This window comes from Mycobacterium sp. GA-1285, assembly GCF_001499905.1.
Lineage (GTDB): Bacteria > Actinomycetota > Actinomycetes > Mycobacteriales > Mycobacteriaceae > Mycobacterium.
Genome location: NZ_LQIS01000008.1, coordinates 57,244 through 113,490, shown reverse-complemented (window position 1 = coordinate 113,490; position 56,247 = coordinate 57,244). Strand labels below are relative to the sequence as shown.

General features: G+C 65.8%; 60 protein-coding genes and 1 other RNA gene (2 of these 61 cut by a window edge). 18 read left to right on the top strand and 43 right to left on the bottom strand.

Annotated features, from left to right (window positions below):
- A protein-coding gene (locus AU193_RS06835; RefSeq protein WP_064421601.1) for a hypothetical protein crosses the window boundary here: on the bottom strand, positions 1-850 show its 5' portion. The gene continues 263 nt to the left of window position 1, outside the view; only the first 850 of its 1,113 coding nucleotides appear in the window; its start codon is at positions 848-850; the stop codon falls past the left edge of the window.
- Entirely contained in the window at positions 850-1,983 is a 1,134-nt protein-coding gene (locus AU193_RS06830; protein ID WP_064421600.1) for a phosphotransferase family protein, read from the bottom strand. The genes AU193_RS06835 and AU193_RS06830 overlap by 1 nt, the downstream gene beginning before the upstream one ends.
- Before the next feature lie 43 nt (positions 1,984-2,026).
- On the opposite strand from AU193_RS06830, the gene AU193_RS06825 reads away from it, so the two are divergent.
- Both AU193_RS06825 and AU193_RS06820 read left to right on the top strand, forming a co-directional pair.
- Positions 2,027-2,629 carry a TetR/AcrR family transcriptional regulator gene (locus AU193_RS06825; protein ID WP_064421599.1) on the top strand — a complete coding sequence of 201 codons (603 nt, stop codon included), beginning with the start codon at positions 2,027-2,029 and terminating at the stop codon, positions 2,627-2,629.
- Between the two features lie 5 nt (positions 2,630-2,634).
- Positions 2,635-3,312 carry a PIG-L deacetylase family protein gene (locus AU193_RS06820; protein ID WP_064421598.1) on the top strand — a complete coding sequence of 226 codons (678 nt, stop codon included), beginning with the start codon at positions 2,635-2,637 and terminating at the stop codon, positions 3,310-3,312.
- 29 nt (positions 3,313-3,341) lie between these two features.
- Here the strand turns inward: AU193_RS06820 and AU193_RS06815 are convergent, their stop codons facing one another.
- The 28 genes from AU193_RS06815 to AU193_RS23415 all read right to left on the bottom strand — a co-directional run bounded on the left by AU193_RS06815 (position 3,342) and on the right by AU193_RS23415 (position 29,689).
- Positions 3,342-4,115: an enoyl-CoA hydratase gene (locus AU193_RS06815; protein ID WP_064421597.1), complete on the bottom strand. Its 774-nt coding sequence runs from the start codon at positions 4,113-4,115 to the stop codon at positions 3,342-3,344.
- A 49-nt stretch (positions 4,116-4,164) separates the two neighbouring features.
- Entirely contained in the window at positions 4,165-5,739 is a 1,575-nt protein-coding gene (gene nuoN / locus AU193_RS06810; protein WP_064421596.1) for an NADH-quinone oxidoreductase subunit NuoN, read from the bottom strand.
- Positions 5,736-7,304, bottom strand: a complete 1,569-nt coding sequence (locus AU193_RS06805; RefSeq protein ID WP_064421595.1) for an NADH-quinone oxidoreductase subunit M — start codon at positions 7,302-7,304, stop codon at positions 5,736-5,738. The genes nuoN and AU193_RS06805 overlap by 4 nt, the downstream gene beginning before the upstream one ends.
- The gene (gene nuoL, locus AU193_RS06800) at positions 7,298-9,178 is read right to left on the bottom strand and encodes an NADH-quinone oxidoreductase subunit L (RefSeq protein WP_064421594.1); all 1,881 of its coding nucleotides are present in this window, start codon (positions 9,176-9,178) and stop codon (positions 7,298-7,300) included. The genes AU193_RS06805 and nuoL overlap by 7 nt, the downstream gene beginning before the upstream one ends.
- A gap of 7 nt (positions 9,179-9,185) precedes the next feature.
- Entirely contained in the window at positions 9,186-9,485 is a 300-nt protein-coding gene (gene nuoK, locus AU193_RS06795; protein WP_064421593.1) for an NADH-quinone oxidoreductase subunit NuoK, read from the bottom strand.
- Positions 9,472-10,227 carry an NADH-quinone oxidoreductase subunit J gene (locus AU193_RS06790; protein WP_371259156.1) on the bottom strand — a complete coding sequence of 252 codons (756 nt, stop codon included), beginning with the start codon at positions 10,225-10,227 and terminating at the stop codon, positions 9,472-9,474. Before AU193_RS06790 ends, nuoK begins: the two co-directional genes overlap by 14 nt.
- Before the next feature lie 20 nt (positions 10,228-10,247).
- Positions 10,248-10,793, bottom strand: a complete 546-nt coding sequence (nuoI, locus tag AU193_RS06785) for an NADH-quinone oxidoreductase subunit NuoI (protein WP_064421591.1) — start codon at positions 10,791-10,793, stop codon at positions 10,248-10,250.
- Positions 10,786-12,027: an NADH-quinone oxidoreductase subunit NuoH gene (gene nuoH, locus AU193_RS06780; RefSeq protein WP_064421590.1), complete on the bottom strand. Its 1,242-nt coding sequence runs from the start codon at positions 12,025-12,027 to the stop codon at positions 10,786-10,788. The genes nuoI and nuoH overlap by 8 nt, the downstream gene beginning before the upstream one ends.
- Complete coding sequence (locus AU193_RS06775) at positions 12,024-14,420, bottom strand: NADH-quinone oxidoreductase subunit G (protein WP_064421589.1); 2,397 nt, start codon at positions 14,418-14,420, stop codon at positions 12,024-12,026. The genes nuoH and AU193_RS06775 overlap by 4 nt, the downstream gene beginning before the upstream one ends.
- A gap of 28 nt (positions 14,421-14,448) precedes the next feature.
- Positions 14,449-15,765: an NADH-quinone oxidoreductase subunit NuoF gene (gene nuoF, locus AU193_RS06770; RefSeq protein ID WP_064421588.1), complete on the bottom strand. Its 1,317-nt coding sequence runs from the start codon at positions 15,763-15,765 to the stop codon at positions 14,449-14,451.
- Complete coding sequence (nuoE, locus tag AU193_RS06765; protein ID WP_064421587.1) at positions 15,762-16,625, bottom strand: NADH-quinone oxidoreductase subunit NuoE; 864 nt, start codon at positions 16,623-16,625, stop codon at positions 15,762-15,764. Before nuoE ends, nuoF begins: the two co-directional genes overlap by 4 nt.
- Complete coding sequence (gene nuoD, locus AU193_RS06760) at positions 16,622-17,980, bottom strand: NADH dehydrogenase (quinone) subunit D (protein ID WP_064421586.1); 1,359 nt, start codon at positions 17,978-17,980, stop codon at positions 16,622-16,624. The genes nuoE and nuoD overlap by 4 nt, the downstream gene beginning before the upstream one ends.
- Positions 17,980-18,702, bottom strand: a complete 723-nt coding sequence (locus AU193_RS06755; protein ID WP_064421585.1) for an NADH-quinone oxidoreductase subunit C — start codon at positions 18,700-18,702, stop codon at positions 17,980-17,982. Before AU193_RS06755 ends, nuoD begins: the two co-directional genes overlap by 1 nt.
- The gene (locus tag AU193_RS06750) at positions 18,699-19,253 is read right to left on the bottom strand and encodes an NADH-quinone oxidoreductase subunit B family protein (protein WP_064421584.1); all 555 of its coding nucleotides are present in this window, start codon (positions 19,251-19,253) and stop codon (positions 18,699-18,701) included. The genes AU193_RS06755 and AU193_RS06750 overlap by 4 nt, the downstream gene beginning before the upstream one ends.
- Positions 19,244-19,618 (bottom strand): NADH-quinone oxidoreductase subunit A, encoded by a 375-nt coding sequence (locus AU193_RS06745; protein WP_064421583.1) that lies wholly within the window; start codon positions 19,616-19,618, stop codon positions 19,244-19,246. The genes AU193_RS06750 and AU193_RS06745 overlap by 10 nt, the downstream gene beginning before the upstream one ends.
- 166 nt (positions 19,619-19,784) lie before the next feature.
- Entirely contained in the window at positions 19,785-20,186 is a 402-nt protein-coding gene (locus AU193_RS06740) for a response regulator transcription factor (protein WP_064421582.1), read from the bottom strand.
- Between the two features lie 15 nt (positions 20,187-20,201).
- Positions 20,202-20,735 carry a YceI family protein gene (locus tag AU193_RS06735; protein ID WP_064421581.1) on the bottom strand — a complete coding sequence of 178 codons (534 nt, stop codon included), beginning with the start codon at positions 20,733-20,735 and terminating at the stop codon, positions 20,202-20,204.
- Between the two features lie 50 nt (positions 20,736-20,785).
- Entirely contained in the window at positions 20,786-21,178 is a 393-nt protein-coding gene (locus AU193_RS06730) for a nuclear transport factor 2 family protein (protein WP_064421637.1), read from the bottom strand.
- 159 nt (positions 21,179-21,337) lie between these two features.
- Positions 21,338-21,670, bottom strand: a complete 333-nt coding sequence (locus AU193_RS06725) for a DUF6285 domain-containing protein (RefSeq protein WP_064421580.1) — start codon at positions 21,668-21,670, stop codon at positions 21,338-21,340.
- Entirely contained in the window at positions 21,667-22,638 is a 972-nt protein-coding gene (locus tag AU193_RS06720) for a phosphotransferase family protein (protein WP_064421579.1), read from the bottom strand. The genes AU193_RS06725 and AU193_RS06720 overlap by 4 nt, the downstream gene beginning before the upstream one ends.
- Complete coding sequence (locus AU193_RS06715; RefSeq protein ID WP_064421578.1) at positions 22,635-23,873, bottom strand: acyl-CoA dehydrogenase family protein; 1,239 nt, start codon at positions 23,871-23,873, stop codon at positions 22,635-22,637. Before AU193_RS06715 ends, AU193_RS06720 begins: the two co-directional genes overlap by 4 nt.
- A gap of 19 nt (positions 23,874-23,892) precedes the next feature.
- Complete coding sequence (locus tag AU193_RS06710) at positions 23,893-24,507, bottom strand: TetR/AcrR family transcriptional regulator (RefSeq protein ID WP_064421577.1); 615 nt, start codon at positions 24,505-24,507, stop codon at positions 23,893-23,895.
- A 6-nt stretch (positions 24,508-24,513) separates the two neighbouring features.
- Positions 24,514-25,428 (bottom strand): hydroxymethylglutaryl-CoA lyase, encoded by a 915-nt coding sequence (locus tag AU193_RS06705; protein WP_064421576.1) that lies wholly within the window; start codon positions 25,426-25,428, stop codon positions 24,514-24,516.
- Complete coding sequence (locus AU193_RS06700; protein ID WP_064421575.1) at positions 25,425-26,630, bottom strand: CaiB/BaiF CoA-transferase family protein; 1,206 nt, start codon at positions 26,628-26,630, stop codon at positions 25,425-25,427. The genes AU193_RS06705 and AU193_RS06700 overlap by 4 nt, the downstream gene beginning before the upstream one ends.
- Entirely contained in the window at positions 26,627-27,808 is a 1,182-nt protein-coding gene (locus AU193_RS06695; protein ID WP_064421574.1) for a S9 family peptidase, read from the bottom strand. The genes AU193_RS06700 and AU193_RS06695 overlap by 4 nt, the downstream gene beginning before the upstream one ends.
- A complete protein-coding gene (locus AU193_RS06690) occupies positions 27,805-28,929 on the bottom strand; it encodes a homogentisate 1,2-dioxygenase (protein ID WP_064421636.1) in 1,125 nt (374 codons plus the stop codon). Before AU193_RS06690 ends, AU193_RS06695 begins: the two co-directional genes overlap by 4 nt.
- Before the next feature lie 85 nt (positions 28,930-29,014).
- Positions 29,015-29,404, bottom strand: coding sequence for a nitroreductase/quinone reductase family protein (locus AU193_RS06685; RefSeq protein ID WP_064421573.1), 390 nt, complete (start codon positions 29,402-29,404; stop codon positions 29,015-29,017).
- A 12-nt stretch (positions 29,405-29,416) separates the two neighbouring features.
- A complete protein-coding gene (locus AU193_RS23415; RefSeq protein WP_064421572.1) occupies positions 29,417-29,689 on the bottom strand; it encodes a hypothetical protein in 273 nt (90 codons plus the stop codon).
- Between the two features lie 254 nt (positions 29,690-29,943).
- Between AU193_RS23415 and AU193_RS06675 the strand changes: the two genes are divergently transcribed.
- Positions 29,944-30,921: an esterase family protein gene (locus tag AU193_RS06675; protein WP_064421635.1), complete on the top strand. Its 978-nt coding sequence runs from the start codon at positions 29,944-29,946 to the stop codon at positions 30,919-30,921.
- 204 nt (positions 30,922-31,125) lie between these two features.
- Here AU193_RS06675 and AU193_RS06670 read toward each other — a convergent pair whose 3' ends face one another.
- The 3 genes from AU193_RS06670 to hisN all read right to left on the bottom strand — a co-directional run bounded on the left by AU193_RS06670 (position 31,126) and on the right by hisN (position 34,640).
- Complete coding sequence (locus AU193_RS06670) at positions 31,126-32,340, bottom strand: acyl-CoA dehydrogenase family protein (RefSeq protein ID WP_064421571.1); 1,215 nt, start codon at positions 32,338-32,340, stop codon at positions 31,126-31,128.
- A 14-nt stretch (positions 32,341-32,354) separates the two neighbouring features.
- Positions 32,355-33,746, bottom strand: a complete 1,392-nt coding sequence (locus AU193_RS06665; RefSeq protein WP_064421570.1) for an acyl-CoA dehydrogenase family protein — start codon at positions 33,744-33,746, stop codon at positions 32,355-32,357.
- A gap of 96 nt (positions 33,747-33,842) precedes the next feature.
- Positions 33,843-34,640 (bottom strand): histidinol-phosphatase, encoded by a 798-nt coding sequence (hisN, locus tag AU193_RS06660; protein ID WP_064421569.1) that lies wholly within the window; start codon positions 34,638-34,640, stop codon positions 33,843-33,845.
- Positions 34,641-34,663: 23 nt separating this feature from the next.
- On the opposite strand from hisN, the gene AU193_RS06655 reads away from it, so the two are divergent.
- Complete coding sequence (locus AU193_RS06655) at positions 34,664-35,032, top strand: hypothetical protein (protein ID WP_064421568.1); 369 nt, start codon at positions 34,664-34,666, stop codon at positions 35,030-35,032.
- 3 nt (positions 35,033-35,035) lie between these two features.
- Here the strand turns inward: AU193_RS06655 and AU193_RS06650 are convergent, their stop codons facing one another.
- A complete protein-coding gene (locus AU193_RS06650; protein ID WP_064421567.1) occupies positions 35,036-36,400 on the bottom strand; it encodes an FAD-dependent oxidoreductase in 1,365 nt (454 codons plus the stop codon).
- Between the two features lie 162 nt (positions 36,401-36,562).
- Here AU193_RS06650 and prfB point away from each other — a divergent pair, with 162 nt between their 5' ends.
- The 9 genes from prfB (at position 36,563) to AU193_RS06610 (ending at position 43,285) form a co-directional block, all read left to right on the top strand.
- On the top strand, positions 36,563-37,669 hold the full coding sequence (gene prfB / locus AU193_RS06645) for a peptide chain release factor 2 (protein WP_064421566.1): 1,107 nt from the start codon (positions 36,563-36,565) through the stop codon (positions 37,667-37,669).
- On the top strand, positions 37,659-38,648 hold the full coding sequence (locus tag AU193_RS06640) for a mechanosensitive ion channel family protein (RefSeq protein ID WP_064421565.1): 990 nt from the start codon (positions 37,659-37,661) through the stop codon (positions 38,646-38,648). The genes prfB and AU193_RS06640 overlap by 11 nt, the downstream gene beginning before the upstream one ends.
- The gene (locus AU193_RS06635) at positions 38,641-39,096 is read left to right on the top strand and encodes a hypothetical protein (protein WP_172798233.1); all 456 of its coding nucleotides are present in this window, start codon (positions 38,641-38,643) and stop codon (positions 39,094-39,096) included. The genes AU193_RS06640 and AU193_RS06635 overlap by 8 nt, the downstream gene beginning before the upstream one ends.
- Positions 39,097-39,132: 36 nt before the next feature.
- Positions 39,133-39,822, top strand: coding sequence for a cell division ATP-binding protein FtsE (gene ftsE / locus AU193_RS06630; RefSeq protein ID WP_064421634.1), 690 nt, complete (start codon positions 39,133-39,135; stop codon positions 39,820-39,822).
- Complete coding sequence (gene ftsX / locus AU193_RS06625) at positions 39,822-40,718, top strand: permease-like cell division protein FtsX (RefSeq protein WP_064421563.1); 897 nt, start codon at positions 39,822-39,824, stop codon at positions 40,716-40,718. The genes ftsE and ftsX overlap by 1 nt, the downstream gene beginning before the upstream one ends.
- A gap of 2 nt (positions 40,719-40,720) precedes the next feature.
- Positions 40,721-41,227 carry an SsrA-binding protein SmpB gene (smpB, locus tag AU193_RS06620; protein WP_064421562.1) on the top strand — a complete coding sequence of 169 codons (507 nt, stop codon included), beginning with the start codon at positions 40,721-40,723 and terminating at the stop codon, positions 41,225-41,227.
- Between the two features lie 120 nt (positions 41,228-41,347).
- Positions 41,348-42,184, top strand: a complete 837-nt coding sequence (locus AU193_RS06615; RefSeq protein ID WP_064421561.1) for a maleylpyruvate isomerase family mycothiol-dependent enzyme — start codon at positions 41,348-41,350, stop codon at positions 42,182-42,184.
- Between the two features lie 110 nt (positions 42,185-42,294).
- Positions 42,295-42,663: a transfer-messenger RNA gene (gene ssrA / locus AU193_RS22750) on the top strand.
- 157 nt (positions 42,664-42,820) lie between these two features.
- The gene (locus AU193_RS06610) at positions 42,821-43,285 is read left to right on the top strand and encodes a hypothetical protein (RefSeq protein ID WP_064421560.1); all 465 of its coding nucleotides are present in this window, start codon (positions 42,821-42,823) and stop codon (positions 43,283-43,285) included.
- A 149-nt stretch (positions 43,286-43,434) separates the two neighbouring features.
- Here AU193_RS06610 and AU193_RS06605 read toward each other — a convergent pair whose 3' ends face one another.
- A complete protein-coding gene (locus AU193_RS06605; protein WP_064421559.1) occupies positions 43,435-44,385 on the bottom strand; it encodes a nitronate monooxygenase family protein in 951 nt (316 codons plus the stop codon).
- A gap of 112 nt (positions 44,386-44,497) precedes the next feature.
- On the opposite strand from AU193_RS06605, the gene AU193_RS06600 reads away from it, so the two are divergent.
- Genes AU193_RS06600 through AU193_RS06590 form a run of 3 tightly spaced genes read left to right on the top strand, consistent with a single transcriptional unit; the run spans position 44,498 to position 47,144 of the window.
- On the top strand, positions 44,498-45,967 hold the full coding sequence (locus AU193_RS06600; RefSeq protein WP_253867665.1) for an NAD(P)/FAD-dependent oxidoreductase: 1,470 nt from the start codon (positions 44,498-44,500) through the stop codon (positions 45,965-45,967).
- 5 nt (positions 45,968-45,972) lie between these two features.
- Positions 45,973-46,413 (top strand): VOC family protein, encoded by a 441-nt coding sequence (locus AU193_RS06595; protein WP_064421557.1) that lies wholly within the window; start codon positions 45,973-45,975, stop codon positions 46,411-46,413.
- Positions 46,410-47,144 carry an SDR family NAD(P)-dependent oxidoreductase gene (locus AU193_RS06590; RefSeq protein WP_064421556.1) on the top strand — a complete coding sequence of 245 codons (735 nt, stop codon included), beginning with the start codon at positions 46,410-46,412 and terminating at the stop codon, positions 47,142-47,144. Before AU193_RS06595 ends, AU193_RS06590 begins: the two co-directional genes overlap by 4 nt.
- Here AU193_RS06590 and AU193_RS06585 read toward each other — a convergent pair whose 3' ends face one another.
- Positions 47,145-48,404 carry a cytochrome P450 gene (locus AU193_RS06585; RefSeq protein WP_064421555.1) on the bottom strand — a complete coding sequence of 420 codons (1,260 nt, stop codon included), beginning with the start codon at positions 48,402-48,404 and terminating at the stop codon, positions 47,145-47,147.
- 158 nt (positions 48,405-48,562) lie between these two features.
- Here AU193_RS06585 and AU193_RS06580 point away from each other — a divergent pair, with 158 nt between their 5' ends.
- On the top strand, positions 48,563-49,042 hold the full coding sequence (locus AU193_RS06580) for a VOC family protein (RefSeq protein WP_064421554.1): 480 nt from the start codon (positions 48,563-48,565) through the stop codon (positions 49,040-49,042).
- 69 nt (positions 49,043-49,111) lie between these two features.
- Here AU193_RS06580 and AU193_RS06575 read toward each other — a convergent pair whose 3' ends face one another.
- The 4 genes from AU193_RS06575 to AU193_RS06560 form a co-directional block, all read right to left on the bottom strand.
- Positions 49,112-49,969, bottom strand: a complete 858-nt coding sequence (locus AU193_RS06575) for a mycofactocin-coupled SDR family oxidoreductase (protein WP_064421553.1) — start codon at positions 49,967-49,969, stop codon at positions 49,112-49,114.
- A 164-nt stretch (positions 49,970-50,133) separates the two neighbouring features.
- Positions 50,134-51,414, bottom strand: a complete 1,281-nt coding sequence (locus AU193_RS06570; RefSeq protein WP_064421552.1) for a DUF427 domain-containing protein — start codon at positions 51,412-51,414, stop codon at positions 50,134-50,136.
- A complete protein-coding gene (locus AU193_RS06565; protein ID WP_064421551.1) occupies positions 51,411-52,169 on the bottom strand; it encodes an SDR family oxidoreductase in 759 nt (252 codons plus the stop codon). The genes AU193_RS06570 and AU193_RS06565 overlap by 4 nt, the downstream gene beginning before the upstream one ends.
- A gap of 88 nt (positions 52,170-52,257) precedes the next feature.
- On the bottom strand, positions 52,258-52,869 hold the full coding sequence (locus AU193_RS06560) for a TetR/AcrR family transcriptional regulator (RefSeq protein ID WP_064421550.1): 612 nt from the start codon (positions 52,867-52,869) through the stop codon (positions 52,258-52,260).
- Positions 52,870-53,064: 195 nt separating this feature from the next.
- On the opposite strand from AU193_RS06560, the gene AU193_RS06555 reads away from it, so the two are divergent.
- Positions 53,065-53,874, top strand: coding sequence for an SDR family NAD(P)-dependent oxidoreductase (locus tag AU193_RS06555; protein WP_064421549.1), 810 nt, complete (start codon positions 53,065-53,067; stop codon positions 53,872-53,874).
- On the opposite strand, the gene AU193_RS06550 is transcribed toward AU193_RS06555, so the two are convergent.
- The 3 genes in view from AU193_RS06550 to AU193_RS06540 are tightly spaced (at most 1 nt apart) and all read right to left on the bottom strand, a layout consistent with a single transcriptional unit that may run on beyond the window.
- On the bottom strand, positions 53,871-54,998 hold the full coding sequence (locus AU193_RS06550) for an acyl-CoA dehydrogenase family protein (RefSeq protein ID WP_064421633.1): 1,128 nt from the start codon (positions 54,996-54,998) through the stop codon (positions 53,871-53,873). The genes AU193_RS06555 and AU193_RS06550 overlap by 4 nt on opposite strands.
- 1 nt (position 54,999) lies before the next feature.
- Complete coding sequence (locus tag AU193_RS06545) at positions 55,000-55,650, bottom strand: nuclear transport factor 2 family protein (protein WP_064421548.1); 651 nt, start codon at positions 55,648-55,650, stop codon at positions 55,000-55,002.
- Positions 55,647-56,247, bottom strand: partial view of a class I adenylate-forming enzyme family protein gene (locus AU193_RS06540; RefSeq protein WP_064421547.1) — the 3' end only. The gene runs 1,049 nt beyond the window's last position; 601 of the gene's 1,650 nt are visible here — the last part of the coding sequence; the start codon falls outside the window, past its right edge — the gene reads right to left on this strand; its stop codon occupies positions 55,647-55,649. Before AU193_RS06540 ends, AU193_RS06545 begins: the two co-directional genes overlap by 4 nt.

Here is a 56,247-nt window from a genome sequence, read left to right as displayed (position 1 = left end):
TCGGCACCGGCAGCTTCGATTCGACCTCGAACACCACCGGTGAGCCGTCCGGGGTGGTCGCTTCGATGGTGGCGCCGTAGGGGATTCGGGTCCCCGAGGTGTAGTGGATCTTGACCCGCGGCCAGCCGAGTTGCTCCACTCGGCCGTCGCGCCAGATTCTCGTGCAGTCGTTGAGGCTGCGGAATCCGGTGGGGTCCTCCTGGATGATCAGCACGATCCCGAAGTCGTCGAACGCCATCGGCACGTAGAGCCACCACATGCCCTCGAACGGCGGATGGGCCGGCCTGCCCGCGGGTTCGGGTTCGCCGATGGGGCGGATGCCCCATGACCGGTCGCGGCTGCCGATCCACACCGACGGGTCGACGGTGATCTCCTCGCCGTCGATCGCGATGACGCCGCTCCACGACCCGACCTGCGCGAATCGCTGGGCGTCCAACGTGATTCGGGTACCGGTGCGCAGCACGTGGCGCTGTTCCTGCACGGCGTCGAACAGGCCGTTCCAGGTCAGGTCGACGGCGATGCCTTCGGTCTCCTCGAGAACGATGCGCAGCTTGTGAAGCGGTTCGGTGACCTCGACGCGGTAACCGAGCACGTGCTGGTTGAGCCGGTCGGAGTCGATGCCGTCCGACAGATGCACCGCGGTCTGGGTGTCGCCCCTTCTGACCAACACGAACGCGTCCTTCACGCCCAGGTTCGGGTAGTAGCCGATCCCGGTGATCACGAAGATGTCGCCGGTGCGGTCGTGGGCGTTGAAGTAGGACCGGTCGTAGAAGTTGCGGTCGGACGATCCCGGCCACGCGATCGGTTGGGGGATCTGGTGAATCGGGAATTCGTCGGTGGGACCGAGCATCAGGAGTCATCTCCAATGAGTCGTTTCAGCAGTGCACTGTGATAGAACAGCGATTCGACGTCGTCTGGCTGTTCGATCTCGCCGAATCGCACTCTGCGCGCGCCGGTGCGCATGAACACACACGCCCAGATCACGCCGGAGTAGACGTAGAACCAGTGCAGGTCGCCCAGTTCGACCCCGGTCAGCGCCGTATAGGTGGTCTTGACGTCCTCCTCGCGCATGAAGTCGGGCAGTCCCGGCAGTCCGGCAAGGCCGGCCAGCTCTTGGAAGACGTTGTGCGCGAAGATCATCCAGGCCGCATCCATCTCGCGCGGTCCCAGGGTGGCCATCTCCCAGTCGAGGACGGCCACCGGCTGGTAGCCGGAGTACAGCACGTTGCCGACGCGGGAGTCGCCCCAGACCAGGACGGGGTCGTTGGCCGCGGCGTCGACGGGCCAGTTGGCCTCGAGCCAGTCGAGGGCACGTTCGACCAGCGCCGAGCGCCCGATGTCCGGGACGGCGAATTGATACCAGTCCTGAAGCCAATTGAGGTTGCGTCGCAACGCATTGCGATCGGACCCGTTGTCGAGGAAGCCGAACACCTTCTCGGGTTCCGAGATCGAGTGCAGTTCGGCGATCACGCTGACGGTGGCGTCCTGCAATTCGCGCCGCTGTTCGGCGGGGGAGTCGGCGAACCAGTTGCCGCCGAACGTGTACGGCATGACATCGGGCGGCACCCGGCCGTCGACGTAGTCCATCAGGAAGAACGGCGTACCGAGCACGTCTCCGGTGTTCTCGAGCCACCGCACCTGCGGCACCGGAACACCCGTCTTCTCCTGCACCAACCGGATCACGTCGAACTGGTGATCCATCCGGTACGACGAGAACACGGGCACGTCCTCGGTGGTGGGAGCGACCCGGGCCACCCATTTCTGTTCCTGCGGTTGGCCGTCGGCGGACCATCGTCCCGTCAGGATGATCGTCTCCGAGGACATCCCGTTGGCGTCGACGCCGCTTTCCACGGTGATCTCCGGTGCCGCCCCGCCCGGCAGGACGGTCGACAACCATCGGGACATCACCGCGGGCAGGGTGGACAGATCGCGACTTGAATGTTCGAGGCGGCTGACGTCTTCGACAGCCGGTTCGTTGGCCACAGTCTCTTCTTTCGCCGACAATTACGATACGGTGGGTAGCGTTATGAAACCAGACGCGTCATCGGTTGACAAGACCCCGGGCGCCGGGCGGCCCCGGGATCCACGCATCGACGCTGCCATATTGCGCGCGACGGCGGATCTCCTTGTGGAGATCGGATATTCGAATCTGACGATCGCAGCGGTGGCCGAGCGCGCGGGCACCACCAAGACCGCGCTGTATCGGCGGTGGTCGAGCAAGGCCGAACTCGTGCACGAAGCGGCGTTTCCCGCCGCGCCGACAGCGATCGCCACCCCGCCGGGGGACATCACCGCCGACATCCGCGCCATGCTCGCCGCCACCCGCGACGTGTTCGCCTCTCCGGTGGTGCGGGCGGCGCTGCCGGGTCTGATCGCCGACATGGTCGCCGACGACGAGCTCAACGTGCGCGTGATGGATAGGTTCACCGGTGTGTTCGCGGCCGTTCGCACCCGGGTGGCCGACGCGGTTCGGCGGGGCGAGGTCCATCCCGATGTCGACCCGGACCGGTTGGTCGAGGTGATCGGCGGGGCGACGCTGCTGCGAATGCTGCTGCGGCCGGGCGAGCCGCTCGGAGACGACTGGGTTGAGCAGACCACCGCAATCGTGGTGCACGGTGTGGTGGCATAGAAGGCGTGGCTGACGCATTCCCCTCCGACTGGCATTCCGCGCTGGTGTTGGTCCCGCACCCCGACGACCCCGAGTACGGTTGCGCCGCGGCGGTGGCGAAATGGACGTCCCAGGGCAGGACGGTCCATTACGCGCTGGCGAGTCGCGGCGAAGCCGGCATCGCGGGTATGCCACTCGAACAGGCCGGACCGCTGCGAGAGCAGGAGCAGCTGCGGTCGGCCGCGGTCGTCGGTGTGGCCGACGTCCGGTTCTGGGAGTTTCCCGACGGCGAGATCCGCAATTGCCCGGAACTGCGGGTGAGAATCGTCGAGACGATCAGTGAACTCGAGCCGGATGTGGTGATCAGCATCTACGGCGGTCCGCAGTGGGCATCCGGCACGCCCAACCAGCGCGACCACATGGAGTTCGCCGCGGCCGTCGTCGACGCCTACGACAGCATGCCCGATCCGCCGCGCTGGCTGTTCCAGAACGGGCCGGAGCCGACGCACGTCGAGGTGATCGACGACGGCTGCTTTGAGCGCGCGGTCGCGTCGTTGGCCGAGCACAAGGTCTATCTGTCGGTGCTCGATCCGCACACTCCGGTCGCAGTGCAGGCGCGCCGGCAGGTGGAGATGACGACGACTCCGCGCCCCGAGTTCGACGGCCGCCGCACAGTCGAATTCATCCTGGTGCGCCACCGCTAGCCCCCCTTTTTTTCGCGAGCGCGCGTTGGTCAGCCGTCGATCTGGCGCTTGTTGCGCTCCGAGATCGCTTGGAACCGGTCGCCGAGGCCGGCGAAATCGCGGTGTTGGGCGAACGCGATCTTCTCCTCGGCGGCCAGCGCGGGATCGATCACCGCGGCGGCACCGGTCGTGTAGATCTCCTTCAGCCCGAGCATGACTGACGCCGGGACCTCGGCGATCTGCGCGGCCAGTTCGACGGCTCGGTCGACCAGCCGGTCGTGGGCGACGACCTCGGTGACCAGACCGATGCGCTCGGCGCGGGCCGCGTTGACCACCTCGCCGGTCATCGACAACCGGCGTGCCATGGCCAGCCCCACCACCTGGGGGAGCCGGGCGGTCATGCCGCCTCCCGGCAGGATGCCGACCCGGGCGTGCGTGTCGGCGAACACGGCGCGCTCGGAGGCGATGAGGAAATCGCAGCCGAGCGCCATCTCCAGTCCACCGGTGAAGGTCGCGCCGTTGATGGCGCCGACGATCGGTGTGCGCATGTTGCCCGTCGCGGTGATGCAACTCTGCGACCGGAACTCCTCGAAATAGCCCAGGCCGTCGCGTTGCGCCTCCTTGAGATCGACTCCCGCACAGAACGCGGGGTCCGTGCCGGTGAGGACGACGGCGTTGACGGACTCGTCGGCGTCGGCCTCGGTGAGCGCGCTGTAGGTGGCCTTGATCAGGCCGCGACTCAGGGCATTTCGAGCCTCCGGCCGGTTGAGTGTCAGCACCCGCACGGGACCACGGTCGTCGACGAGCACCAGCGCTTCGGTCATGCGATGACGGTAACCCGGCGCCGCCGGGCAGGAAAGGCGGCCCAGAAACCTAGCGCAGGAACTGGTCGGCGTTGTTCGCCAGATCGAGCACCGGTTGAGGCAGCGCGCCCAAAGCGAATGTGACCGCGGCGGTGACCGTCACGACCGTTGTGCTGCGAACACTGGGCACCACCACTGTCGGCGCGTTCTCGGGCGGATCGGTGAAGAACATCAACACGATGACGCGCACATAGAAATACGCGGCGATCGCGCTCGTCAGGACGCCGACAACCACCAACGGGATTGCGCCGCCTTCGCCAGCGGCCTTGAAGACCGCGAACTTCGCCACGAAGCCACTGGTCAGCGGGATGCCGGCTAACGCCAGGAGGAACAGCGAAAACACCACGCCCACAATGGGGTAGCGCCGCCCGAGCCCGGCCCACCGGGCCATCGCGGTGTCCTCCTCGCCGGCCCCGTCGCGCACCAGGCCGACCACGGCGAACGCCCCCACGGTGCTGAACCCGTACGCGAACAGATAGAACAGCGTCGACGACACTCCCGCTTCGTTGGCGGCGATCACACCGGTGAGGATGAAACCGGTGTGCGAAACCGCCGAATACGCCAGCATCCGCTTGACGTCGGCCTGGGTCACCGCCGCCACGGTGCCGACGACCATCGTCAGGATCGCGATCGCCCAGAGCACCGGCCGCCAGTCGTCGCGCAGTTCGGGCAGGGCCACGTAGAACACGCGCAGCAGCGCGCCGAAGGCGGCGATCTTCGTCGCCGCCGCCATGAACGCCGTGATCGGAGTCGGCGCACCTTGATACACGTCGGGGACCCAGCTCTGGAACGGCACCGCGCCGATCTTGAACAGCACACCGACCAACAGCAGCCCCGTACCGATCAGAGCCAGCGAGGTCTTACCCGACCCGGCGCCGATCGCCTCGGCGATACCGACCAGATCCAGCGTGCCCGCGTACCCGTACAGCATGGCCACGCCGTAGAGGAAGAACGCCGACGAAAAAGCGCCCAGCAGAAAGTATTTCAGCGCGGCCTCTTGGGACAGCAGGCGACGCCTGCGCGCAAGACCGCACAACAGATACAGCGGCAGCGACAGAACTTCCAGCGCGATGAACATGGTCAGCAGGTCGTCGGATGCGGGAAACAGCAGCATGCCGCCCACAGCGAACATCGTCAGCGGGAAGACCTCGGTCTGGATCACCCCGGACTTGGTGGCCAGTTGTTCGGCCACGCTGCCGGGTACGGCGGACGCCTGCGGGGTGAATCCGTCCAGGCCTCGGCGAACACCGGTTTCGACCTCCGCGCCGACCTGCCGTTCGGCGATCAGCAGCACACCGAGCACACCGACGAGCAGGATGGTGCCCTGCACGAACAGCGCCGGGGTGTCGATGACGACCGATCCCATCACTGCCGACCGGCCGACCGTGCCGTGCAGGTCACGCGCGAGCACCACCACGGCGACCAGGGCAGCCGCCAAACCACCGAAGCAGAGCACGAGTTGGCTTGTGTACCGGTGCTGCCGCGGCAGGAATGCCTCGACGAGGAGCCCCGCGATGGCGATCCCGAAGACGATCAGCATCGGGGAGACCAGGCCGTATTCGACGGTCGGCGGGGTGAGGGTCATGGTCTCGGCCCTTCGGCGAGTCTGGGTGCGGGATCAGGTTGGTCGATGGTGGTCAGGGTGTGGTCGACCGCGGGATTGATGACGTCGAGTGCGGGTTTCGGGTACACCCCCAGCACGAGCAGCAGGGCGATCAACGGTGCGACGACGACGAGTTCGCGCGGCACCAGGTCGCGGACCCGCTCGTTGCCTTCGGTGACCGCTCCGGTCATCATGCGCTGATACATCCACAGGATGTAGATCGCCGACAGCACCAGCGCAGTGGACGCGAACACCGCAAGCACCGGGTAACGCGTGAATGTGCCGATGAGGACCAGGAATTCGCTGATGAACGGCGCCAGACCCGGAAGCGACAGCGTCGCCAGTCCGGCGACGAGGAACGTGCCCGCCATCACCGGCGCCACCTTCTGCACGCCGCCGAACGCCCGGATCAGTCGGGTTCCCCTGCGCGACACCAGGAACCCCGCGATCAGGAACAGGGCGGCCGTCGACAGACCGTGGTTGATCATGTAGAGCGTCGAGCCGGCCTGGCCCTGGCTGGTCATCACGAAGATGCCCAGGATGATGAACCCGAAGTGGGAGATCGACGTATAGGCGATCAACCGCATCACGTCGGTCTGGCCGATCGCCAGGATCGCGCCGTAGACGATGCCGATCACCGCCAGCGTGACCACCAGCGGCTGGAAATACGTCGACGCGTCGGGGAACAACTGCAGGCAGTACCTCAGCATCCCGAAGGTCCCGACCTTGTCCATCACCGCCATCATCAGCACCGCGCTGGCGGGGGTGGCCTCGACGGCCGCATCCGGCAACCACCGGTGAAACGGCCACAGCGGCGCCTTGACCGCGAACGCGAACATGAAGCCGAGGAACAGCAGGTTCATCACGGCGGGGTTGACGGCGAACTCGCCGCTGGACACTGCGGCGACGATTTCGCGGAAGTCGAACGTGCCTGCGGCGAACGCGTCGCTGGACGCGGTCACCACATACAGCCCGATCACCGCGGCCAGCATGATCAAACCGCCGAACAGGTTGTACAGCAGGAACTTCACCGCAGCCTTGCCGCGATTCTCGCCGCCGAAGCCGCCGATGAGAAAGTACATCGGGATCAGCATCGCCTCGAAGAACACGTAGAACAGCAGGATGTCCAGCGACACCAGCGAGATGAGGACCATGCCCTCGACGGCCAACGTCAACGCGAGGTAAGTCTGCACCGAGCGTCCGCGCAGGCCGGTCTGGCCGTCGGCGTCGTTCCAGCCCGCGATGATCAGCAGCGGCACCAGAACCGCGGTGAGCACGACGATCGCCAGCGCGATGCCGTCGACACCGAGGATGTAGCCGGTGCCGAACGACGGTATCCATTCGTGGGATTCGACGAACTGGTACTGCTCGCCACCGGGTTGGAAGCCGACCGCCACAACGGCGGTGATCGCCAGGACCGCGATGGAGACGGCCAACGCGAACCACTTGGCCAGCACCCGCTGGGCGGCAGGCAGCAGGATCGTCAGCGCGGCGCCGACGGTCGGCGTCGCCCACAGCACCGTGAGCCAGGGGAAGTTGTTCACCAGAGTTGCACCGCCAGGATCGCCGCGACCACCAGAACCGCACCTGAAAGCATCGAAAGGGCATAGGAGCGGGCGTAACCCGTCTGTAGTCGCCGCAGGCCCGTCGACAGGCGCCCCACCAGATTGGCGAGACCGCTGGCCGCTCCGTCGACCGCCTCGTCGTCGATCTCGACGAGCCCGCGGGTCAGCCGTTGGCCCGGCCGCATCAGCGCCGCTTCGTTGAACGCATCGCCGTACAGATCCCGGCGCGCCGCGACGGTGAGTGCCGAGCCGGCCGGAACCTCCTGTGGCACAGGCTTGGTGGCGTACATGCGGTAGGCGATGACGATGCCCACCGCGACGACGGCCAGGATGACCGCCGTCACCACCCAGACGGGTGCGACATGGTGCACTTCATGGGCACCGACGACCGGTTCCAGCCAGTGTTCGAGGGTGCCGCCGATCGCGAACGCGGCGCCGGACCCGACGGAGCCGATGGCCAGCAGGATCATCGGCCAGGTCATCACTTTCGGCGCCTCATGCGGATGCACGTGTTCGGCCCAACGCTTCTCGCCGAAGAACGTCATCAACATCACCCTGGTCATGTAGAACGCGGTGATGCCGGCGCCCAGGATCGTCACGCCGCCCAGGATCAAGCCTTTGACGCCGCCGGCGCCGAGCGCGGCTTCGATGATCCCGTCCTTGGAGAAGAACCCGGCCAGCGGCGGCACCCCGATGATCGCCAGGTAGCCGAGCCCGAACGTGGCGAACGTGATCGGCAGCGCCTTGCGCAGACCGCCGTAACGGCGCATGTTGACCTCGTCGTCCATCGCGTGCATCACCGACCCGGCGCCCAGGAACAGCCCGGCCTTGAAGAAGCCGTGGGTGAGCAGGTGCATGATCGCGAACGCGTACCCGACCGGACCGAGTCCGGCGGCCAGCACCATGTAACCGATCTGCGACATCGTCGATGCCGCAAGGGCTTTCTTGATGTCGTCCTTGGCGCAGCCGATGATCGCGCCGTACAACAGGGTGACGGCGCCGACGACGACGACACCCAGTTGTGCGGTGGGCGCGAGGTCGAAAACCGGTCCGGAGCGCACGATGAGGTACACGCCCGCGGTCACCATGGTGGCGGCGTGGATCAACGCCGACACCGGTGTCGGACCCTCCATCGCGTCGCCCAGCCAGGACTGCAGCGGCACCTGCGCCGACTTACCGCACGCGGCGAGCAGGAGCAGCAGTCCGATCGCGGTCAGCACACCCTCGCCGGCGGTCGGCGCGGCCGCGAAGACGCCCGCGTACGAGATGGACCCGATGTAGGCGAACATCACCATCAGGGCGATGGCCAGGCCCATGTCGCCGACACGGTTGACGACGAACGCCTTCTTGGCCGCCGTCGCGGCCGACGGTTTGTGCGCCCAGAAACCGATCAGCAGATAGGACGCCAGACCGACGCCCTCCCAGCCGAAGTAGAGCCCGAGGTAGTTGTCGGCGAGCACGAGGAGCAGCATCGCCGACAGGAACAGGTTCAGGTACGCGAAAAACCGCCGCCGCCCGGGGTCTTCGGCCATATAGCCGATGGAGTAGATGTGGATCAGCGAACCGACACCGGTGATCAGCAACACGAAACACATTGACAGCTGGTCGAGTTGCATCCCGAAGTCGACCTGGAGCCCACCGACCGGCACCCAGGAGAACAGCGACTCGTGAACCGTGCGGTGTTCGGCATCGCGGCCCAACATGTCGACGAAGAGCACGGCGCCGACGATGAACGACCCGACGGCCGCGGCACAGCCCAACAGGTGGCCCCATGCGTCGGTCTGTCGCCCCCCGAGAAGCAGGATCGCAGCGCCGGCCAGCGGCAGCGCGATGGTCAGCCAGACAGGAATCGTCATCGCGCCTCTAGTTCTTCAGAAGGCTTGCTTCATCGACCGAAGCCGACTGGCGGGCACGGAATATGCTCGTGATGATCGCAAGCCCGACCACCACCTCGCACGCGGCCACCACCATGGTGAAGAACGCGACCACTTGGCCGTCGAGGTGGCCGTGCATACGGGAGAACGAGACGAACGCGAGATTGGCCGCGTTCAACATCAACTCGACGCACATGAACATCACGATCGCGTTGCGGCGCAACAGTACCCCGGCCGCGCCGATCGTGAACAACAGCGCCGACAGATAGAGATAGTTATCGGGATTCATCCCCGCCTCCTCTGCCTTTCGTCGCGGTCACGGTCCGGCTCTGCAGGATGGGACTGACGGACAAATTCGACCCGGACCCGTCAGGCAGTCGCGCGGCGATGTCGACAGCGTTGTTGCGCGCGAAGACGCCGGGGTTCGGCAGTGTCGTCGGGTAACCGCCCGGTTTGAACCGCTCTTCGGCGAGTTCGCGCTGAGTCTTGCGCCGCTCGAAGCGTTCCCGGTGCGTCAGCACCATCGCGCCGAGCGCAGCGGTGATCAGCAGCGCGCTAGTCAACTCGAATGCCCACAGGTACCGCACGAAGATCAGGGCCGCCAATGCCTCCACGTTGCCACCCGCATTCGCCTGCGCCAGGCCGGTGAAGCCACCGGCGGAGACGTTGCCGATGCCGCCGATGAGCAGAATGCCGAACCCGACACCGACGGCGATCGCCGCAACCCGTTGCCCGCGAATCGTTTCCACCAACGACTCCTTGGAGTCGACACCGATGAGCATCAACACGAACAGGAACAGCATCATCACGGCGCCGGTGTACACCACCACCTGCACGACACCGAGGAACAGCGCGCCCTGCGCGATGTAGAACACGGCCAGCACGATCATCGTCGCGGCCAGAGACATCGCCGAATAGACCGCTTTCGACGCCGTGACCACTCCGAGTGCGCCGAGGACCGCGACAACGCCCAGGACCCAGAACAGCACGGCCTCGGTGGTCGTGGTGTGCCCCGGGTTGTCGGCGGCCATCGCGGCGACCAGGTCGAGCCTCATCGCATGTCCTCGGTGACCATTTCGTCCGCCTGCGCGACGGGGCCGACGTTGCCCAGGTAGTAGTCGTCATCGGTGGTGCCGGGCGCCATCGGATGCGGCGGAGGCAGCATGCCGGACCGCAACGGCGCCAACAGCTTGTCCTTGCCCCAGATCAGGTCGGCCCGGTTGTCGTCGGCCATCTCGTATTCGTTGGTCATCGTCAGCGCCCGGGTGGGGCACGCCTCGATGCACAGGCCGCAGCCGATGCAGCGCAGATAGTTGATCTGGTAGACGCGGCCGTACCGCTCACCGGGGGAATACCGTTCGTCCTCGGTGTTGTCGGCGCCCTCGACGTAGATGGCGTCGGCGGGGCAGGCCCAGGCGCACAGTTCGCAGCCGATGCACTTCTCCAGCCCGTCCGGGTACCGGTTCAGTTGGTGGCGGCCGTGATAGCGCTTGGCGACGGGTCCCGGCTTCTCCGGATACTCCTCGGTGATCGGCTTTTTGAACATGGTTCCGAAGGTGACCCCGAAGCCCTTCAGCGCGTCGAGGAACTTAGGCATCGGCTGGCTCCTTGGTTGCGGTCTGGCCCGTGCTCGGCAGGGGCGGGGTGGGGAAGATCTCCGGATCCAACTTCTGCTGCGGGATGGCGCGCACGTTGCGTCGGCGCGCCGACCGCCACAGTCCCACGGCGATCAGCAGCGTCGCGATGGCGCCCAGCGAGGCCAGCGTCGTCGTCACCTGGCTGAAACCCTCGTTGCGGAGCGCGCGCGCCGTGGCGACGATCATGATCCACGCCAACGAGAACGGGATGAGCACCTTCCATCCCAGCGCCATGAACTGGTCGTAGCGCATGCGCGGCAGTGTGGCGCGCAGCCAGAAGAACAGGAACATGAACCCCCACACCTTGGCGACGAACCAAAGTAAAGGCCACCAACCGGTGTTCGCGCCATCCCACATGTTGATGGGCCACGGGGCGTGCCAGCCACCCAGGAACATCGTCGTCGCCAACGCGGACACGGTGGTCATGTTGACGTACTCGGCGAGCATGAACATCGCGAACTTGATCGACGAGTACTCGGTGTGGAAGCCACCGACGAGTTCACCCTCGGCCTCGGGCAGATCGAAAGGCGCGCGGTTGGTTTCGCCCACCATCGAGATGACGTAGACGAGGAACGAGGGTAGCAGCAAGAAGAGGAACCAGGTGCGGGCCTGGGCGGCGACGATGCCGGAGGTCGACATCGTGCCTGCGTACATGAACACCGCCACAAACGACAGCGCCATCGCGATCTCGTACGAAATGACCTGCGCGCTCGACCGAATCCCACCCAGCAGCGGATAGGTCGATCCCGATGCCCATCCGGCCAACACGATCCCGTACACGCCGATGGAGGTCGCCGCCAGTATGTAGAGCACGGCGACGGGCATGTCCGTCAGCTGCAATGCGGTGCGGTGGCCGAAGATCGAGACCTCGCCGCCCATCGGGATGACGGCGAACGCGATGAAGGCGGGCACCGCCGAGATCACCGGTGCCGCGAGGTAGACGAACCTGTCGACACCTGCGGGGACCAGCCCCTCCTTGAGCGCAAGCTTGACGCCATCCACCAGCGACTGCAGTAATCCCTTGGGGCCGACGCGGTTTGGACCGAAGCGCATCTGCATCCGGCCCAGGAGTTTGCGCTCGATCAGGATCGCCGAGAGAACCGACAGCATCAGGAACGCGAAGATCGCGACCGACTTGGCGACGATCAGCCACCACGGATCGTGACCGAACAGCGTCGGATCGGGATGGATCACGGTTCGGCCCGCCCGATCGACACGACATCCCCGGTGGACACCCCGAGGCTTCGGTGCACCGCCGAAGCCGGCGACTTCAGAGGCAGCCAGATCACGCGGTCATCCATGTCGGTGATGCTCAACGGCAGCGTGATCGTCCCGCGCGGAGTCCTCGCGGTGACCAGATCGCCGTCCCCGGCACCGATTTCGGCCGCGGTGGTCGCGGAAAGTCGCGCCACCGGAGCCCGGGCGGTGCCTGCCAGATGCGGCTCTCCGTCTTGTAGCCGGCCTTCGTCGAGCAGCATCCGCCAGCCCGCGAGCACGGCTTGCCCCTCGGCCGGCGGCGTTCGCTTCGTCGGAGAAACGTTCGGCGGCTCTGGCCGTCGACCCGCCCACATTCCCAACCGCGACATCTCGTCCCCGGCGGCCGCGGCGGTCGGCAAGTTCAACGCGACACCGATCTCGTCGGCCAGGAAGTTCAAGACCCGCAGATCAGGGATGGCGTTGGTCTTCAATGACGGCTCAAACGGACGAAGTCGGCCTTCCCAGTTCAGGAATGAGCCGGCCTTCTCCACCACCGGCGCGATGGGGAAGACGACATCGGCGACCGCCGTGACCGCGCTCTCCCGCAGCTCCAGACTGACGACGAACGGCGCAGACTCGATCGCGGCCAGCGCCGCTTCGGGATCCGGCAGGTCGTCGACCTCGACGCCACCGACGAGCAGGGCACTCAGTTCGCCGCTGCGCGCCGCCTCCAGAATGGCGGTGGTGTCTCGACCCGGTTCGGTGGGCAGTCCGCTGACGTGCCATGCCGCCGCGGTCTGCTCGACGGCCGCGCTGTCGGCGATGGGCCGGCCACCGGGAAGCAGATTCGGCAAGGCGCCCGCCTCCGCCGCCCCTCGTTCGCCGGCCCTTCTCGGCACCCACGCCAGCCGCGCGCCGGTCACTTTGGCCAATCTGCTTGCCGCGGAAAGGGCTCCGGGCGACGTGGCCAGACGCTCACCGACCATGATGATCGCGCCCGGCAGCCGTAGCTGCTGATCGTTTGCCAGCTCGTCGAGAGCGCCGGCCTCGTCTCCCGGGGCCGCGGTGACCAGGCGGCCGCGCAGCTTGTTTAGGGCGCGGCTTGCGAAGGGAGCGACGGAGATGACCTGCAACCCCTTCTTACGCACGGCCTTACGGAGCCGCAGGAACACGATCGGCGATTCCTCTTCCGGCTCGAACCCGGCCAGCAGGACCGCCGGTGCATCCTCCAGGTCGGTGTAGGTGACCGTCATCGGCTGTCCGGCGACGCGAGCGGCGATGAAGTCGGCCTCCTCGGCGCTGTGCGACCGGGCCCGGAAGTCGATGTCGTTGGTGTTGAGCACGATCCGGGCGAACTTGGAGTATGCGTAGGCGTCCTCGACCGTCATCCGGCCGCCGACCAGCACACCCGCGCTTCCGGCCGCGGCCGCCAGCCCGTTGCCGGCCACCACGAGCGCCTCGGACCACGAGGCGGGCCGCAACTTGCCGTCCTCACCGCGGATCAGCGGGGTGGTGATGCGGTCGCCCTGAGTGGTGTAGGTGAACGCCCAGCGACCCTTGTCGCAGTTCCATTCCTCGTTCACCTGAGGTTCGTCACCGGCCAAGCGGCGCATGACCTTTCCGCGGCGGTGATCGGTGCGCTGAGCGCATCCCGATGCGCAGTGCTCGCACACGCTGGGACTCGACACCAGGTCGAAGGGCCGGGCCCGGAAGCGGTAGGCCGCTCCGGTCAGCGCGCCGACCGGGCAGATCTGCACCGTGTTGCCCGAGAAGTAGGACTCGAACGGCTCACCGGTCGCGATGCCCACCTGTTGCATCGCACCGCGCTCGAGCAGGTCGATGAACGGATCACCGGCGATCTGCTCGGAGAACCGGGTGCAGCGCGCGCAGAGCACGCAGCGCTCGCGGTCCAGCAGCACTTGCGAGGAAATGTTGATCGGCTTCGGGAAGGTGCGTTTGACGTCTTCGAAGCGCGTCTCGGCCCGACCGTTGGACATCGCCTGGTTCTGCAGCGGGCATTCACCGCCCTTGTCGCACACCGGGCAGTCCAGTGGATGGTTGATCAGCAGCAACTCCATCACACCCTGCTGCGCCTTGTCCGCCTCCGCTGAGGTGTACTGCGTGCGCACCACCATGTCCGGAGTGCAGGTGGTCGTGCACGACGCCATCGGCTTGCGCTGGCCCTCGACCTCGACCAGGCACTGCCGGCAGGCTCCCACCGGATCGAGAAGCGGGTGGTCGCAGAACCGCGGGATCTGGACGCCGATCAGTTCGGCCGCCCGAATCACCAACGTGCCCTTCGGAACACTGACGTCGACGCCGTCGATGGACAGGTGCACCATCTCGACTTCGGTACCGGTGTCTGCCCCGGTGTCGGCCGTCTGCGTCATCGGATCACCCCCCTAGCTCGCCACCCCATCACACGCCCACCTCTTCCGTCGCCATCAGCGTGGACGCGCGCGGATCGAATGGGCATCCGCCGTCGAGGTGGGCGATGTACTCGTCGCGGAAGAACTTGATCGACGACATGATCGGGGCGGCCGCACCGTCCCCCAACGCGCAGAACGCCTTTCCGAAGATGTTGTCGGAGATGTCGAGCAGTTTGTCGATGTCGGCCTCCGTGCCCGCGCCTGTCTCGAGACGTTCGTAGATCTGAGCCAGCCAGTAGGTGCCCTCGCGGCACGGTGTGCACTTGCCGCACGACTCGTGGGCGTAGAAATCCGTCCAGCGGCGTACCGCGCGCACCACACAGGTGGTCTCGTCGAAGATCTGCAGCGCCTTGGTGCCGAGCATGGTGCCCACGCCGGCCATCCCTTCGTAATCCAATGGCACGTCGAGGTGTTCGTCGGTCAGCAGGGGAGTGGACGACCCGCCGGGCGTCCAGAACTTCAACCGGTGCCCCGCACGGACTCCGCCCGCGTAGTCCAACAGCTCGCGCAGCGTGATGCCCAGCGGCGCCTCGTACTGTCCGGGGTTCGTGACGTGACCCGACAGCGAATACAGCGTGAAGCCCGGCGACTTCTCCGAACCCATCGAGCGGAACCAGTCGATGCCGTTGAGCAGGATCGGCGGCACGCTGGCGATCGACTCGACGTTGTTGACCACGGTCGGACAGGCGTACAGGCCTGCGACGGCGGGGAACGGCGGCCGCAATCTCGGTTGCCCGCGGCGGCCTTCGAGCGAGTCCAGCAGCGCGGTCTCCTCACCGCAGATGTAGGCGCCCGCCCCCGCGTGCACGATCAGCTCCAGGTCGAAGCCGGACCCTCCGATGTCGTTGCCGAGGAAACCGGCCTCGTGCGCTTCGGCGACTGCGGCGTGCAGCCTGCGCAGAACCGGCACCACCTCACCGCGCAGATAGATGAAGGCGTGATGCGCGCGGATCGCGTAGGCCGCGATGATGGCCCCTTCGATGAGGAAGTGCGGGGTGGTCAGCATCAGCGGAATGTCTTTGCACGTACCGGGTTCCGACTCATCGGCGTTGACCACCAGGTAGTGCGGCTTGGCTCCGGCGCCGGTGTCGCTTTGCGGGATGAACGACCATTTGGTGCCGGTGGGAAAGCCCGCGCCGCCGCGGCCGCGCAGACCGGACTCCTTCACCAGATTGATGACGTCGTCGGGGTTCATCGCTAGCGCCTTCTCGAGGGCGCGGTAGCCGCCGTGGCGGCGGTAGGTGTCCATCGACCACGGCTCCGGCTCGTCCCAGAAGCGGCTGAGCACGGGTGTCAGATCTGTCATGCGCGTGAATCCGTTGTGTCTGGATCGGTTTCGACGGTGTTCGACTCCGGTGGAACGGTCGCCGACGGGCCCGGTGCGGACGCGTTCTTCGTGGCCTCGACACCGGCCGTCTCGTCGTCGCGCGTCTCGGTGGACGCCGCCGGGGCATCGGAGTCGGGCGCCTGCATGCCGCGCTCGCGTGCCACCCGCAGGCCCGCCAGCGTGGCATCACCGATCCTGCTACCACCCGAGCGGGGGTCGGGCAGCCCCGCGAGCGTGCGCGCGGTCTCCCGGAACGTGCACAGCGGTGTCCCCCGCGTCGGTTCGGGAGGGTTCCCGTCGCGCAGCGCGTCGATGAGATCGCGCGCCGACGACGTCGTCTGGTTGTCGAAGAACTCCCAGTTGACCATCACCACAGGCGCGTAATCACACGCCGCATTGCACTCGACATGTTCGAGCGTGATGCGTCCGTCCGGCGTCGTCTCGCCGGCGTGCACGCCCAGATGTTCCTGCAGCGCTTCGAGAATCGCGTCGCCGCCCATCACCGCGCACAGCGTGTTGGTACACACCCCGACGAGGTACTCGCCGGTCGGTGTCCGCCGGTACATCGAGTAGAAGGTCGCCACCGCGGTGACCTCGGCATCGGTCAGACCTAACTGCCTGGCGCAGAACGCGATACCGGCGGGGGTCAGGCACCCGTCCTCCGACTGCACGAGGTGCAGCAGCGGCAGCAGCGCCGAACGTGACTGCGGGTAGCGCGAGATGATCCCCTCGGCGTCGGCCGCGAGCCGTGCCGCGACATCGTCCGGATATGACACCGGCCCGTTGATCGGCGGGCCGGGTTCCTCGGGTCGCTGACCGAGCTCCAGGAATACGCTCATCGGTCCACCCCTCCCATGACCGGGTCGATCGACGCCACCGCGGTGATCAGATCGGCGACCATGCCGCCTTCGCACATCGCGGCGACGGCCTGCAGGTTGTTGAACGACGGATCCCGGTAGTGCACCCGGTAGGGGCGGGTGCCGCCGTCGGAGACCATGTGCACGCCGAGTTCGCCGCGCGGGGACTCGATCGCGACGTAAACCTGCCCGGCGGGCACCCGGATTCCCTCGGTGACGAGTTTGAAGTGGTGGATCAGCCCCTCCATCGAATGGCCCATGATCTTGGCGATGTGCTCGGGCGAGTTACCGAGCCCGTCCGGGCCGACCTTCAGATCGGCCGGCCAGCCCAGCTTCTTGTCCTCGATCATCACCGGCCCGGGCCGTAGGCGGTCCAGGCACTGCTCGACGATCTTCAGCGACTCGTGCATCTCCTTGACCCGGATCAGATACCGGCCATAGGAGTCGCAGCCCTCGTCGGTGATCACGTCGAAGTCGTATGTCTCGTAGCCGCAATACGGTTGGGCCTTGCGCAGGTCGTGCGGCAACCCGGTGGAACGCAGGCAGGGCCCGGTGATCCCGAGCGCCATGCAGCCGGTCAGATCGAGATAACCGATGCCGACCGTGCGGGCCTTCCAGATGTAGTTCTCGTTGAGCAGGTCCTCGAGGTCCTTGAGCCGCTTGGGCATCAGGTCGAGCACCTCGCGGATCTGCGGAATGGCCTCGTCGGGCAGGTCCATCGCGACCCCGCCCGGTCGGACGTAGGCGCTGTTCATCCGCAGACCGGTCACCGTTTCGAACACCGACAGGATCTGCTCGCGCTCACGGAATCCGTAGAACATCGCGCTCATCGCGCCCAGTTCCATCCCACCCGTCGCCAGCGCGACGAGATGCGAGGAGATCCGATTGAGTTCCATCATCATCACGCGAATGACGCTGGCGCGCTCGGGGATCGCGTCGGTCACGCCCAGCAGTCTCTCCACACCCAGGCAGTACGCCGTCTCGTTGAAGAACGGCGACAGATAGTCCATCCGCGTGACGAACGTGACGCCCTGCGTCCAGTTGCGGAACTCGAGGTTCTTCTCGATTCCGGTGTGCAGGTAGCCGATTCCGCAACGGGCGGAGACGACCGTCTCACCCTCGATCTCGAGGATGAGCCGGAGCACGCCGTGGGTCGAGGGGTGCTGGGGACCCATGTTGACGACGATCCGTTCGCCCGCGTGCGCCGCGGCCGCGTCCTTGGCGGCTTGGACCACTTGGTCCCAATCCTGGCCGCCGACAACGACTACCGTCTCGTTGTTCGACGCGCCCGGCGATGAAGCGCCGCCCTGCGTGGGCGGTACGTGCGAAACGCTCATCAGTTGTAGGCCCTCCGTTGATCGGGCGGAGGTATCTCGGCGCCGTGGTACTCCACCGGGATGCCGCCCAACGGGTAGTCCTTGCGTTGTGGGTGCCCGACCCAGTCATCGGGCATCTCGATCCGGGTCAGGGCGGGATGGCCGTCGAAGATGATGCCGAAGAAGTCGTAGGTCTCGCGTTCGTGCCAGTCGGTGGTGGGATACACGCCGAACAGCGACGGGATGTGCGGGTCGGCGTCGGGGGCGGCGACCTCGATCAGAATCCGCCGGTTGTGGGTGATGGACATCAGCGGGTACACCGCGTGCAGTTCACGCCCGACTTTGTCGGGGTAGTGAACCCCGCTCACGCCGAGACACAATTCGAAGCGCAACGCTGGATCGTCCCGCAGCGCCTGGGCCACCGCCGGCAGCTGGTCGCGCTGCACCTCGAGGGTCAGCGCGTCGCGGTAGACCACCACCCGCTCGATCGATGCGACGTACCCGTCCTCGCCGAGCACCTCGGCGAGCCGGTCGACGACTTCGTCGAAGTAGCCGCCGTAGGGACGCGGCGAGCTGCCGGGCAGCGCGACGGGTCGCACCAGGCGCCCGTAGCCGGAGGTGTCGCCCGACCCCTCGGCGCCGAACATTCCGCGGCGCACGCCGATGATCTTCGGCGCGTCCGCGGCGCCGTTGCCGTTTGTCGTGCTCACTTCCGCCTGTTCTTCGCCCGAGCCGTTCGTCATCGCAGCAGCCCCTTGAGCTCGATGGTCGGGGTGACGGCCAACGCGGCCCGCTCGGCCTCGCGGATGGCCTCCTCGCGGTGCACGCCGAGCGGCATCTCTTGAATCTTGTCGTGCAGCTTCAAAATCGCGTGCAGCAGCATCTCCGGGCGTGGAGGACACCCGGGCAGGTAGATGTCCACCGGGACGACGTGATCGACACCCTGCACGATCGCGTAGTTGTTGAACATGCCGCCCGAGGAGGCGCACACCCCCATCGCCAGAACCCACTTCGGCTCGGCCATCTGGTCGTAGATCTGCCGCAGCACCGGTGCCATCTTCTGGCTGACACGGCCTGCCACGATCATCAGGTCGGCCTGGCGCGGCGTGGCCGAGAACCGCTCCATGCCGAACCGCGAGATGTCGAATCGCGGCCCTGCCGTCGCCATCATCTCGATCGCGCAGCAGGCCAACCCGAACGTCGCGGGCCACAGCGAACCCTTGCGGATGTAACCGGCCACCTTCTCGACGGTGGACAGCAGGATCCCGCCGGGCAGCTTCTCTTCTAGTCCCATGCCAGACCTCCCCGCCGCCAGACGTAGGCGTAGGCCACGAACACCGTCGCCATGAACAGCAGCATCTCTACCAGCGCAAACAGCCCGAGGTTGTCGAAGGCAACGGCCCACGGGTAGAGGAACACGATCTCGATGTCGAAAATGATGAACAACATCGCGGTCAGGTAGTACTTGATCGGAAACCGCTGGCCGATCGGCTGACCGGACGCGCCCCCGTGCGGCACCGGCTCGATGCCGCATTCGTAGGCCTCGAGCTTGGCCCGGTTATAGCGACGCGGGCCGACCAGCAGCGCAATGGCAACCGAGCCGACCGCGAACGCCGCCGCAATAGCGCCAAGCACCAGGATTGGCGTGTACAAATCCATACCGAGCAAACGCTCCCTCGTGGGCTGTTCGATGTGAGCTTACCCACACCCTAGCGCCCTTTGGAATGCGCGCCACACCTTTTGGTTAGTATCGCTATTGGCAACGCGTGGCTATGTCGTCATGCCTCCAATAGGCAAGTGCGACAGGGGTTTACGTATTTTCTGGCTATTGCACCGGGGTGCGCAGCAGCGACGCCACGGCGTCGCCGAGCCGGATCGGATCGATCGGGTGGGGAACCGCGGCTTCCGCGCGCGACCAGCGGGCCAGCCACGCGTCATCCGGCCGGCCGGTGAGCACCAGGATCGGCGGGCAGTCGGCGATCTCGTCCTTGAGCTGCTTGGCGATTCCCATCCCGCCGACGGGGCTGGCCTCGCCGTCGAGGATCACCAGATCGAACCCGCCCTGATCCATCTGGCGGATGACCATGGGCCCGGTCGCCACGTCGACGTAGGTCAGCTCCGGCAACTCCGGATGCACCCGCTTACCGAGCGCGAGCTGCACCTCTTCCCGGGTCCTTGGGTTGTCGCTGTAAACGAGGACCCGCAAAGGAGGCGATGAGTCGGCCATGCCGTGATCGTACGGCTAGCGGGTGTGCCGGAACACCAGGTCGCCGGAGATCGTCGCCTTGTTGCCGATCATGCCCACCAGGTTGCCGTCTACCCCGAAGTCATGCCGATCGACGGTGGCCTCGGTGACCAGTCGCATCCCGCCATCGCCGACTGGTGTCACCTTCGTTCGCAGCGTCAGTGGTTTGGTCCTGCCCTTGATGGTCAGTTCGGCTCGTAGGTCGATGGTGTCGCCGTCGATCGCGTCGGCACCGGAGATGAGCACGCTGATCTCCGGATAGTTCTCAGCCTCAAAGAAATCGGCGGAGCGCATGTGTTCGTCCCGCTTGCGGATACCGGTGCGCAGCGAGGCGGCCTTGATCTCGAGATGTCCGGAAATCGTTTGAGGCGCCGACAATTGGCCATCGCCGGTGAATTCGGTGAACCGGCCCTTGACGGGCACGAGGCCCCACATCGACTTGCTGCGCACCGCGATCGTGGACTGGCTCGGATCCAGCGTCCACGTCCCCGTCGACGCGGGGTCGCTGAAAAGCTCGCTCAGGCTTACCATGTCGTCTCCTAAATCGGTTTGTCGGCTCGCCGACGAATCGGTTTGCCGCGTCACTTCGCGGGCTCGAGCAGCGGCGCGATCTCCGCCGGGTCAAAGTACTCGTCGATCCGGCTGATCCGCCCGTCGGCGCCCAGCTTGATGATGATGCCGACGCGCATCGCGATGACGCCACCGTTGTGTCCGGTGGCGTGCAGGATGTGCTGCTGGACCAGCCCTCCGTCGAACAGGCGGCGATCGATGACCTCGTATCGACGTTGTGAGGTCGTGTCGATGAACCAGTGGAGGACTCGAAGCGCCCGGTCCTTGTCGCGGTCACGGTCGGCGACCTTCCAGACCACGATGTCGTCGTCCCACAGCCGCGAAATCGCGTCGCGGTCGCCGGACTCGATCGCCTGAAACAAGCGATCCGCCACGGCGGTGACGGTGTCGTGGGCAACGGTCACGTGATCCTCCTTGACCTCAGCACTGATCGAGGTCGAACGCTGGCGGCATCGATGTGACACCTACTCTCTCGCTATTCGACGACGCCTACAAGAGTCCCTCCTGATGCGATTTGTGCACGATCGCGAGCGCTCACCGCTCCTTGATGTGCACAAACCGCATCAATAACCGGGGTGGTTGACGTCGAGGCGGTGCCGCACGATCGTCCGCAGCACGGGCAACAGGTCGGCGGCGCGGCCGTCGAGCTCGCCCGCGCGGATCGCCGCGGCCAGCTCCGGTTCGTCGCGGTAACCGAGCCGGTGCAGCGCATCGGTGACCTCTCCGGCAGTCGTGTCGAGCAGTTCGCGTTCGACGATGCGCAACACATTGGCCGCGACGCGGGCGTGGAAGTTGACCTGACCTGATCCGGTGGCGTTGCGGACGTCGTTCTCGAGGAAGCCGGCGACGGCGGCGACGAGTTCCGCCGCGGTCGGGCGGCCGTACAGCCAGCTCATCGCGGTCCTCCTCCTTCGAGCAGATCCAACACGTCCCACTCGGTTTCGCTGACGCGCCGTCCAATCGCGGCCAACTCGACCGATTCCGTGTGACCCGACAGATGACGTTCGGCCTGATACCGGCAGATGACGCCCCACCGCAGAGTGGCCACGGTCAACCACCACCGGAACGCCTGCCGGTCGAGCGTCACGCCCCCGGCCGATTCATAGGCGGCCAGAAAATCCTCGACGCTGCCCAACCCGCCGGCGCCCTGATGTTGTGGGGCGCCGAAACGCCATGCCCGGATGCAGAACCAGGCCAGATCTTCGTAGACCTCCCCGATGTGCACGAGTTCCCAGTCCAGCACCGCTGCCAGCCCGTTGTCGTCGATTATCAGGTTGCCCATCCGGAAGTCACCGTGCACCAGCACGTGCGGTGAGGAGGCCGGGCGGTTGCCTTCGAGCCAGCGGAACGCCCACTCGAATGTCGCCGTCGTATCGCCCATTTCGTCGAGCCGGGCCCGCCACTCGGCAAGCTGGTCCGACGGTGGTACGTCGATGCCCTGGTAGTCGGCGCGGTGGATAGCGGCCAACGCCTCGGCGCACTGGTACAGCAACCGTTCGCGGCCGGAATCGTCCAGCGAGCGATAGATCCTGCGCACGATCGTCTCGCCGCCGATGGCATCGCAGATCAGGTACGGATTACCAAGCGCCGCAGGGGAGTTGTCGGTCGCGAGGATATGCGGCACCGGGGCTCCCGCGGCGGCCGCCCGCTGTTGGACGGCTGCTTCCAGTTCCATGCTGGCGTGGAGGTCGTCGGGTGGACCTGTGCGCAGGATCAGGGCTCGACGGGTATCGGTGACCGCATCGAACGCCCACGTCGTGCGGCTCGCCCCGCCGGTCAGTGCCCGTAGGTTCTCGACGGCCACGCCCTCGCCGAGCACCGGCTCGAGGACGGCGACCAGGGCGTCGGCGAGTTCGCGGCTCAACGCTTGCCGAACCCGAACAGCCGCTGCGCGACCCGGCGGATTTGGATCTCCTCTGCCCCCTCGGTGATCCGATAGCGCCGGTGATGCCGGTAGATGTGCTCGAACGGTTCGTGCCTGCTGTAGCCGACGCCGCCGAACACCTGCATCGCGCGGTCGGAGGCGTCGCACACCAGCCGGTTGGCGCGATAGTTGGCCATCGACACCTTGTCCGAAACCTCCATGTGGTGGTTGCGGTCCAACTCCGTTGCCGCGTAATACACCAACAGTCGCACCATCTGAGCCTCGGTCTGCAACTCCACCAGCGGCCACTGCACGGCCTGGTTCACCGCAAGCGGCTTGCCGAAGACCTTGCGGTCTCCCGCGTACTGCACGGCACGGTCGATGCAGTACTGCGCGGCACCGAGGCTGCTCGCCGCCTGGCGAATCCTGTTCTCGTGCAGGAACGTCTGGCCCACCTCCAGGCCGCGGTCGATCTCACCGAGCACCGCGTCGGCAGGCACCCGGACGTCCTTCAGTTCGACCTCGCCGTGGTCGGTCGGCATGTTGAACGACCACCAGTAGTACGGCACCGTGAATCCGGGGGCGTCGGTGGGCACCAGGAACGCGGTGATGCCGCGCGCCTGGCCGGCTTCGCCGGAAGTGCGGGCGAACACCAGATCGTGGGTGGCGCGGTGCACGCCCGTGTTGAATCGTTTGGCGCCGTTGATGACCCACTCGTCACCGTCGCGCACCGCGGTGGTCTCCATCCAGGTGGCGTCCGACCCGTGTGCGGGCTCGGTGAGGCCGAAGGCCATCGACCGTTTGCCGGTGATCAACGCCTCGGTCCACTCGGCTTTCTGCTCGTCGGTGCCGAACCGGTCCATCATGATGACCTGCGGGAAGTTGCCGACGATCGACGACTCGTTCTGCAGGTCGTTGTGCAGCCCGAGGCCCTTGTGCGCGAGATGTTCGCGGATGACGGCCATGTCGATGTTGCTTCCGTCGCGGCCACCGAACCGCGACGGCAGCCCGTAGCGCAGCCAGCCCGCCGCGTCCGCGCGCCTGCGCATCTCGTCGAGCAGGTCCTCCCATTCCCGGCGGGGGACTCCGTCGTTGTCCCAGTCCGTACGGGCATGTTCGCGACGCTTGTCGAAGAACTGGATGTTCTCGCGTTCCAGCGGCTTGATCTCTGCCTCGATGAAGGCGTCCATGTCGGCGAGGAGTTGGGGCAGATGGTCGGGCAGAGCGAAATCCACGTTGATTTCCTTTCCGGGTTCAGAAACCGTACAGCGTCTTCTTCCAGATCCTCGACAGCGTCGCGATCGCATCCTCGTCGGTCAGCTCGACGCCAAGGCGGGATGTCCCGACGAAGACGGTGGTGAAGTTCTCGAACAACAGCGCGATGGCCGCCGCAGTGTGCTCGGGATGGAGTTCGGCACCGTAGCCCTGCTCCTGCGCGCGGCGCACCGAGGCGGCCACGACGTCCATCCCCAACCGACGAAATTCGTTCTGCACCGCGGCGAACCGCGGTTGGGTCGCGGCGAGTTGCGCGACCGCGATCATGATCCCGATGTTCTGTTTGAACGTGTTCCAGTAACCCGTGACCACGGTTCGGAAGAAGGCGTCGTCATTTGGTGATTCCGGTAGCTCGAGCGCGACGCCGGACGGTGCCACCACCTCGCGCAGGAATGACTGCGCGAGCACCGCCAACAGGTCTTCCTTGTCCGCGAAGTAGCGGTAGAACGCCGCGGGTGACTTACCCGCGGCCGAGGTGATGTCACCGAGCGTGGTCCCGTGAAAACCGCGTTCGGCAAACAACTTTCGTGCGGCCTGCTCGATAGCCTCGCGGGTTTGGCGGCCCTTGGCGCTCAGGGTTCCCGATGAGGGCACGTTTTCTCAGCCCAGGATCCGGTCGCCGGCGCGCAGCAGCGAACCCGGCAGGTCGTGTCCGACCAGGCGTTGCGCCACGCCCGCGGCCTGGATTGCGGCGTCCAGGTCGACGTCGACTCGGATTCCGCTGTCGCGCAACAGGTATACCAGGTCCTCGGTGGCGATGTTGCCGCTCGCGCCGGGTGCGAACGGGCAACCTCCCAGGCCGCCCACCGACGCGTCCAGCCGGGTGATGCCCGCGGTCACCGCCGCATAGGCGCTGGCCAGTCCGGCGCCGCGGGTGTTGTGGAAGTGCGCGCCAAGCGGTATCTCGCCGATCATCGGCCGCAGCGCCTCGATCGACTCGCTCACCCGCCGGGGGGTGGCGGTGCCGATGGTGTCGGCGATCGCCAACCGGTCGACCTCGCTCGACAACGCGGTGGTCATCACGTCCACGACGCGCTGATGCGGTGTGGGCCCGTCGAACGGGCAGTCCCAGGTGGTCGCGACGATGACCTCGACGGTCGCCCCGCTGTCGTGCGCGATCGCGATGATCTCCGGTATCAGCGCCGTCGACTCGGCGGAGGTGCGGCCCACGTTGGCGCGGCTGTGACCGTCGGCGGCCGACACCACGTACTCGATCGACGACAACCCGGCCGCGATCGCGCGCTTGGCGCCGTTGGGGCTGGCCACCAGCGCCGAGAATTCGATGTCGTGTGAATCGCGGTACTCCTGCAGATGCGCGGCCAGTTCGGCGGCGTCGGCCAGCGCGGGCACCTTCGAGGGTGAGACGAACGCCGTCGCCTCCATCTCGCGCACCCCGGTAGCGGCGACCGCGGCGAGTAGTTCGAGCTTGGCCGACAACGGGATCGGCTCCTCGATCTGCAGACCGTCGCGCAGCGAGACGTCTCGGATCCGCACGTGTTCCGGTAGCTGGTTCACAGCACTCCCTCCGCCCTCAGCGCGTCGAGTTCGGCGGAACTCCTGCCGAGCAGGCCGCGGTAGACCTCGTCGTTGTGTTGACCGGGTGTGGCGGGGCCGGCGGAGCGCACGCCGCCGGGCGTCTCCGAGAGCACCGGCACGACGCCGGGACCCAGGACGGACCGTCCGACGCGCTCGTCCCAGTGCTCGACCAACATTCCGCGGGAGCGTAGCTGCGGATCCTCGACGACCTCGGCGACGGTGTTGATCGGCCCGGCGATCACGCCCGCGGCAGAAAGGGTTTCGATGATGTCGTCGGGCCGGCGTTCCGCGGCCCAGTCGCCGATGATCTTGTCCAGCTCATCCTGGTTGCGCCCGCGGGCCACGTGATTGGCGAACCGGTCGTCGGTGGCCAGTTCGGGGCGGCCCATCGCCTCACACAGCCGGCGGAAGACGGTGTCCTGGTTCGCCGCGATCACCACCCAGCTGCCGTCGGCGCTGCGGTAGATGTTCGAGGGTGCAATGCCCTCCAGTCGCGTGCCCGATGGTCCGCGCACCACGCCGCCGACGTCGTAGTCGGGGATGGTGGATTCCTGAACCGCCAGGCAGGCCTCGGTGAGCGCCGCGTCGACGACCTGACCCTCCCCCGTCACCGAGCGGCGGTACAGCGCTGCCAACGCGCCCTGCGCGGCGAACATGCCCGCGAGGCTGTCACCCAACGACAGCGCCAGCCGAGGCGGCGGGCCGCCGGGGAAGCCGTTCATGTGCCGCAGGCCGCTGGCCGCCTCGGCGACCGAGGCATATCCCGCTTTGTGCGCCTCGGGCCCGGTCTGCCCGTAGCCGGAGACGCGGACCAGGATGATCCCTCGATTGCGTTCGCGCAGCACGTCATAGCCCAGGTTCCACTTCTCCAGCGTGCCCGGCCGGAAGTTCTCGACGATGATGTCGGAACGCTCGACGAGGTCGAGGAACAGTGCGCGGCCAGCTTCGGTTCGCAGGTTCAGCGTGACGGCTTTCTTGTTGCGCGCGTGCACGGTCCAGAAGAAGTGATGCCCGTCGAGTTCGGCCTGGCCCCACGTGCGCAGGGGATCCGGGGCTCCCGGCGGTTCGATCTTGATCACCTCGGCGCCCATGTCGCCGAGTAGGCGCCCGGCGAACGGCCCGGAGATCAGTGTGCCGACCTCGATGACGCGGATACCGTCCAGCGGACCGGTCACGCTCATAGCGAAAACCCGTGCCTGTGCAGCCAGTCGGTGATGACGCCGACGGCCTCGCGCAGCTTGTCGCGCTGGTCGGCGCCCGCGTAATAGTGGTTGGCGCCCGGAATCTCGTGCATCTCCTTGTCATGATGCCCGATGGCCTCGTACAGCCTGCGGGTGTGGCTCGGTGTGCATGCGTCGTCGGCGAGGTTGCCGATGACCAGGGTCGGCACCGCGACGTCCGCACCGCACCGCACCGCGTCGCCGTTGGCGTCGTCATAGCTCCATTGCGACAGCCAGCTGCGCAGTGTGCAGAACCGGGCGAGCCCGACCGGGCCGTTGTTCACCACCTGGGGATCACCCAGGTAGCAGGTTCCCGGGGTGCGCTCGTTCGGATCGACGGTCGGGTCCAGCCAGCGCGGGTCGGCCATCGTTCCGTGCACGACGAACGCGAACTCGTCATCGGGCCGCCCCGCCGCCTCCAACTCGGCGAGTTTCTCCTTGACCCACTTGGTGATTCGTCGGTTGCGGTCGATCTGCGCCTTGCGGTAGCGGTCGAGGAACTCCTGCGAGTACGGCGGCTGGTTCGGGTTGTCCGGGTTGTACAGGTCCAGCTCCGGATCGCGCTTGGACGGATCGGCCTCGTCGAGGATCGACGCGTCGAGCCACTCGGTCAGGGTGCCGTGGCGGCTGATGTGGGCGGCCAGCAGCATCAGGCCATCGGCGGGGATCAAGCCGAGCCTGGTCAGATCCGGACCGTCGCCCGACGGGCTGGCGGTGATCGTCGGGTGCTGGGCCTGCTGCTGGTAGAACACCGACAGCGAGCCGCCGCCGCTCCACCCGGCCAGCACCACCTTCGAATAGCCCAAGCGGTTCTTGGCGTCCTTGATGCATTCGCCGAGGTCCTCGACGACCTTCTCCATCAGCAGCGCGGAGTCGGTGCCGCGGAATCGGCTGTTGCAGTAGATGACGTGGTGGCCCGCCCGCGCGAGCCCGTTCATCATCGGTAGGTACGCGCCGCCGCCGATCGGGTGCATGAACACCAGCACGGTGTCTGAGGGTTTGTCTTTGGGCCGTAGCAGGTGGCTTTCGAGCACCACCAGCTCGGCCACCCCGCCGTACACGTCGCGGACGCCCGAAGTGTTTTGGTACGCAACGAGGTACGGAATACGGTCGTACTCGTGTTTCACGGCCGTCGTCACGTGTGCTGGCCTCGGTTCGATGTCGCGGCCGTCGCCGCTCCGAGATCGTGTGCCAGAACCTCCGCCGACGGCGTCATCCGCCGGGCTGTGTCGACGGAGATGACATACCAACCCACGCGGTCCTGCTCGTCGAACTTGCGTCGCGCGCGCTCGCGGGCCTTCTCCGGCGCGCCGTGGTGCACACCCTGCGGGGCGTGGCTGATCAAACCGGGCGGCATGGGGATGCCGAAGAGGTCGCCGCCGTGGAAGAAGGAGACCTCGTCGTAGTCGACGTTGCGGTGATACCACGGCGGACGCTCGGTTCCGGGAACGCTCTCGGCGGGCCGGGGCAGGAAGTTCATCACCGCCACGCCCGTCGCCTGCATGAACAGGTGCACGGTCGGCGGCAGGTGCACGCTCTCACTGGCGATCACGTTGTAGTCGGCGATGTTGAACGTAAACGGGAAGTTGTCGCCGCGCCATCCTTCGACGTCGATCGGATTGTGTTGGTAGAACAGCGAAGTCGGCCCACCGTCGTGGACAAGTCGGACCTCGTATTCGGTTCTGCCGTCATCGTCGATGGGTTGCGGTTCCGGCACGGTGACCTGTGAGGGGTCGAACGGGAAGTGCCTGCCGAGGGGTCCCGGTGGCGGAACGCGGAACTCGGCGGTGGCCTCGATCATCAGCAGCGTGGTTTCCTCGTCGGGCACCTGGCGCCACGTCGTCGCCTTCGGCAGGTACACCCAGTCGCCCTCGCGGTAGGGCAGCGGTCCGAACTCCGTCTCGAGCAGACCCGAACCCCGGTGCACGAACGACAGCAGGTCCCCGTCCACGTGACGCACGTAGAACGGCATCTGTTCGCCGCGCCGGCTCAGCGAGATCCGGCAGTCCGGGTTGCTGAACAACAGCAGCGGCGTGCCCGCGGCATCGGTGGCGTCGCTCGGCTTGAGCTCGCTGGTCATCACGTCGACCGGGCGCAGCGGTCCCGACGCTCGGTACGCGGTGGGGTCGTGGCGGCGGTAGATGTTGGCGGTGCGGCCGACGAATCCGCCGCGACCGAGTTCGTCGTCCTTGAGGCCGTCGAGGTCGGCGTGCAGGCGCTTGGGTGTACGGCCTTTGCGCAGGTGGACGAACGACTCCATGATGGGCTCCATCGACGATGACGGCCGGCCGCGGGCATTCGCGACCAAAAAGTAAAACTGACTTTAGTTTTACTTATGTCGCGAGTCAATCCTCGAGGTCGACCCGGATGGTGAGCAGGTTCGTGCCGAAGGTCTGCACGCCGAAGCTGTTGAACCGCGGTAGCGATCCCAACCGCTCGCGCGGATCGTCGTCGGCCACGATGTGCGCGGTGCCCCTGTGCCACTTGCCGTTCAATCGGACCCGGACGGCGGGATCGGCCTGGATGTTCTTGACGTATTGCGAGTTCTCGCCGAACTCGGAGACGAACCAGAACTCGTTGCCCACGCGACGTCCGCCCAAGGGAGTGCGTCGGGGTTGGCCGCTCTTGCGACCCGTCGTCTCCAACAACGTCTGGAACGGCAGGAGCCGCATCATCGGGTTCACGACGTTCTTCTGGAACAGTTTGGTGACTCGATCGCGCAAGTCCTCAGCCATGGTTCTCTCCGATCACACCATCGCAGTCCGTGACACCTTCATACCCAACCGCAGCGCTCCGGCGATTTCCAGGTGGCGTTCGTTCGCAGGTCGCCTGCCCTTGGTGGCGCCGGCCCGTTCGCACAGCGCGTCCAGCTTGAGCGCCTTGATGCCCTGCTCGGCGAGCAGGGCTCGTATCCGGCCTGAACCCAGTCGTCGACCGACAGTCGCGGCGTGCGGACCGGTGCCATGACGGCAGCCTACGGGTGCCTCGAGCCGCCCGCCGAGGCCCGGGCGAAGGGGCATTCCGACCGTCCCTGCAGTCGTCATTTGCTCCCGGAATGCGGCGCGCGGGAGGGCCCGGGGTTTCTCCTGCGCTGATCATCATGTTTTACTGCACACGCGACAACTGAAATTTTCTCGGTCCGCCCGACGGCCCCGGGCTCAGTCGAGCGGGCATGACAGCGCAGTGCACAAACCGCTGCGGTGTCGATGGCGATCGCTCGATCGCAGACGGAACGGCCTCCAATGTGGAAACCGGAAGATGGATGGACTTGCAGATGAGCTTGATTGACAAGATTCGCGGCCCGTGGGCGCGGCGCTTCGCGGTGGCGGCCATCGCGGCGGCCCTGTTACCGGGGTTCGTGAGCCTGGCCGGCCAGTCAGCGACCGCTGGGGCGTTCTCCCGGCCCGGCCTGCCGGTCGAGTACCTGATGGTGCCGTCGCCGTCGATGGGCCGCGACATCAAGGTGCAGTTCCAGAAGGGCACCGGCTCCAAGGCGGTGTACCTGCTCGACGGCCTTCGCGCCCGCGAAGACTTCAACGGTTGGGACCTCGAGACCCAGGCGTTCGAGTGGTTCTACGAGACGCCGCTGTCGCTGGTCCTGCCGGTCGGCGGCCAGTCGAGCTTCTACTCCGACTGGTACGCGCCGGCCTGCGGTAAGGCCGGCTGCCAGACCTACAAGTGGGAGACGTTCCTGACCAGCGAGCTGCCGCAGTGGCTCGCCGCCAACAGGGGCGTGTCCGCCACGGGCAACGCCGCGGTCGGCCTGTCGATGTCGGGTAACTCGGCGATGATCCTGTCGGTCTACCACCCGAACCAGTTCATCTATGCCGGGTCGCTGTCGGCGTTCCTCAACCCGTCTGAAGGCCAGTGGCCGTTCCTGATCAACATGGCGATGGGCGACGCGGGCGGCTTCAAGGCCAACGACATGTGGGGCCCGACCGAGGACCCGAACAGCGCGTGGAGGCGCAACGACCCGATGCTGCAGATCCCGGCACTGGTGGCCAACGGCACCCGGTTGTGGGTCTACTGCGGTAACGGCACGCCTAACGAGCTCGGTGGCGCGAACCTGCCCGCCGAGTTCCTCGAGGGCCTGACGATCCGCACGAACATCACGTTCCGTGACAACTACATCGCCGCGGGCGGCAACAACGGGGTGTTCAACTTCCCGCCGTACGGCACGCACAGCTGGCAGTACTGGGGTGCGGAGTTGCAGGCTATGAAGCCCGATCTGATCTCGCATCTCGGCTCGTAAGGCACGTCGAGAGTCCCCGGACGCCACGCGCGTCCGGGGACTTTTGCTTTCAGCGAACTTGCGCGGGGGCCCACGTGAACAACCCCACGTGAACAATGAGCGTCATGAGCGCAGTGCGCGAGCCGCCGATTGTGCATCCAGCGACGGTTTTTCGAATTTTTCGTCGTCAGATTCACAACCGGGGTCGCGCCGCTCGCCGTCTAACTACTTGAGCTCGGCCGACGACAAGCCGAGCAGGCGGCGCGCCACGACCAGCAGCTGGATCTGCTGGGTGCCCTCGAAGATGTCGAGGATCTTGCTGTCGCGGGCCCACTTCTCCAGCAGGGTGACCTCCGAGTATCCGACGGTGCCGGCCAATTCCACCGCCTTTAGGGTGATGTCGCTGGCCACCCGACCGGCCTTCGCCTTGCCCATCGACGCTTCCTTCGAGTTCGGAATGTCGTTGTCGGCCTGCCACGCCGAGCGGACCATCAGCAGATACGCCGCCTCCCAATCGGATTCCATCCGCAGGAACTCCGCCGCGGGTGCGCTCTGAGCGTGCGACGGTTTGTCGTAGGAGATCTCGATGCCCGCCTCGGTGAGGATCTTGCGCACCTCCTCGAGGGCGGCGCGGGCGATGCCGACGGCCATCGCGGCCACGACGGGCCGGGTGTTGTCGAAGGTCTCCATGACCCCGGCAAAACCCTTCTCCACGTGGATCTCCGGGCTTCCCAGCAGGTTGTCCTTGGGAATCCGGACATTGTCGAACCGGATGACCGCGGTGTCGGAGGCCTTGATGCCGAGCTTGTCCTCGAGCCGCTCGACCGTCACCCCGGGATGTTCACGCGGGACGATGAACGACTTGATCGCCGCGCGGCCCAGCGACTTGTCCAGCGTCGCCCACACCACGATGTGGGTGGCCCGGGATCCGGCCGTGACGAAGATCTTCTCCCCGTTGATCACGTACTCGTCGCCGTCGAGGGTCGCGGTCGTCGACACGGCCGCCGAGTCCGAGCCGAAGTCCGGTTCGGTGATCGCCATCGCGGCCCACACGTCCTTGCCCAGTCGCTCGAGCTGTTCGGGCGTGGCCACACTGGAGATCGCCGCGTTACCGAGCCCCTGGCGCGGCACCGACAGCATCAAAGCCACGTCGCCCCAACTGATCTCCATCACGTTGAGCACGGCCGACATGTTCGCGCCGTTGTGGTTGGCGCCCTTGGGCTCGTCGCCACCGGCGAACGCCTCGGCGCCGGCGAACGCGAACGCCTTCGCATCCGAGATGCCTTCGAACAAGGTGGCCAGGGTATCCAGCTCGACGGGGTACTCATGTTCGCGCAGATCCCACTTGCGGGATATCGGGCGCAGCATCTCCGCGGCACCCTGATGAGCCTTCTCGATGACCGCCTCGAGTTTGCGCGGCAGTTCTAAATTGATTGCCATGATTGCTCTTTCGCTTAGATGACGACGACACCCTCGGCGACGCCGATGGCGCGCAGATCGCGGTACCAGCGCTCGACCGGGTGTTCCTTGGTGTAGCCGTGTCCGCCGAGCAGCTGTACGCCGTCCAGCCCGATCTGCATGCCCTTGTCGGCGCCCAGCCGTTTGGCCAGCGCGGCCTCGCGGGCGAACGGCAGGCCCTGATCAGCCCGTGAAGCGCCGCGCCAGTTGATCAAACGCAGACCGTCGAACTCGATCGCCATGTTGGCGCACATGAACGCGACCGCCTGACGATGCGCGATCGGTTCGCCGAAAGCATGCCGCTCCTTGACGTATGGCACGACATAGTCGAGCACTGCGTGGGAGGTGCCGACGGCAAGCGCCGCCCAGCCCAGTCGCGACAGCGCTAGCGCCTCCGAGTAGTCCACATCGCTGGCGCCCTCCTCACCGAGACGCGCCGACAGCGGCACCGTGACCCCGTCGAGCGCGACCTGGCCGATCGCCGCTCCGCGGATGCCCATACCCGGGTCGGGCGTGATGCGCAGTCCCTTCGCCGACGATTCGACGATGAAAAGTGCCGGCTTGCCGTTGAGTTGCGCGGCGATGATGAACAGTTCGGCATTGGCGGCGGCCGGCACAAGCGACTTGACGCCGTCGAGGCGGTAACCGCTCGGGGTCCGAACGGCCGTGGTCTTCAACGCCGTGGGATCGAACAGCGGTCGCGGTTCGGCGATCGCCACGCAGGACTGCGGAACATTCTCTCCTGCAAACTCTTTCAGATAGGTGGCTTGCTGATCGGCGCTGCCCCAATGGGTGAGCGCCGACGCGACACCCGCAGGAGCCAGGATGGGCAGCGCGAGGCCCATGTCGCCGTACGCCAGTGCCTCGGCGACCAACACGTTGGTGACGGCAGCGCGGTGGGCGGCGATTCCGTCGAAGTCCTCGGGCACGTTGATCGCGGTGATGCCGAGTTCGGATGCCTTCGCCACGAGGTCGACGGGGTAGTCGGCGGACGAGTCGGCTTCGCGTGCCGCGGGACGGATGACCTCGTCGGCGAACTCGCAAACCGTCTCGACGATCATCTGTTGTTCGTCGTCGGGGGTGAGGTCGAAGTAGTCCGAACCGCTCTTCTTCAGCCGCGTCGGTCCGCTCTGGCTGCCCGATACGCGCTTGAACTGCCTGCTGGCCGCGCCCGCGACGGAGAACACCTGTTTCACGCCGTACTTCAACCCGCGGTTGAGCGGATCGCGCAGGTTGTAGCGATCGAGGAATTCCTGGCCGACCAGGGGAGTGACCAGCGCCAGACCGAGATCGGTCGCGGAGCGCTTGTGCTTCTTGAGGCCGACCGCGCTTTCTTTGCCGCTTCGCTTCGGCTGGGATCCGTTTTTCGACGGCAGGGCTTTACTCATTTCGACTGCCTCGCTTTGATTTGTGACGTCCGAACTCGTCGAACTGACTCCAGAGTAAGGTATCGGAACTGACTCACAAGTAAGTTGTTGTCGAACTCACAGCGCAGACGCTGAAAGCCTGCGCAGCACCGTGTCGTGCAGCAGGCCGTTGGTCGCGACCGCGCTGCCGCCATGCGGCCCGGGCTCACCTGCGAGGTTGGTGAAGCGGCCGCCCGCCTCGCGCACCAGGACGTCGAGCGGCGCGAGGTCCCACGTCGAGACTTCCGGCTCCATCGCGATGTCGACGGCGCCCTCCGCGACCAGGCAGTAGTTGTAGAAGTCGCCGTAGCCGCGCACCCGCCACACCGTGTCGGTCAGCGCGACGAACTGGTCGCGGACACCGCGGTCGGCCCACCCCGAGAGGCTGGAGAACGCGAGGCTCGCCGAGTCGAGGTCGTCGACCTTCGACACGCTCAGCCGTCGCTCCGCCTGCTCGCCTACCCGCGCGAACGCACCCCGGCCGGTCACCGCCCACCACCGTCGTTGCAGGGCGGGTGCACTCACGACACCGAGCACGGGTACGCCGTCGTGCAACAACGCGATCAGCGTCGCCCACACCGGTACCCCCCGGACGAAGTTCTTCGTGCCGTCGATCGGGTCGATGACCCACTGCCTGCCCACGAACTCTTGGCTGCCGCCGAACTCCTCACCGAACACCGAATCGTCCGGGCGCTCCCGCTCGAGGCGTTTCCGGATCATCGATTCGACTTCGAGGTCGGCATCGGTGGCGGGGGTCAGGTCGGGTTTGGTCTCGACGACGAGGTCCACCGCGCCGAAGCGGGCCGTCGTCTGCGCGTCTGCCTCGTCGGCGAGGGTCAACGCCAGCGTCAGGTCGTCCGACTCGGTGGCAGTCATGACTGTCGTCCTACCATGACGGGGTGTGGGAATTCGCGGTGATACTGCTGCTGGTCGGTGCGCTCGTGCTGCTGGCCCGACCGATGCTGATGCGCCGCCGAGGCACCCCGCCTGACTGGCCGTCGGGTCAACTGCTGGTCACCGGCGTCAGCCCGCGACCCACCGGCGTCGCCGGACCTCAGTACGTCACGATCACCGGTGTCATCAACGGGCCGACGGTCAACGAGCACGTCGTGTATGCGCGGCTCGAGGTCGACGTCGACGACTGGCCGACGATGGGCCAACTGATTCCCGTCGTCTACTCGCCGAAGAACCCGGACAACTGGCGATTCGCGCCGCAGGCTCCGCCACCGGACGCTGTGCCACCACCCGCGCCCCCGCCCTACTCCTGACGATCAGCCGTGCCCGATCTTCAGCATCGCGGCCACGGTGGTCAGCTTCACGCGCGGTCGACCGTCCCGTTCACCCGCTGAGCGCTCGTACTCGTCGATCAGCCGCCAGTGGTCGTCGGTGACCACCTTCGGCTGCCGCTCGACGAGCCATTCCGCCAGCCGCCGGGAATGGTCCTCGCCCAAGTCGGCGAGTTGAGCTTGAGACAGGTCGGCGATCAGCGTGTCCACGGTTTCCTGCGAATCGCTCTTGTTACTGCCGATCACACCCGTCGGCCCACGCTTGATCCAGCCGACGACGTACTCGTTGCGGCTGCCTTCGATGCGCCCGGCGGTGTGTGGGATCGTGCCGCTGCGCTCGTCGAACGGCAGACCGGGCGTCGGCACACCGCGATAGCCGACGGCGCGCACCACGAGCTGAGCCGGCACCTCCTCACGTTCACCGGTGTCCTTGGCGACGATGCGGCCGTTCTCCTCGACCAGCTCGTTGCGGCCGAGCACGATCGATTCGACGCGACCGTTCCCCTTGATCTCGATCGGAGAGGTGCGAAAGCGGAAGACGATGCGCCGCTTGGCATTCTTCGGTGTCTGTTCCGCATAGCCGCGCAACACCTTGATGTTGTTGCGCACGGTCTTGCCCGCCGCTTCGAGGTCGTCGTCGGTGATGTCGGCGAAGTCGGCGGGATCGATGATGACGTCGACATCGCCGAGCCCCTCGAGGTGCCCGAGCTCGCGCAACTCCAGCGTGGTGAACGGCGCCTGTAACGGCCCCCGCCTCCCGACCACGAGGACTTCCTCCACCCCGCGGTCGTGCAGCGACTTCAACGCGTGGTCGGCGATGTCCGTCGCGGCCAGCACATCGGGATCAGTGACGAGTATCCGCGCCACGTCGAGCGCGACGTTGCCGTTGCCGATCACGACGGCGCGCCCGCTGGAGATATCCGGCGCGATCTCCTCGAAATGCGGGTGGGCGTTGTACCAGCCGACGAAATCGACGGCGGCGACGCTTCCGGGCAGGTCCTCGCCGGGGATACCAAGCGCCCGGTCGGATTGCGCGCCGACGGCGTAGATCACCGCGTCGTACTGTTCGGCCAACTCTGCGGGGTGCACATGCTCGCCGACCGCGACGTTGCCGAAGAAGCGGAAGCGCGGATCCAACGCCGTCTTCTCGAACTGGGCGCTGATCGACTTGATCTTCGGATGGTCGGGCGCCACACCCGAGCGCACCAGCCCCCACGGGGTCGGCAACATCTCGAGCATGTCGACGCGCACGTCGGAGTCGTCTTGGGAATCGGCGAACTTGAGTAACGACGCCGCGGCAAAGTAACCCGAAGGCCCTGAGCCGACGATCGCCACGTGGTAGGGGCGCATGGACACCTTTTGTCGAAGCTTCCTTATCGCTGCCCGGCCTCGCGCAAGGGGCTGTCGCGTCGGGGCCGGCTGGTACGCATCCGATGCTAGAACGCGGAGCGTCCTCGTTGCCGCCAGTCGCCAGAACCGGCGCCGATCGGCTCACGGGTAACCTGAACTTCCGTGGATCCTGACCGTCAAGCCGACCTCGCTGCCCTCGACTCCACCCTGACGACGGTGGAGCGGGTCCTCGACGTCGAAGGCCTGCGCGGTCGCATCGAGAAGCTCGAGCACGAGGCCTCCGACCCGAACCTGTGGGACGACCAGGCGCGTGCGCAGAAGGTCACCAGCGAGTTGTCGCACACCCAGGGGGAGTTGCGGCGCGTCGAGGAGCTTCGGCAGCGCCTCGACGACCTGCCGGTGATGTACGAGCTGGCCGCCGAGGACGGCAGCGCGGACGAACTCGCCGAAGCGGACGCCGAGCTGGGCAAGCTGCGCGAGGACATCGAGGCGATGGAGGTCCGCACCCTGCTGTCCGGGGAGTACGACGAGCGCGAGGCCGTCGTCACGATCCGCTCAGGCGCCGGCGGGGTGGACGCCGCGGACTGGGCCGAGATGTTGATGCGCATGTACATCCGCTGGGCCGAACAGCACGACTATCCCGTCGAGGTGTTCGACATCTCCTACGCCGAAGAGGCCGGGATCAAGAGTGCGACGTTCGCGGTGCACGCGCCGTTCGCCTACGGCACCCTGTCGGTCGAGCAGGGCACCCACCGCCTCGTGCGCATCAGCCCGTTCGACAACCAGAGCCGCAGGCAGACGTCGTTCGCCGACGTCGAGGTGCTGCCGGTGGTGGAGACCACCGACCACATCGACATCCCGGAAAGCGATGTGCGCGTTGACGTGTACCGGTCCAGTGGCCCAGGTGGCCAGTCGGTCAACACCACCGACTCGGCGGTCCGGTTGACCCACATCCCTACGGGCATCGTGGTGACCTGCCAGAACGAAAAGTCGCAGTTGCAGAACAAGGTTTCGGCGATGCGGGTCTTACAGGCGAAGTTGTTGGAGCGCAAGCGTTTAGAGGAGCGCGCCGAGATGGACGCCCTCAAGGGCGACGGCGGCAGCTCTTGGGGCAACCAGATGCGGTCCTACGTGCTGCACCCCTACCAGATGGTCAAGGACCTACGCACCGAGTACGAGGTCGGCAACCCGGCCGCGGTGCTCGACGGAGACATCGACGGCTTCCTCGAAGCGGGGATTCGTTGGCGCAAGAGCCAAGATGACGAATAGCAACGTGGCGTTCTCGCCGGCCGAGGCGTGGCATGGCTTCTGGCATCACGGGATCGGCGAGTGGATCCTCACCAAAGGTCTCAATATCACGCTGCTGGTGATCGGCGCGATCCTTGCGGCCCGCTTCATCAACTGGGCGGCGCGCAGAGTCACCCGACGGCTCGAGGCGAATTTCCAGTCCGGCGACACGTTGGTGCGGTCGGAGGCCTCCAAGCACCGGCAAGCGGTCGCGAACGTCATATCCTGGGTCGCGATCGTGCTGCTTTTCGTGGTGGTGGCGGCGCAGATCACCGATGTACTCGACCTTCCCATCAGCTCTCTGGTGGCGCCGGCGGCCGTGCTGGGCGCCGCGCTGGGCTTCGGTGCCCAGAAAGTGGTGCAGGACCTCCTCAGCGGGTTCTTCATCATCACCGAGCGTCAGTACGGATTCGGCGACCTCGTGCAGTTGAGCATGGTCGGCGCGTCGGAGGAGTCGGTCGGCACCGTTGAAGAGGTCACTCTGCGGGTGACCAAACTGCGCACGGCCGAGGGTGAGGTCTACACCGTTCCCAACGGGAACATCGTCCGGTCGTTGAACCTGTCCAAGGACTGGGCACGCGCGGTGATCGACATTCCCGTCCCGGTGAGCGCCGACCTCAACCGCGTCAACGACCTGCTGCACGAGGTGTGTAGCAAGTCGATGGAGGATCGTCAGCTCAAGGATCTGTTGTTGGACGAGCCATCGCTGATGGGTGTGGAAAACATCGGGCTCGACAACGTCAACCTGCGCATGGTCGCGCGCACGCTGCCGGGCAAGCAGTTCGAGGCCGGCAGGCGGCTGCGCGTGCTGGTACTCCACGCGCTGGCCAGCGCCGGGGTGGTCAATCCCGCCGACGCGGCCCCGGTAGCCAGCGCGATGCCTCAGTCAGCGGCGATCAGCGACGCTGAATCCGGCCAGCAGGCCACCGACGCGACCCGGAAAGCCGATAAGAGTGGGTAGATTTCGGCTCCCGAGCCACCTGTTCAACGGTCGCATCCGCACCTCGACGGCCACACTGATCGTCGCGTTCGCCGCCCTGGTCTGGTTGAACAACATCTACGAGCCTTCACCCGCCGCACCGCCGGAGCCCGCCCCCGCCGTGGTGCCGCCGGGCTTCGTTCCGGACCCGAACTACACGTGGGTGCCGCGCACCAACGTCCGACGGCCCACCGAGCCGACGACCACGACCACCACCCCGACCACGACGACGACCACCACGAGCCCGACCGAGACGACGCCCAGCCCGTCGACGCCGACGACGACGGTGATCGACCCCGACGGCTTGGGTCCGCGAGCACCGATCACCCAGACCATCGGCCCCGAGGGGGCGCCACCGACGACCGATACGCCGCTGGTGCCCCCGGTGCCGCAACTGCTGCCGCCACCGGCGACGCCTCCGCCCAGCTAGGGCACTCCTGTTGCCCCGCTACACTGGCGTGCCGTGATGATCACCCTCAACAACGTGACCAAGCAGTACAAGTCGTCGGCGCGGCCCGCGCTCGACAACGTCTCGGTCAAGATCGACAAGGGTGAGTTCGTCTTCCTCATCGGGCCGTCGGGTTCGGGCAAGTCGACGTTCATGCGGCTGCTGCTGGCCGAGGAGTCCCCGACCCACGGCGACATCCAGGTGTCGAAGTTCCACGTCAACAAGCTGCCCGGCCGCCACATCCCCAGCCTGCGCCAGGTGATCGGCTGCGTGTTCCAGGATTTCCGGCTGCTGCAGCAGAAGACCGTCTTCGAAAACGTCGCGTTCGCGCTGGAGGTCATCGGCAAACGCCCCGACACCATCAACCGGGTGGTGCCCGACGTGCTGGAGATGGTCGGGCTGTCGGGTAAGGCCAACCGGCTGCCGGCCGAGCTGTCGGGCGGCGAACAGCAGCGCGTCGCGATCGCCCGTGCGTTCGTCAACCGGCCGCTGGTGCTGCTCGCCGACGAGCCCACCGGCAACCTGGACCCGGAGACCAGCAAGGACATCATGGATCTGCTCGAGCGGATCAACCGCACCGGGACCACGGTGTTGATGGCCACCCACGACCACCACATCGTCGACTCAATGCGCCAGCGGGTCGTCGAACTCGAACTCGGCCGGCTGATTCGCGACGAGCAGCGCGGCGTCTACGGAATGGATCGCTAGTGCGCTTCGGCTTCCTGATCAACGAGGTTCTCACCGGATTTCGTCGCAACGTCACCATGACCGTGGCGATGATCCTGACGACCGCCATCTCGATCGGCCTGTTCGGCGGCGGCATGCTCGTCGTCCGGCTGGCCGACCAGTCCCGCAACATCTACCTCGACCGTGTCGAGAGTCAGGTCTTCTTGACCAACGACGTCTCGGCCAACGACCCGTCTTGCGACGCCGACCCGTGCAAGGCGCTGCGCCAGCAGATCGAGGACCGCGACGACGTGCGCTCGGTGCGGTTCCTCAACCGCGACGAGGCCTACGACGATGCGATCACGAAGTTCCCGCAGTACAAGGACGTCGCCGGGCGCGACGCGTTTCCGGCGTCGTTCATCGTCAAGCTCGACGATCCCGAGCAGCACAAGGACTTCGACGAGGCCATGGTCGGCCAGCCCGGCGTGCTCAACGTGCTCAACCAGAAGGAGCTGATCGACCGGCTCTTCGCGGTCCTCGACGGCATCAGCAACGCCGCGTTCGCGGTGGCGTTGGTGCAGGCGGTCGGCGCAATCCTGTTGATAGCCAACATGGTCCAAGTCGCGGCATACACCCGACGCACCGAGATCGGCATCATGCGGCTGGTCGGGGCCAGCCGATGGTACACCCAGTTGCCGTTCCTGGTGGAGGCGATGCTGGCGGCGTTGATCGGTGTGATCATCGCGATTATCGGATTGATAGTGGTGCGGGCGCTGTTCTTAGAGAACGCGCTGAACCAGTTCTATCAAGCGAACCTGATCGCCAAGGTCGACTACGCCGACGTGTTGTACTTCAGCGCTCCGCTGATGCTGTTCCTCGGGCTGGCGATGTCGGGCATCACCGCGTACGTCACACTGCGGCTTTACATCCGACGCTAGCCATGCCGAAACAGGGCGCCAAGAAAGCCGATCCTTCCCGGTCCGGCAACAACAAGGTCGTGGCGACCAATCGCAAAGCGCGACACAACTATTCGATCCTGGAAACGTTCGAGGCGGGCATCCAGCTGGTCGGCACGGAGGTGAAGAGCCTGCGCGACGGGCAGGCGTCGCTGGCCGACGCGTTCGCCACCGTCGACGACGGCGAGGTGTGGCTGCGCAACGTCCACATCCCGGAGTATCACCACGGCAGCTGGACGAACCACGCGCCGCGGCGCAACCGGAAACTCTTGTTGCACCGCAGGCAGATCGATCAGCTGATCGGCCGCATCCGCGACGGCAACCTCACGCTGGTGCCGCTGTCGCTGTACTTCACCGACGGCAAGGTGAAGGTGGAACTGGCACTGGCCCGCGGTAAAGAGGCCCGTGACAAGCGACAGGACCTGGCGCGCCGCGACGCGCAACGCGAGATCACCCGAGAGTTGGGTCGCCGCGCCAAGGGCATGACCTGACCGACCCCCCTTCTGTACCCTCCCATACCGCGAGTGACCGCGTCTGTACCTCGACACGCCGTGCGGATGTGTACGAACGCGGTCGCTCGCGGACTGATGCATGACTAGCATCTGCGGGTGATGACACGCCCGCTGACCGTTCTGGACAAAGAGACGGTGCTCGACGCCCTGTTTGCGCAGTGGGACGCGATCGGTGAGTTGGTCGACGGTCTGACCGACGCGCAGTGGCAGGCGGCTACGTCGCTGCCCGGATGGTCGGTGCGCGACGTCGTCGCGCACGTGGTCGGAACCGAGTCGATGTTGCAGGGCGTCGGCACGCCCGAGGTCGACATCGACGTGTCCACGCTCGAGCACGTGCGCAACGACATCGGTGGGCTGAACGAACGGTGGGTGCGCCACCTTCGCAGTCTCAGCCCCGACGAGCTGGTGTCGCGCTTCCGCGCGGTCACCTCCGAGCGGCGTGAGGCGTTGGCGGCGATGGCGGACGACGAGTGGAACAGTGTCACCGCCACGCCTGCAGGACCGGACACCTACGGCCGGTTCATGCGGGTGCGGATCTTCGACTGCTGGTTGCATGAGCACGACATCCGCGACGCGGTCGGTCGGCCCGCGTCCGACCCGACCGGAGCGCCGGCGGTATTCGCACTCGACGAGATGGCGGCAAGCATGGGATTTGTGGTCGGCAAGCTGGGCGGGGCGCCGGACGGGTCCCGGGTGTCGATCGTGCTGACCGGGCCGCTGGGCCGGAAGATCAACGTCGCGGTCGAGGGCCGTGGCCGGGTCGTGGAGGACTTTGGCGGCGCCGAGCCGACGGCGACGATCACGCTGGACGCCCTGCTGTTCGCGCGCCTGGCCGGTGGCCGGACCGCGCCGGCCGAGCACGCCGACGCGATCGACTACGGCGGCGACGAGCAGGTTGGCCGGCGCGTCGTCGAGCACCTCAACTACGTAATCTGACCAGCGACGACGTGTCGGTGCGGGCATAAATGTTTGGCGTGAGGTGTTGAAGGTCGCGTAGCATGAATACTCCTGCCAGTTCGGCGGGGTGATGTTCGACAACTAGACATGGGGCTGAACGGTTTCGACTTCGAGCGTCGAATCAAGGGAAGCGTGCCGGTGCAGGCAAGAGACCACCGTAAGCGTCGTTGCAACCAATTAAGCGCCGATTCCAATCAGCGCGACTACGCTCTCGCTGCCTAAGCGACAGCTAGTCTGTCAGCCCGGGAGAGCCCTCGACCCGGTGTCTGGCATCAGCTAGAGGGATAAACCGGTGAGCTCGGTCGCGGAACTCATCGGGACACCAAACAGCGACTGGGATCGTCATCCTGACTTGTTCGCGTGATCAGGAGATCCGAGTAGAGGCATAGCGAACTGCGCACGGAGAAGCCTTGAGGGAACGCCGTAGGACCCGGGTTCGATTCCCGGCAGCTCCACAACATATTCTCGGCCGAATCGCAGGTCAGAGCGTGTTTCGCTCCGGCCTGCTTCGGCCTTGGGCCATTTTGGGGCACACTCTGGGCGGCTGGGCCCGCGATCACATAGCTCGATGCGAATTGTGCGGTGTCGGTCAGACGGGCTAGTTACCGTGAAGCGATGGCGGCGACTCCGTTCGCAGCGCCGCGACATCGGCGCCCGCGTAAGGCCAAGCCCGTGCTGCTGGGCAAGCGCGGCGCCCCACTGGAATATGCCCCGTGCATCCACCGCACCACGACCGCGGACGATGTCTGTCTGAATTGCAGGCGGTACGTCGGCGAGGACAAGCCGGTTCCACCGCGGCATCGCCCGCCGCGGTGGGAGCCGCCCATGATCCCCCAAGTGACGGTGCCGGAGCAGCATTACAAGATCGCCCAGCAGCTTTATCAGCGTCGCGCCGGTATGACCGTGACTGAGCTGGCCAAAGTTGTGAAGTTGGAACGGCACCAGGTGCAGAACGGGCTGCAGTACCTCCAGCAGAACGGTCTGGCCGTATGCCACGGTCGCCGCGCAGCTGCGCGGTGGGCGGCCACCGCGCTGCTGCGCAGGGTGGGCCCGAAATCTGCGACCTTACATCGGAACTGAATGTGAAACCGGATGACAGCGCTCCGAATGGTGCAATACGGAGACACGACGGCGAACAGACGGCACTGGCCGGGTACCACCCTTGAGCTCGCCCGCGCCGCGCTCTTCGAGCAACATCCCTGACCTGATCACGAGGTCGCGCCGCGCCGCTATGGGGTGAGCGCTCTGACAAGCTGCGCCGCGGTCGGGATATCGGTTATCCCTGCGACATTCGCACCCGCGTAGAGCGGCCGCCAGTCCACCAAGTTCTCCGGTCCACTCTCGGTCGGCGGTTGAGGCACCAGGAACGGTAGCTGTGGCGGTTGGGCCCTCAGAGCGCGGTCTTGCGCTGCCTCCGGCACCACATTCATGAGCTTTGTCATCGCCCGGTTGCTCTTACGGATCCACCGAGGAACCCGATCCTCGTCGCCCAACCAACGCCGTGTCGCAGCGTTGGGGATCACACGGTGCGGCGCATCCGGCCAGCCCAATCCGAACAGCTCGGTGAGCACGGTTTCCTCTGCTTCGATGCAGCGCTTCTTGTATTCGCCGTGGGCGCGGCTCTCCTCGCTGACCAGAAAGCGAGTGCCCACCACCGAGGCCAATGCGCCCGCATCCAGCGCAGCCTTCACACCTTGCGCGTCGACGATGCCACCGGCCAGCAGAACCGGGATCCGGACAGCGGCACGGATCTGCTCGAGCAGTTCGAAACCCGGAGTGGTTCCACGGACGTGGCCGCCGGCTTCCACTCCTTGAGCGACGACGGCATCTGCGCCTGCCCGCTGCGCGGCCTTCGCCTCTTCCACCGACCCGCACTGGTGAATCCAAGTGGTGGCAGAGAGCCGGCGAGGGATTCCCCAGAAAGTGACGACCACGTCGGCGGCGGCTGCCGCCTCCACGTCACCTGGTCCGATGAACGGCAGCAGAAGATTCACCGCGATCGGGCGTCCGGTGAGCAGGCGCGCCTTGGCAAGCTCGGTGGCAATGTCGGCACGCGCACCCCCGATCGTCCCGAGACCGCCCGCCTCCGAAACGGCCGCCGCAAGCTCATATCCGGCGACAGAACCCATCCCGGCCTGCACAATCGGCGTCGTCAGGCTGCGCAGATCGAACACCGCCATCAGTCCAAACTACCGTGAAAACTGCATTACACTTCCATCGCGCAGTGCAACGGCGCGACACGGCGCACTCATGCAATCTCGAGCGCGCCGACCAAGCGGAGAGACGCTTCCTGTGAGCAAGACAGCCTCGGTCGCCGTGATCGGCGCCGGCCCGGGCGGCATTGCGATGGGACGCGAACTCGCCAACGGCGGTTACGCCTTCACGATCTTCGAACAAGGCGACGGCTTCGGAGGCACGTGGCGGAAGAACACCTACCCCGGCGCGGCCTGTGACGTGCCGTCACACTTCTACTCCTACTCCTTCGCGCTCAACCCGAGATGGTCGAAGACCTTCGCCAATCAGCCCGAAATCCTCGCGTACCTGGAGCAGGTCGCCGCCGACAGCCGACTCGCCGATCACCTGGTCGCGAGGACCCGCGTCAACTCTCTACGGTGGTCGGACAGCGACCGACGTTGGACTCTGGTGACCGACGACGGCGCCACCCGTCACTTCGACGCCGTGGTCACCGCCGTCGGGATGCTGGACGTGCCGAAAATTCCCAACATCCCTGGCTTGCGACGATTCCGGGGCCGCATGTTTCACTCGGCCAATTGGGACCACTCCAAATCGACCGCCGGGGAACGAGTCGCGTCGATCGGCACGGGGGCCAGCGCCATCCAATACGTACCGGCGATCGCAACGGAGACGGCACATCTGACCGTGTTCCAGCGGACACCGACCTGGGTGAGCCCGCGCTTCGACGATCCGTTCACACCCGAGCAGCAGGCGCTGTTCGAAAGCGACCACACCGAAGCGCGAAAAGTCAGGGACTCGGCGTTTCAGCAGTACGAGTCGGCCAGTTTCGCAGCGGATTCGGCGCAGACGGCCGAGATGACCAAGATCGCGCGCGAATACTTGCACCGCAAGATCGCTGACCCCGATCTTCGAGCCAAACTCACGCCGAACTATCCGCACGGCTGCAAGAGACCGCTGCAGTCCCGCGAGTGGTTCCCGACGTTCGCCCGGCCGAATGTCACCCTCGAAACGACGCCCATCGTGGAATTCACCGAAACCGGTCTGCGGACCGCGAACGGAACCGACCATGACGTCGACACCGTCATCTTCGGAACGGATTTCAAAGCCAACGAATACCTCTCGGGACTCGACGTGTACGGCCGCGAGGGCCGACGACTGCACGATGATTGGCGCGACGGCGCAGAGGCATATCTCGGCACCGTCGTACCGGGTTATCCCAACCTCTTCACCCTTTACGGTCCCAACACCAACGGAGTGACCTCCATCATTTTCATCCTCGAAGCCCAGGCCCAATTCGTCCGTCGAGCGCTCGACACGATGCATCGGCAGCGGCTGCAGGCCGTTGACATCAAACGACACATCCATGACGCCTACAATCGGGAGATTCAGGAAGCGATGACCGGCACCGTATGGCTTGCCAACTGCAACAACTACTTTCGCCATCTAAGCGGAAAGGTGGTCACACAGTTCCCCTACCACGGAACCACTTTCGTCAAGCGACTCGCGAAAGTAGGCCTCGACCAGTTCAACTCGTTGCGGTATACCGCTGACCAGTGGACGGGATAGCACGTATGCCCGGAGTGCACCACTGCGCGATCGTCACCTCCGACGTCGAGCGCTCGACGCGGTTCTGGTGCGACGGTCTCGGCTTCGTCGAACTGTTCGACCATACGTTCACCGGCGATTGGCCCACCCTGTTCAGCGCTGACACCGACCAGTTGCGCTCGATCTTCCTCGGCGACCCGGACACCCCTGACACCGGCATCGTCGAACTCGTCGTGCTCGACGGGGTCACCGGCACCTCACCGACACCCGCGCGCCCGGAATTCGGGTTCTTTCTGTTGTCACTCGAACGCGACGTCGACGCGACCCTGGCCAGGCTCGCCGGCCTGGGCTTCGACAAGGACGTGCGCCGCATCACCATGCCCGCACCGGGCGGGAAAACCGTTGCCATGGGCGTCATCACGGCACCGGATAACGTTCGAGTCGAGCTGATCGGACCGCCGCAATGACCGTCGTCATCTCAGGAGGTGGTTCCGGTATCGGCCGCGCCACCGCCTCGCGCCTGCGCCAGGCCGGTAAGACGGTCATCACCTGGGACCTACGAGGCGGTGATATCGAATGCGACATCAGTGACCCTGATTCGGTGTCGGCAGCAGTCGAGCGAACCGTCGCCGACAACGGGGCGCCGACGAGGCTGGTGGCGTCCGCCGGCGTCGGCGCATCGGGAATGTTGTTGGACCAGAGTCCCGATGACTGGCAACGGGTCATGAACACCAATCTGACCGGAACCTGGCTGACCATGCGGGCCGTCGCACAGACGATGGTCGACGCGGGTGCCGGTGGGTCGATGGTGGTGGTGTCGAGCATCAGCGGCACGATCGCCGACCGCAACATGGGCGCCTACTGTGTGTCGAAAGCCGGTCTGGACATGCTGGTCCGTGTCGCCGCCGCCGAGTGGGGCCGGTACGGCATCAGGGTCAACGCCGTCGGGCCGGGAGTCACCCGTACTCCGATGCTCGCCGAAGCCGAAAAGCTCCCAGGCTGGGTGGAGGGCTTGACCGAACGCACCGCGCTCGGCCGCCTCGGCGAGGCGCAGGACATCGCCGAAGCCATCGTCGCGTTGCTCGAAATACCATGCGTGACAGGCCAAGTGCTGATCGCCGATGGAGGACTGGGCTTACACAGTCCCATCGACTCCTACGGACAGTTGCAGCGGCTCATGGCCCGGCGGCGCAGCTGATCAATAGGGCGGCGGCGTGCCGAGACGTGTTCCGGGTGTGAAGCGGACAGGCAGCTCACCGAGCCCCGCCATGGTCGGATTCCCCGCATATTCGCGGACACCATCGAGGTCGACCTCGTAGTCGGGGATGCGGTCAAGGACGGCCTTGACCATCACCTCGAACATCACCTTCGCTAGCGGAGCCCCGATGCACCGGTGTGGTCCCAGCCCGAATGCCAGATGCCGGTTGGGGGAGCGGTCGAGGATCACGTCGTCGGGTTGCTCGAAGACGAGCTCGTCGTGGTTGGCCGCCAGCCAGCTGATCAACACCCGGTCGTTGCGTCGCAGTCGTTGCCCGCCGAGCACCGTGTCCCGAGTCACCGTGCGGCTCAGCTGCTTGTTGATGGTGAAGTAACGCAAGAACTCGTCCGCTGCGGTTCGGTGAAGTTCCGGACGCTCCAGCAGTTGCCGGCGCAACTGCGGGTGAGTGCCCAGGTGCAGAAGGCTCAACGCGGTCAGCGATGTGGTGGTGTCGACGCCGCCCCCGATGAGGTTCCAGAGGATGTCGATGAGCTGCCTGTCATCGAGCCTGCGGCCGTCGAACTCCATCTGCACGAGCAAGCTGGTCAAATCGTCTGTCGGATGGGCCCGTCGCGTCGCGACGAACTCCAACAACCCGTTGATCATCGTCGGCACTGCGGCTATCGCTGTGTTGTATTCCTCACCGTCGGACGCGGCCATGATCGAGTGGAAGAAGTTGGCGTACAGCTGCCAATTGTCGTAAGGCAGCCCCATCAGCCTCATGGTCAGGAGGGCGGGAACGGGGCTGGCGTAGTCGAGCACCAGGTCCATCCGTCCGTCGGCGATGCGCTGGTCGATGAAGTAGTGCACGGATTGCTCCATGAAGGGCCGCATGCTGTCGACCGCTCCCGGTGAGAAGAACGGTGTGAGCGCTCGCCGCAGAGCAAGGTGGTAGGGGCCGTCGACCTCACCGACACCGAGCGGCGGCTGGCCGTCCGGTCGCGGGATCCCCATCTCGCCTTGATAGTCGACCCCGTCGGAGGCGTCCGGTTCGTACTTGTGCGCGAAAGTGTCACCGTCCCTGGCCGCCTGCGCCACGGCCTCATATCCGGTGACGAACCAGAACCCGCCATAGCTCTCGTTCCACGCCACCGGACACCGCCGCCGGATGGCTGAACTGATCTGAAGATCGTCGCGCGTGAAGTCTTCCGAATGGTGATCGAACTGCACCACCGCGTCCGCGCTGACGTCGGGTGTCATGGCGCTAAGCTATCAGTTACCCCGCTATCCGACTATTTTTACATGGTTGAGAGGGGGACATCACCGACTGGTCCGAAGCAGCGACGCCGGCGGGTCGGCGATTTCCACTTCAGCCCGATCGGCCTGAGACTCGGTTGACTCGTTGTGAAAGGTACGTATTGACAATCCACAGAGCGACTTTCAACCACGTGGGGTTGTGCGTCGCCGATCTCGCTCGCTCCCGCCGCTTCTACGAGGACCTGCTCGGATTCGAGTTCTGGTGGGAACTGGCACCACCCGATGACGGCACCGACAAGCTACTGCGGCTCGCCAAGCCGATCGGATTGCACGCGACGTACCTGACCCGCGACGGGCTCGTGCTCGAACTGCTCAGCTATTCGCAACGGGAGGCGCACGCCGGGCCGGAGCGCGTCATGGATGAGATCGGGCTGACGCATCTGTCGCTGTCGGTCGCCGATCTTGGCGATGTGTTAGCGATGGTCGGTGAGTTCGGAGGAGCGGTGGTCGACGACACGGTGTCCGAGCAGTCGGCGATGATCCGTGACCCGGATGGGCAACTGCTCGAACTGCTGTCGGATTCGTGGATGGCGATTCTGCCCCCGCGTCCCGATCGTGGGCGGCGCGACCTGCAAATCTGAGCGACGCTCAGCCTCGAATGATTCTCGGAGCCGGGGTGGCAGCCCACGCCCGCCGGAGCCGGCTCGAAGTCACATACCCATCTTGAGGGCCGCGCCGGCATCGACGAACAACTGCTGTCCCGTTACATAACGCGATTCATCGGCGGCGAGGTAAACGACCGCGTGGGAGATGTCTTCGGGTTCGACGTAGGGGATAGGCATCGCCTGAAGGACGGGGAAGACGAGTTCAGCGTCCTCCCGCGACGGGTCGGTCAAATCCGGTCTGAACGTCCGGTACATCGGCAGGTTGTGCAGCATGTCGGTGTTCACGTTGGTCGGGTGGATCGTATTGATCCGAATACCGTGTGGCGCCATCGTGAGTGCAAGCGCCTTCGTGTACTCGCGGATCATTTTCTTGGCCATGCCATAGCCCGCCCCGCCGGGTCCCTGCGGTCCGCCGCCGGTGGCGAGATCCTTCTGCTCGACGAGGCCGGCGATCGATCCCGTGACGATCACGGACCCCCCGGGTCCGAGGTGCTCAAGGCCGAGGTGGACGGTATTGACCACGCCCAGGAAGTCCACGTCGAACGCATCGATGAACCCTCGGTAGGGAATGTGGCTGCCCTGTGGGCATATTCCGGCATTGGCGACGACTATGTGCAAGCCACCGAGTTCGGCGACGGCGTCGTCGAGCACCTTCTTCAGGGTAGGTCGGTCGCGGACGTCCACCGCAGCCGTGACGACGCGCCGCCCGGCTTTTTCGACGAGCGTCGCAGTTTCGTCGAGGTCGGACGGCGTGGCCAACGGATACTCATTGGAGGGGATGTCTGCGCATATGTCCAGGGCGATGATGTCGGCGCCCTCGTCGGCCATGTGTACAGCGTGGCTGCGACCCTGGCCTCGCGCAGCGCCGGTGATCACCGCCACCTTGCCTGTGAGACGGTTCATTCAGCTCTCCCATGCGCCAGGACGTCGGTCCGTCACGCTGGATGATAGAACACACATTGTATATCTGTCGTACGGCGGACGGCTCCGCTGTCGAAAGGCACCAGGCCGCACCGAAGACATAACTGCAACCACAGTAGTTTTTTTCACGCCCGCGCCGCCCCACATCACATGACTGTCCGTTCGTCGTGGCCCATGGCTGCCGGCTGGGTGCGGAACTCACGGACCATCGCCTGGATCGTGTAGGACGCCGCCAACCGGCCGCCCTCCGTGAACACGTGGCCGTCACCTTGGACCAGGCCGCGTCCAGCCCAGAACGCACGGTTCGTATACAGCAGCCAGTCCGTGACGTCCGCATCTTCGTGGAATGCGATCGTGGCCTTCATGATCCCGGTGGACAAGGTGCGATGCGCAAGGGCCTCGCCAAACCCGCTGTGCGGCAACAGACCCGCAGCGATCGTCCAATGAGTACTGGATTGAGCCAGCAGGGCGGAATGAAGGTAGGGCTGTGAGGGTGCGTCTCGGAACCGAACCCACACGTTGATCTCCGGCGGTCCCACCCGATGAGGATTTGAATCGTACGCGCCGTCCACCACCCGTATCTCACGACCGGGCATGCCGAAGCCTTCGAACGGATCGGCGTCAGAAGGCTTCGGGACGTCCGGCATCGCCATCGCGTGACCGATCACATCGCTTGACCCGGAATCGCAAAGCAGGATGGCGGCCCCGCGAAGAGCGTCGTGCTGCGTGGCGCGAACTTCGGCGGTCGAGAAGATGCGCCCCTTGCGCAGCACATCAACGGACATCTCGACTGGCGCGCCGAAGGAAGCTGCCTTGAGAAAGACCATCGACGCCGATGTGACCCGTTGCTCAGGAAGGGTTTTCGACACTGCGACGATGGCTTCGGCCAACAGCTGTCCGCCTTCGACGACATCGCGTTGCGTCGGGCCGTGCGCCGGGCCGACGAAGTGGTTGTCGTCGCGCGGTTCCACGTCGATGAGCCGCACCAGCTCGGCGGCATCGCCCCACAGCGGGAATCTCGTGGGCACCAACGTTCCGTCGGGCCAGCGTTCCAGGACCACGATGCGCAGCCGGTCGTCGTAAAACGAGATGTGATCGGTGATTCCCGCGACTTCTGGCAGCGGTGTCGGGTAGCTCCACGCGACGTTGTCGATCCATTGGTCGCCGGCGGACAGGCTCCAGTAGGAGGCGCGGCCCTTGAACGGGCAGACCGTCGTGTGCTCACTGGGCTCGAGCAGCTCCCAGTGCACGTCCGTCTTCGGGAAATACAGCCGGTCGACATGGTCGGTTTCGGTGACGACTAGGCATTTCTCGCTCTCAGCGACGAGCAGGCCCCCGAGCCACACCTGCCCCGTGAAGGGCATGCGCTTGATGCCGATTTCGTAGTCGGGATGTGACGGCCATGCCGACTCGACTTGTCCGGTCATGATCGCATCGGTCCGGCCGGTGATTTGAGGACGAGGGACTCCAGGCCGACCTCGGGATTGTCGATGGCGGCGGCGAAGGTGCCGGCGAGAACGTCTGCGACGGCGTCGGGCGTCATTCGGCTCTCTTGGACGAGTCCGCGCGCGAGCCATTCGGTGAGCGCTGTGCCGAGCAGGTCGGGGTCGAAATGCGAGGTGAAGTCGGTCGGGACGGTGCCGCTGATCTCCACACAGCTGAAACGGTATCCCGGCTTCTCCAGACGCCATGAGATCAGGCAGCGCTCCATTGCCGCCTTGCTCGAGGAGTAAGCGCCGAGCGCCGTATGCGGATGTCGGACAGAATCCGACGACAGCGCAGCGACGATTGCTGTGGGGTCGAGTACTGCAAGATGGGCCCGGATGAGTTCGTGCACGCCGATCACGTTGGTTTCGAACACATCTCGCCAGTCCTCTGCATCGGTGTCGGAGAACATCTTCAGGGGTGCGTATCCCGACGAGATCAGCAGGATGTCGACTTTCCCCAGTGTCTCGCCGGCCACCTCGGCGAGCCGTGCGCAATCGGCAGGGTTGCGCACATCGACGGCCACCGCGACTCCCCGGCCCGCCTCCGCAACCACTTCATCGAGCTTGTCGACGCGGCGCGCGGCGAGGACCACTTCGGCCCCGTCTTTGCCCGCCCGGATGGCGAAGGAGCGCCCGATGCCCGCGGATGCGCCGACCACGACCACCTTCCTGCCGGCTAGCGACGGCTCACCCATGCCACCTCTGCTTCCATGGTTCTCGAAGGCCGTGGGTTGGACAGAACATTATTACAAATTGTGTGTCACTGCTCCGCGATTGCAGAGATCAACGTAGCCCGTTGATCGCGAACTTCTCGACGTAGCGGCGCACCGTGGCGGGCTTGGACATGTCGAAGGTCTGGGCTTTGTTCACCGTCGAGAAGGAGTAGATGATCCTGGCGAGCCATTCGCTGGCGGCCTTGACGTCGATATTCGTCCCGACCTCGCCACGTTCTTGGGCCTCTCGGACGTAGGGCACGAGAAATTCAGTCGTGCGTCGTACGGCCGAGTCGCCGTCGGCGATCATGTGTCGCATCAGTTCGGCGTCGTCGGCCATGAGGCGGTTGCGTGTCCGATGATCGAGCAGGATTCTGGCATGGGTTTCGGCCATCGCACCAAGCTTCTCCGCTAGCGTGGACTTCTTCGCCATCGCCGCCGCGACTTCCTGGTAGAACTTCTGGGCGCCGTACTCAATGGCCGCCTCGATCAGAATCGTGCGGTCCTCGAAATAGCGGTACACCGTGCCCCGCGACACGTTCGCAACCCGGGCGACATCCTGCACACTCGTACGCTGAATCCCCAGTTGGGAGAAGCACACGTTCGCCGCTTCGAGAATCTGGTCTCGCCGGTCGGACTCCTGCTGCTCGTCGAGCTCGGCCGTGGCCCGCTCAGTCGCCATGTCGCTCCCTCGTCGCTGGGATCAAGCAGTTTAGAACCTTTCTATGCTACGTGACACCTCGTGTTCAGGCGTTCCGGCGCACCGGCCCGGCGGCACGCAGAAGGTGCTCCTCGGGTGTGAGTCATAGTGACACATCGCGTTCAATTGTTACACTCAGCGGCGCTGGGTATCACGAGACGGCGATGGAGATTCGACGTGGACCTCGGGTTGAGCGGCCGCAACTTCGTCATCGTCGGAGGGACGACAGGCATGGGGTTCGCGGCCGCCGAGCAGCTCGCCCGCGACGGGGCCAACGTGGCGCTACTGGCGCGCGACGGTGAGCGTGCAGTCGAGAGGGCATCGCTGTTGTCCAACCGACACGGCGTCCGTGCCGTGGGGATCGGCGTCGACGCCGCAGCCCAGGGCGACGGTGTTCAGCGCGCGGTCGATGAGGCCGCCGACAGGCTCGGCGGTCTGCGGGGATTGGCCGTGACGGCGGGCCCGATGAAGCAGCAGGGCCCCTTTCTCGAGCACACCGACGAATCGTGGGACTGGTACTACCAGATGATTCTGATGGCGACGGTGCGCTCCTGCCGGGCGATCATTCCTCATCTGCAACGTGGCGGCGGCGGGACGGTTGTGACGACGGCCGCCTATTCGGTGCGCGCGCCGAAAATCCTGATACCGCCGTACAACGCGCTCAAGGCCGCCGTCCTGACGCTCTCCAAGATTCTCGCGAAAACACATGGGCCCGAAGGCATCCGGGTGAACACAGTCTGTCCTGGTTTGTTCGACACCGAGGTGAACGACTTCATCCGAGCGCGACGCGCAGCGGAATACGACGTGCCGGAGGAAGACGCGATCTACAGACATCTTTCTAGTAATCCGGCATGGAATATGCGGGTGGCGCTCGACCGTGGCGGACGGCCACACGAGGCTGGGGAGTTGATCGCTTTCTTGCTTAGTGATCGTGCGGCGTACATGACCGGTGCTGCGATCAATATCGACGGCGGGACTGACTTCTAGATCCCGACTCGGTCGGCGAGCAGGCCGCGGTGGTAGGCGGGATCGCCCAGCAGATGCTCCGACGACTTGGCTCGTTTGAAGTACATGTGCGCGGGATGCTCCCAGGTGAAGCCGATTCCGCCGTGGATCTGGATGTTCGCGGACGCGGCTCTGGAGTAGACGTCCGAGCAATAGGCCTTGGCGAGTGAGGCGGCGGCGGGGAGTTCGTCCAGCTGCTGTGCGGCGGCATGCACGGCGTACTGCGCAGCACCGCGGGCGCACTCGATTTCCAACATCAGATCGGCGCACTTGTGCCGGATCGTCTGAAACGAGCCGATAGGCCTGCCGAACTGGTGACGGGTCTTTGCGTAGTCGACGGCGATCTCCAGGCACCGCTGCGCGCCGCCGACCTGCTCCAGCGCCAGACAGGCGGCCGCGATGTCGAGGGCATGCGACAACGCGTGCCATGCCTGCCCCTCGGCGGCGATCAACTCGGCCGGGGTATCCGCGAAGTCGATGAGGGCCTGCCGCCGCGTCTGGTCCAGCGTCGACAGCACCCGGCGAGTCAGACCGTCGGTGTGGTCGACCGCGAACAGCGAGATGCCGGTGACTGTCCGCGCCACCACCAGCACCAGGTCGGCGATGTGACCGTCCAACACGAATGTCTTGTTGCCGTTGATGATCCAGCGCGCGCAGTCTTGACGTGCGCTGGTTTGGATGCTGTCCGCGCTCCACCGACCAGACTGCTCGGTCAGCGCCAGCGCCGCGACGGTCTCGCCCGTCGCTATGCGGGGCAGATACCGCGACTTGGCGGCCTCGTCGCTACTGCACATCAGGACACCGCCAGCCAGCACGGCCGAACCGAAGAACGGGCCGGGTAACAGCGCGCGGCCGGCTTCTTCGAGGACCACGCCCAGTTCGCTGTAGCCGAAACCGCTTCCGCCGAACTCCTCCGGGATGGCCAACCCCTGAAGCCCGAGCTGGTCAGCCATCTGGCGCCACACCTCGCGGTCGTAGCCTTCGGGGGTCTCCATGATGCGGCGCACTTCGTGCTCTGGTGACTTCAGCTCGAGGAATGCGCGGACCGTCCGGCGCAACTCCTCCTGCTCGTCGGTCGCCGCGAAACCGTCTGGAATTCGCGACATCTCACCGACTCCCTGCATCGCGTCCAGTGGGATCGACACGGGGATCGGGGCTGTCCCGGCGAAGGGCGCGCAGCCACGCACCGACCGGTGCGGGGGCGCGAACCGGTGCATCGAGCCGACCGGGGTCGGCGTTCCAGAAGTCCTGCCAGGACGGGAACGCATCGTGCAGGTTGCCATCGTGGCGGGGTCGACCCGGCCACCGCATCTTCTGCGGACCCACCGGAGGGTCGGTGATGTCGGACTCGTACCAGAACAGCGGTGTGCGTTTGAGGAAGTACCAGTGGGCGTCTCGACGCTGGTAGCTGTCCAGATAGGCCAGCATTTCGATCACCCACACCGACTCTGTCTCCAGGTCGTTGCGGGAATACACGAGTCCGGTGGCGGTGTCGGAATCGTGGACATCGATGACGTGGCCGAGCACTCCGTGCCCACTGCCTAGCAGGTTCTGACGCAATTCCGCGTCATACCACTCACGTAGCGCTGCGCGACTGCGCCGTTCACCGGGCACCTTCACGTCGTCGACGAACAGATTGACCAGCGCGTCGAGATCCCGCATGTCCAGTGCCACCGCGTACTTGGCCGCGAGTTGGCGGATCTCGTCGAGCGCTTCCAGGCGTTCAATGCGAGCTTCGAGGTCGGCCAGCGAGGTCACGAGAGTTCCTCCGTCGCCATCAGTTCCGTCAACCGCGCCTTGTCGATCTTGTTGGTGGTGGTGTACGGCAGGCGGCCGGGATCCGACAGGATCACCCATTTCTTCGGCACTTTGTATGCCGCGAGCTGTCGGCGGCATTCGGCCGCCAGCTCGTCAACCGACGCTGTATCTCCCTCGTTGAGCACCACCGCGGCGCTGACGATCGCACCCTTCTCGGGATCGGGGAGTCCCACGACGTAGGCGATGCGTACCGCCTCGATGCGTCGCAGCGCGGCCTCGACCTCCATCGGCGCGACGTTGGTACCCGACGTCTTGATCATCTCGTCAAGGCGACCCGCGAAATACAGGTGGCCGTCGTCGTCGCGGTAGCCGGCGTCCTTGGTGTACAGCCAACCGTCACGGTCCACCACCTCGTACCAGTGCTTGCCCACCATTCCGCGCATCATCGCCATGCCGCGCACGCAAATCTCGCCGGTGACGCCGTTGGCCACCTCGTTACCGGTGTCGTCGACGATCTTGTGCTCGTAACCCGGCGCGGCGACTCCCAACGAACCCCGCTTGGACTCGGGCACCTGTTCGTGCGGCGGCCACCAGGTG

Bases quoted from the DNA above. Each gene is read 5' to 3' on its own strand.
- AU193_RS06825 (WP_064421599.1), top strand. From the start codon at position 2,027: ATGAAACCAGACGCGTCATCGGTTGACAAGACCCCGGGCGCCGGGCGG.
- AU193_RS06815 (WP_064421597.1), bottom strand. From the start codon at position 4,115: ATGACCGAAGCGCTGGTGCTCGTCGACGACCGTGGTCCCGTGCGGGTG.
- nuoN (WP_064421596.1), bottom strand. From the start codon at position 5,739: ATGACCCTCACCCCGCCGACCGTCGAATACGGCCTGGTCTCCCCGATG.
- nuoL (WP_064421594.1), bottom strand. From the start codon at position 9,178: ATGACGATTCCTGTCTGGCTGACCATCGCGCTGCCGCTGGCCGGCGCT.
- nuoK (WP_064421593.1), bottom strand. From the start codon at position 9,485: ATGAATCCCGATAACTATCTCTATCTGTCGGCGCTGTTGTTCACGATC.
- AU193_RS06790 (WP_371259156.1), bottom strand. From the start codon at position 10,227: ATGGCCGCCGACAACCCGGGGCACACCACGACCACCGAGGCCGTGCTG.
- nuoI (WP_064421591.1), bottom strand. From the start codon at position 10,793: ATGCCTAAGTTCCTCGACGCGCTGAAGGGCTTCGGGGTCACCTTCGGA.
- AU193_RS06775 (WP_064421589.1), bottom strand. From the start codon at position 14,420: ATGACGCAGACGGCCGACACCGGGGCAGACACCGGTACCGAAGTCGAG.
- nuoF (WP_064421588.1), bottom strand. From the start codon at position 15,765: ATGACAGATCTGACACCCGTGCTCAGCCGCTTCTGGGACGAGCCGGAG.
- nuoE (WP_064421587.1), bottom strand. From the start codon at position 16,625: ATGAGCGTATTCCTGGAGCTCGGTCAGCGACCCGAGGAACCCGGCCCG.
- nuoD (WP_064421586.1), bottom strand. From the start codon at position 17,980: ATGAGCGTTTCGCACGTACCGCCCACGCAGGGCGGCGCTTCATCGCCG.
- AU193_RS06755 (WP_064421585.1), bottom strand. From the start codon at position 18,702: ATGACGAACGGCTCGGGCGAAGAACAGGCGGAAGTGAGCACGACAAAC.
- AU193_RS06750 (WP_064421584.1), bottom strand. From the start codon at position 19,253: ATGGGACTAGAAGAGAAGCTGCCCGGCGGGATCCTGCTGTCCACCGTC.
- AU193_RS06745 (WP_064421583.1), bottom strand. From the start codon at position 19,618: ATGGATTTGTACACGCCAATCCTGGTGCTTGGCGCTATTGCGGCGGCG.
- AU193_RS06740 (WP_064421582.1), bottom strand. From the start codon at position 20,186: ATGGCCGACTCATCGCCTCCTTTGCGGGTCCTCGTTTACAGCGACAAC.
- AU193_RS06735 (WP_064421581.1), bottom strand. From the start codon at position 20,735: ATGGTAAGCCTGAGCGAGCTTTTCAGCGACCCCGCGTCGACGGGGACG.
- AU193_RS06725 (WP_064421580.1), bottom strand. From the start codon at position 21,670: ATGAGCTGGCTGTACGGCCGCCCGACCGCGGCGGAACTCGTCGCCGCC.
- AU193_RS06700 (WP_064421575.1), bottom strand. From the start codon at position 26,630: ATGAGCGTGACCGGTCCGCTGGACGGTATCCGCGTCATCGAGGTCGGC.
- AU193_RS06690 (WP_064421636.1), bottom strand. From the start codon at position 28,929: ATGGAGTCGTTCGTCCACCTGCGCAAAGGCCGTACACCCAAGCGCCTG.
- AU193_RS06685 (WP_064421573.1), bottom strand. From the start codon at position 29,404: ATGGCTGAGGACTTGCGCGATCGAGTCACCAAACTGTTCCAGAAGAAC.
- AU193_RS23415 (WP_064421572.1), bottom strand. From the start codon at position 29,689: ATGCCCCTTCGCCCGGGCCTCGGCGGGCGGCTCGAGGCACCCGTAGGC.
- AU193_RS06675 (WP_064421635.1), top strand. From the start codon at position 29,944: ATGAGCTTGATTGACAAGATTCGCGGCCCGTGGGCGCGGCGCTTCGCG.
- AU193_RS06670 (WP_064421571.1), bottom strand. From the start codon at position 32,340: ATGGCAATCAATTTAGAACTGCCGCGCAAACTCGAGGCGGTCATCGAG.
- AU193_RS06665 (WP_064421570.1), bottom strand. From the start codon at position 33,746: ATGAGTAAAGCCCTGCCGTCGAAAAACGGATCCCAGCCGAAGCGAAGC.
- hisN (WP_064421569.1), bottom strand. From the start codon at position 34,640: ATGACTGCCACCGAGTCGGACGACCTGACGCTGGCGTTGACCCTCGCC.
- AU193_RS06650 (WP_064421567.1), bottom strand. From the start codon at position 36,400: ATGCGCCCCTACCACGTGGCGATCGTCGGCTCAGGGCCTTCGGGTTAC.
- AU193_RS06640 (WP_064421565.1), top strand. From the start codon at position 37,659: ATGACGAATAGCAACGTGGCGTTCTCGCCGGCCGAGGCGTGGCATGGC.
- ftsE (WP_064421634.1), top strand. From the start codon at position 39,133: ATGATCACCCTCAACAACGTGACCAAGCAGTACAAGTCGTCGGCGCGG.
- smpB (WP_064421562.1), top strand. From the start codon at position 40,721: ATGCCGAAACAGGGCGCCAAGAAAGCCGATCCTTCCCGGTCCGGCAAC.
- AU193_RS06615 (WP_064421561.1), top strand. From the start codon at position 41,348: ATGACACGCCCGCTGACCGTTCTGGACAAAGAGACGGTGCTCGACGCC.
- AU193_RS06610 (WP_064421560.1), top strand. From the start codon at position 42,821: ATGGCGGCGACTCCGTTCGCAGCGCCGCGACATCGGCGCCCGCGTAAG.
- AU193_RS06605 (WP_064421559.1), bottom strand. From the start codon at position 44,385: ATGGCGGTGTTCGATCTGCGCAGCCTGACGACGCCGATTGTGCAGGCC.
- AU193_RS06595 (WP_064421557.1), top strand. From the start codon at position 45,973: ATGCCCGGAGTGCACCACTGCGCGATCGTCACCTCCGACGTCGAGCGC.
- AU193_RS06590 (WP_064421556.1), top strand. From the start codon at position 46,410: ATGACCGTCGTCATCTCAGGAGGTGGTTCCGGTATCGGCCGCGCCACC.
- AU193_RS06585 (WP_064421555.1), bottom strand. From the start codon at position 48,404: ATGACACCCGACGTCAGCGCGGACGCGGTGGTGCAGTTCGATCACCAT.
- AU193_RS06575 (WP_064421553.1), bottom strand. From the start codon at position 49,969: ATGAACCGTCTCACAGGCAAGGTGGCGGTGATCACCGGCGCTGCGCGA.
- AU193_RS06570 (WP_064421552.1), bottom strand. From the start codon at position 51,414: ATGACCGGACAAGTCGAGTCGGCATGGCCGTCACATCCCGACTACGAA.
- AU193_RS06565 (WP_064421551.1), bottom strand. From the start codon at position 52,169: ATGGGTGAGCCGTCGCTAGCCGGCAGGAAGGTGGTCGTGGTCGGCGCA.
- AU193_RS06560 (WP_064421550.1), bottom strand. From the start codon at position 52,869: ATGGCGACTGAGCGGGCCACGGCCGAGCTCGACGAGCAGCAGGAGTCC.
- AU193_RS06550 (WP_064421633.1), bottom strand. From the start codon at position 54,998: ATGTCGCGAATTCCAGACGGTTTCGCGGCGACCGACGAGCAGGAGGAG.